The sequence below is a fragment of the Kitasatospora sp. NPDC088134 genome (assembly GCF_044741705.1).
GTDB lineage: Bacteria > Actinomycetota > Actinomycetes > Streptomycetales > Streptomycetaceae > Kitasatospora.
In genome coordinates this window covers 1-52,102 of record NZ_JBIUTD010000041.1, presented here as the reverse complement: position 1 = coordinate 52,102, position 52,102 = coordinate 1, and the positions used below count along the sequence as shown (strand labels likewise).

Sequence of the window (52,102 nt, the reverse complement as noted above, 5' to 3'; positions counted from 1 at the left end):
GGAACCGGCCCAACGACGTCCACACCGGCGCCGCGGACCCGCTCGTCCCCAACTTTCCCGAACCCGAAAACCTGCCAACTGCTTGACGCGGGACACTGGCAGGAATCCGGCTACGTAGGGGCAGCGTTAGGGGCATGATGCCCCCATGGGCATCGGTGGGTTGATCCGTGATCTTCGTAAGGGTCACGGTTGGTCTCAAAGCCGGTTGGCTGAGGAACTGGGCAAGGCAACGGGTTACAAGGCCAACATCACGCGCGAGGAAGTCAGCCGGTGGGAGCGGGGCAAGGTGAAGCCTGGCCCTTGGTGGCTGAGGCACCTTGCGACGGCCCTGCAAGTACCGCTTGCAACCTTGGAGTTGGCTGACGTGGACCGCCGTACCTTCTTGACCGATGTTGCCGCCACGGCCATAGCGCCGATCGTGGCGTCTGATCTTCTTACTCATGGCTTCGATGCCGCCTTGCGTCGTCGTCCATCCGTGGACGACTGGCAAGCCAAGTTGGCGACGTACGGTCGTGACTACATGTCGGCCGGAGCAGCGGAGATTCAGCGTCGGCTGAGTGCTGATCTCGTAGTGCTGCAACAGCAGTTGGAGACTCCGGGGATGTGGGAAGTTACTGCGAAGCTGGCCACGCTGTACGCGAAGACGTTCCCGGGTAGTGACGGCTCCAAGGCTGTTGATTGGTACCGCATGGCCGCCACGTCGGCGGACCGGTCGGGAGACGTGGACTCTCGGGTCTGGGTCCGTGGCCGGGCTGCTATCGCACTGGGCTACGAAGGTGCGTCACTGGCCGTTGCCGACCGCTTCGCGGATGAAGCCCTGGCCCTGTCTGACCGACCCTCGCTGGGCCGCCTGAACGCCCTGATGGGCAAGGCGCATGTTGCAGCGATCAGGGGCGACCACCGGGCCGCGCTGGCCCTCACGGACGAAGGGTGGCGGGTGTTCGAGCACGCCGCCTCCGGCGATCGTGAGGAGTCGGACTATGCGGTACCTGAGTGGCGGATGAATGTCTTCGTGTCATTGCTGGCTGCGCGCCTGGGCGAAGAGCGCCGGGCGGTTGAGGCACAGGAGCAAGCTGCCCGGAAGCTGCCTGCCACCCTGCCCCGGTTCCGTACGCACCTTGAAATGCACCGTGGCCTGATGCTGGCCCGGTCGGGTGACCGAACCAATGGAGTCGGGTACGCCCGTGCCGCGCTGGACTCGCTTCCCCCCGAGAAGCACAGCCTTACCCTGCGCATGCTCATGGATGAGATCACGTCGTAGCGGACCGTTCCGAACTGCCGTGCAATCAACAGTCTGCCTCGGCAGGGCCGGGGCGGGACCCGTACGGGGGTCAGCACGTAGTCAGCACAGGGGTCGGAAACAGGCTGATCCGGCCGGAGAAAGCAGGAAGGGCCAGATCCTAGGATCTGGCCCCTGACCTGCGGTGCAACCGCGTGGCCTGCGATCGAACGGATTACCCGCTCAGCGCGTCAGACGTTGACGCCGAAGTCCTGGGCGATGCCGCGCAGGCCGGAGGCGTAGCCCTGGCCGATGGCCCGGAACTTCCACTCGGCGCCGTTGCGGTACAGCTCGCCGAAGACCATCGCGGTCTCGGTGGAGGCGTCCTCGGAGAGGTCGTAGCGGGCGATCTCGGCGCCGCCGGCCTGGTTCAGCACCCGGATGAAGGCGTTGCGGACCTGGCCGAAGCTCTGCTGGCGGTTCTCGGCGTCGTAGATCGACACCGGGAAGACGATCTTGGTGATGTCGGCGGGGACGCCGGCCAGGTTCACCTTGATCTGCTCGTCGTCGCCCTCGCCCTCACCGGTGAGGTTGTCGCCGGTGTGCTCGACCGAGCCGTCGGCGCTCTTCAGGTTGTTGAAGAAGATGAAGTCGGCGTCGGAGCGGACCTTGCCCTGGTCGGTGCAGAGCAGCGCACTGGCGTCCAGGTCGAAGTCCGTGCCGGTGGTGGTGCGCACGTCCCAGCCGAGGCCGACGACCACGGCGGTCAGGCCGGGCGCCTCCTTGGTCAGCGAGACATTGCCGCCCTTGCTGAGGCTGACACCCACGTGGTTCCTCCAAGAATGTTCCGGTTCCCGATCCGTCAACGGCCCGATCGTAGTGCCGGGTTCCCCGGCCGCGCCGACAACCCGGCCCGGCCACCCGGACGAATCCGGGCGGCCGGGCCGGGAGGGCGGTCGGCGGGGGCCTCAGAGGGCGCCGAGGGCCGCCAGGTACTCCTTGGTGTCACGGGCGTCCGGGAGGCCGTTCACGATGCTCCAGCGGACGGTGCCCTCCTTGTCGACGACGAAGGTGCCGCGGACCGCGCAGCCCTTCTCCTCGTTGAAGACGCCGTAGGCGCGGGAGACCTCGCCGTGCGGCCAGAAGTCCGAGAGCAGCGGGTACTCCAGGCCCTCCTGGTCGGCGAAGACGCGCAGCGAGAACGGCGCGTCGTTGGAGACGGCGAGCACCTGCACCTCGTCGTTCTGCAGGCGCGGCAGTTCCTTCTGGATCTCGCAGACCTCGCCGGTGCAGACGCCGGTGAAGGCGAACGGGTAGAAGACCAGGACGACGTTCTTCTCGCCGCGGAAGTCGGAGAGCTTCACCGACTCGCCGTGCTGGTTCTTGAGCTCGAAGTCGGGGGCCTGGGCGCCGATCTCGACGGTCATTGCGGGGCCTTCCTGCCGGAGGGGATGCTGCGGGCAGGGAGATCCTCCCATCCGCGGGCGTTCGATCGGCCGTTCGGGTGAGGCGGGGCGGCCGAACGGGGCGGTTTCAGCCCTGAGTGAACACAGTGGCGCAACTGCCCCGGGATGCCGGCGGGCCCGGCCGGAGCACTGCTCCGGCCGGGCCCGCCGCGGGTCGCGGTCCGAGGGTCAGCGCTTGCCGGCCTTCGAGGCCTTGGGGGTGGCCAGCCGGGTGCCCGCCCAGTCCTTGGCGATGGCGATGGAGCTGGTCTGCGAGAGGCCGGCGGTCTTGGCCGCGTCGGCGATCTCGTGCGCCTCGACGTGGCCGTCCCGGCCGGTCTTCGGCGTCAGCAGCCAGATCAGGCCGCCCTCCGCCAGGTACTCCAGGGCGTCGACCAGCGAGTCGGTGAGATCCCCGTCCTCGTCGCGGTGCCACAGCAGGACGCCGTCGGCGACGTCGTCGTAGTCCTCGTCGACGAGTTCGGTGCCGGTGATCTCCTCGATGCCCTCGCGGAGCTCCTGGTCACTGTCTTCGTCGTACCCGAGCTCCTGGATGACCTGGCCTTCTTCGAAGCCCAGACGGAGAGCCGGGTTGGACTTGTCCGCGGGGTCCGCGGTCGCGCTCACGGGAATAACCTCCAGTATTCGGCCCGGCGTCCATGCCGGGGCTGTGGCCGTAGTCCACACGGGAGCGGCGGTTCGCGCAAGTACCCGACCCCCGATCCCACCCAAAGGTTGACGTGTCGCGGGGCGACATGCCGCCCATTATGGCCGCAATCGCCCCGGTGTGTCCGGCTGCGCACCGACATGGATGCTTCGTCTCCTGCCCGCGCGGAGCCCGTTCACACCCCGCACGCCTGCCCGAGATGCGAACGGCATTCGGGCCGGAGGAGGGTGCGGGCGTAGAGTCTCCTGTTGGCCCTCGTCCCGGCCGGCCGCCATTGTCCGGCCGGGGTCCCAGGTCGGACCACCTCCTGACCGTACCGCCCGACGGGCGGAACGGTTACCGATCGGTAGAGATGACGGATCTCCGAACGCGGTAGCACGATGGAGGCGGCGCGACAACTCAGCTTCGACCGACAGTGAAGGAACAGCGTGGCTTCCGGATCCGATCGCAACCCGATCATCATTGGCGGCCTCCCGAGCCAGGTCCCGGACTTCGATCCCGAGGAGACCGCGGAGTGGCTGGAGTCCCTTGACGCCGCCATCGACGAGCGCGGGCGCGAGCGCGCCCGCTACCTGATGCTGCGGCTGATCGAGCGCGCCCGCGAGAAGCGCGTCGCCGTGCCCGAGATGCGCAGCACGGACTACGTCAACACCATCGCGACCAAGGACGAGCCGTTCTTCCCCGGCAACGAGGAGATCGAGCGCAAGATCCTGAACGCGACGCGCTGGAACGCGGCCGTCATGGTCTCCCGCGCCCAGCGCCCCGGCATCGGCGTCGGCGGCCACATCGCCACCTTCGCCTCCTCCGCGTCGCTCTACGACGTGGGCTTCAACTACTTCTTCCGCGGCAAGGACGCCGACGGCGAGTCCGGCGACCAGGTCTTCTTCCAGGGCCACGCCTCGCCCGGCATCTACGCCCGCGCCTTCCTGCTGGACCGGCTGACCGAGCAGCAGCTCGACGCCTTCCGGCAGGAGAAGTCCAAGGCGCCGTTCGGCCTCTCCAGCTACCCGCACCCGCGGCTGATGCCGGACTTCTGGGAGTTCCCGACCGTCTCGATGGGCCTCGGCCCGCTCGGCGCGATCTACCAGGCCCGGATGAACCGCTACCTGGAGCACCGCGGCATCAAGGACACCTCCGACTCGCAGGTCTACGCCTTCCTCGGCGACGGCGAGATGGACGAGCCCGAGTCGCTGGGCCAGCTCTCGCTGGCGGCCCGCGAGGGCCTGGACAACCTGACCTTCGTGGTCAACTGCAACCTGCAGCGCCTGGACGGCCCGGTCCGTGGCAACGGCAAGATCATCCAGGAGCTGGAGTCGCAGTTCCGCGGCGCCGGCTGGAACGTCATCAAGCTGGTCTGGGACCGCTCCTGGGACCCGCTGCTGGCCCAGGACCGCGACGGCGTCCTGGTCAACAAGCTGAACACCACCCCCGACGGCCAGTTCCAGACCTACGCCACCGAGACCGGCGCGTACATCCGCGAGCACTTCTTCGGCGGCGACCTGCGCCTGCGCGCCATGGTCGAGAACATGACGGACCAGCAGATCCAGCACCTGGGCCGCGGCGGCCACGACCACCGCAAGGTCTACGCCGCGTTCAAGGCCGCCCGCGAGCACAAGGGCCAGCCGACCGTCATCCTGGCGCAGACCGTCAAGGGCTGGACGCTGGGCCCCAACTTCGAGGGCCGCAACGCCACCCACCAGATGAAGAAGCTGACGGTCGAGGACCTGAAGCGCTTCCGCGACCGGCTGCACCTGCCGATCACCGACAAGCAGCTGGACGAGGGCTACCCGCCCTACTACCACCCGGGCCGCGACTCGGAGGAGATCCAGTACATGCACGACCGCCGGGAGGAGCTCGGCGGCTACGTGCCCACCCGCAAGGTGCGCCCGCGCAAGCTCGAACTCCCGGGCGACGACGCGTACAAGGCGGTCAAGAAGGGCTCCGGCAACCAGACCATCGCCACCACCATGGCGTTCGTCCGGGTGCTCAAGGACCTGATGCGGGACAAGGGCATCGGCAACCGCTTCGTGCCGATCGCGCCCGACGAGTACCGCACCTTCGGCATGGACTCGCTGTTCCCGTCCGCCAAGATCTACAACCCGCTCGGCCAGACCTACGAGTCGGTCGACCGCGAGCTGCTGCTGGCGTACAAGGAGTCCCCGTCCGGCCAGATGCTGCACGACGGCATCTCCGAGGCCGGCTGCACCGCCTCGCTGATCGCCGCGGGCTCCTCGTACGCGACGCACGGCGAGCCGCTGATCCCGGTCTACGTCTTCTACTCGATGTTCGGGTTCCAGCGCACCGGCGACCAGTTCTGGCAGATGGCCGACCAGCTGGCCCGCGGCTTCGTGATCGGCGCCACCGCCGGCCGCACCACGCTGACCGGCGAGGGCCTGCAGCACGCCGACGGCCACTCGCAGCTGCTGGCCTCCACCAACCCCGGTGTGGTCGCCTACGACCCGGCCTACGGCTACGAGATCGCGCACATCATGCAGGACGGCCTGCGCCGGATGTACGGCTCCTCCCCCGCGCACCCGCACGGCGAGGACGTCTTCTACTACATGACGGTCTACAACGAGCCGATCCGGATGCCCGCCGAGCCGGAGAACGTCGACGTCGACGGCATCCTCAAGGGCGTCTACAAGCTCAAGGACGGCGAAGCCGGCCAGATCCCCGCGCAGCTGCTCGCCTCCGGCGTGGCGGTGCCGTGGGCCCTGGAGGCGCAGCGCATCCTCGCCGAGGAGTGGAACGTCAAGGCGGACGTCTGGTCGGCGACCTCCTGGAACGAGCTGCGCCGGGACGCCGTCGAGGCGGAGGAGTTCAACCTGCTGCACCCCGAGGAGCCGCAGCGCGTCCCGTACGTGACCTCGAAGCTCTCCGGGGCCGAGGGTCCGTTCGTGGCCGTCTCGGACTGGATGCGGGCCGTCCCGGACCAGATCGCCCGCTGGGTCCCCGGCCAGTACCAGTCGCTGGGCGCCGACGGCTTCGGCTTCGCCGACACCCGCGGCGCGGCCCGGCGCTTCTTCCACATCGACGCCCAGTCGATCGTCCTGGCCACGCTCACCGAGCTGGCCAAGCAGGGCCGGATCGACCGCTCGGCGCTGAAGGACGCGATCGACCGCTACCAGCTGCTCGACGTGGCCGCCGCCGACCCGGGCGCCGCGGGCGGCGACGCCTGAGCGGCTCGGCGCTGACCTGAAAGGTCCGTCCGAGGAGGGAACTCCCCTTCCTCGGGCGGACCTTTCCGTTGCCGGACGGTCGCCCGCCGCGAACAGCAAGGTCCGCCCGGGAAGAGGACTCCCCTCCCCGGGCGGACCCCGTACGGTGACGTTGCGTCAGATGTGCACGGCCGGACCGGCGTCGTTGGCGCCGCGCTTGGTGAGCAGTCCGAGGCCGGCCGCCGCCAGCGCGACCACCGCGGCGACGGTGAAGGCCAGGCCCATCCCGCTGACGAAGGAGGAGTGGACGGCGTCCGCGATGCCCCGGACGACGTTCTCGGGGGTGCCGGCCGGGGCCGGCGGGGCGATGCCGAGCTGGGCGGCCTGCTTGAGCTGCTCGCCCTGCTCGCCGGTCGGGAACGGGACGCCGGTGGCGGCCCACTTGCCGGGCAGCACGTCGGTGACCTCGGAGGCCATCACGGCGCCGAGGACGGCGGTGCCGAGCGAGCCGCCGACCTGCATGGCGGCCTGCTGGAGGCCGCCGGCGACGCCGGACAGCTCCAGCGGGGCGTTGCCGACGATCACCTCGGTGGCGCCGACCATGACGGGGCTGAGGCCGAGGCCCATCAGCACGAACCAGAGCGCCATCGCGCCGTTGCCGGAGTCGACGTCCAGGGTGGACATGCCGAGCATCGCGGCGGTGGTGAACAGCATGCCGCCGACGATCGGGATGCGCGGCCCGACCTTGCCGATCAGGAAGCCGGCCAGCGGGGCGCCGACGATCATCATGCCGGTCATCGGGAGCAGGTGGACGCCGGCGTCGACCGGGGCCATCCCGTGCACGTTCTGCAGGTAGAAGGTGACGAAGAAGATGCCGCCGAAGAAGGCGAAGGCCATCAGCACCATCAGCAGGGTGCCGGCCGAGAGCGGCACCGAGCGGAACAGGGCGAGCGGGATCAGCGGCTCCTCGGCGTAGTTCTGCCAGACCGCGAAGAGCGCCAGCGCGAGCACCGCGCCGCCGAGGAAGAGCAGGGTGGCGGGGTCGCCCCAGCCCCAGCTCGGGGCCTTGATGATGCCCCAGACCAGCATGAACATCGCGCCGGAGAGCAGCACGATGCCGGGGATGTCGAAGGACTTGGCGGCGTTCTCGGCGCGGACGTCCTTGAGGATCAGCAGGCCGAGCACCAGGGCGAGGACGCCGACCGGGATGTTGATGAAGAACACCGACTCCCAGCTGACGTGCTCGACCAGCAGGCCGCCGACGATCGGGCCGGCCGCGGTGGAGGCGCCGATGACGCCGCCCCAGATGCCGATCGCCATGTTCAGCTTGTCGGCGGGGAAGGCGCCGCGGAGCAGGCCGAGCGCGGCGGGCTGGAGCAGCGCGCCGAACAGGCCCTGCAGGACGCGGTAGAAGATCACCTGCTGGATCGAGCCGGCGAAGCCGATCGCGGCGGAGGTGGCGGCGAAGCCGACCGCGCCGACCAGGAAGGTGCTCTTGTGGCCGAACCGGTCGCCGATCTTGCCGGCGGTGATCAGGAAGACCGCGAGGGCCAGCAGGTAGCCGCTGGTGACCCACTGGATGTCGGCCGGCGAGGCCTTCAGGTCGGTCTGGATGGCCGGGTTGGCGATGGCGACGACGGTGCCGTCGAGGGCCACCATCATCACGCCGACGGCGACCGTGAGCAGGGTCAGCCAGGGGTGTCCCCGAAGCTTGCCCCCGGCGGCCTGGGCCGCTTCCTTGTCGAGTACAACGGACTGGCTCATGGCTCGGGAGTTCCCCGTTCGTGTGGTGGTGCGCGAGCACGGCGCCGGACTGCGGCGGCGCCCGGCCCTCGCCCGTCCCCACGAGCTCCAGCGATCGGGCACCGCCGTCCGCCGAACATTATGTCAGCCACTGACATTAGACAAAGCGTGACTCCTGTCACCCGATGTCAACTGTCAGGCGACTATCGTTGACCCATGGCCACCACCACCGCCGCCACCACCACGGCCGACCCGACGTCCGCCGACCCGACGCCCGTCGGCCTGCGCGAACGCAAGAAGCAGCGGACCAGGAACTCGCTGTGCGGCGCCGCCCTGCGGCTGTTCCTCCGGCAGGGCTACGGGCGGACCACGGTGGACGAGATCGCGGCCGAGGTGGAGGTCTCCCAGCGCACCTTCTTCCGGTACTTCGCCAACAAGGAGGAGGTCGCCCTCGCGGTGCTGGCCGAGGCCGAGGAGGAGTTCCTGGCCCGGCTGCGGGCCCGCCCGGCCGGGGAGAACCCGCTGGAGGCGATGCGTGGCGCGGTCCGCGAGGTCTGGCTGGGCCTGGACGAGGGCCGCGGCTCGGCGTCCGCCGCGCTGGAGCTGTTCGAGCTGATCGAGTCCACCCCCACCCTGCTCGCCGCGCACCTGCGGCACGCCATCCAGCAGGAGGTGGCGGTGGCCCGCATCCTCGCCGAGCGCGAGGGCCTCGACCCGGCCGTCGACCTGCGGCCCCGGCTGCTCGCCGCCGTCTTCGGCACCGTGGTGCGGATCTCGCACCTCGCCTACGCCGCCGAACCCGACCAGGGCGGCCACGACATGGACGGCATGCTGGCGCTGATCGAGCGTCACCTCGACCAGCTGGGACCGGCGTTGGCGGGTTCCTGGCGCCGGCCCGCCGCCGGGTAGCACCGCGGTAGCACCCGGGCCGGCTACCGGGGTATGAGGACAGCGCCCGTACCCCGCTCTACCCTCGGCCCGGTGAGCATCTGGAAAGCCTTCCTCCGCGCCCTGTCCGAACCCGTCCCCGACCGGCGCCCGCCGCTGGCGGACGCGCGGCGGCGGTGGGTCCGGCTGGCCCCCCACGGGGCGGTGCTGGCCGCGGTCGCCTGCCTGCTGCCCACCGGCATCGTCGCGTTCACCCAGCTCTACGGGCTGGACCCGGCACTGGCCACGGCGCTCGCCACCGTGCAGGCCGGGTCGCTGGTGCTGGCGCTGACCCGCCCGCTGACGGCCTGGCAGCTGATGGCGCCGTCGGTGCTGGTCGGCGCCGTCGCCACCCAGGGGTCGGCCGCCGAGCAGCCCTGGCCGTGGCCGGTCACCACGCTGCTCGGGTACCTGTTCCTGATGGTCCTGCTGGCGGTCCGCGAGCGCGGCCGCACCCTGCTCGCCGTCTGGATCGTCACCTTCCTCGGCTGCAGCCTGAGCTGGACGGCCTTCAGCGCGCACTTCGACGGCACCTCGGTGGTAGTCGCGGCGGTCTCCGCGGCGGTGCTGCTGCTCGGCTGGAGCCTGCGCGGCCGGGGCGAGGCCAAGCGGCTGCTGGCCGAGCAGGAGCAGATCTCGGAGGCCGAGCGGGCCGGGCGGACCCTGCTGGAGGAGCGCGCCCGGATCGCCCGCGAGCTGCACGACGTGGTGGCCCACCACATGTCGGTGATCGCCGTGCAGGCCGACAGCGCCCCCTACCGGCTCGGCGGCCTGTCCGAGGAGGCGGTCGCCGAGTTCGGGCAGATCGCCACCGCCGCGCGCGGCTCGCTGGCCGAGATGCGCCGCCTGCTGGGCGTGCTGCGCTCCGCCGACGCCGACGCCGACAAGGCCCCCCAGCCGGGCCTGGCCGACCTGCCGAAGCTGCTGGCCACCGTGGCCCAGGCCGGGGTGCGGGCCGAACTCGCCGTCGCCGCGGGCGCGGAGGCGCTCGACCCGGTGCCCGAGGCGGTCGGCCTCTCCGCGTACCGGATCGTCCAGGAGGCGCTGGCCAACGTGGTCCGGCACGCGCCCGGCGCCACCGCCGAGGTCCGGCTGGACGCCGCCGACGGCGCGCTCACCGTGCGGGTGGACAACGCCCCGCCGCCGGGGCGGTCCGCCGCCGTCGAGAGCCCCGGCTCCACCGGGCAGGGCCTGGTCGGAATGCGCGAGCGCGTCCGGCTGCTGGCTGGCACCCTGGACACCGGCCCGACCGCCGACGGCGGCTACCGGGTGACCGCCGTCCTGCCGCTGCACGGCACCGCCCCGGGGGAGAACACCGCATGACGATCCGCGTCCTCGTCGTCGACGACCAGGCCATGGTCCGCGCCGGATTCGCCGCCCTGCTGGGCGCGCAGAGCGACATCGACGTGGTCGGCGACGCCGCCGACGGCCGGCAGGCCCTGGAGGTCAGCGGCCGCACCCACCCCGACGTGGTCCTGATGGACGTCCGGATGCCCGAGATGGACGGCCTGGAGGCCGCCCGCCGGCTGCTCGACCCGCCGCCGGGGGTGGTGCACCGGCCGCGCGTGCTGATGCTCACCACCTTCGACGTGGACGACTACGTGTACGAGGCGCTGCGGGCCGGGGCCAGCGGCTTCCTGCTGAAGGACGCCCCGCCCGCCGACCTGATCGCCGCCGTCCGGGTGGTCGCGGCCGGCGACGCGCTGCTCGCCCCGTCCGTCACCCGGCGCCTGATCGCCGACTTCGCCCGCCACCGGCCCGCGCCGCGCCGCGACCCCCGGCTGCGGCTCAACGGGCTGACGCCGCGCGAGACCGAGGTGCTGGAGCTGATCGCCCGCGGCCTGTCCAACCAGGAGATCGCCGCCCACCTGGTGCTCGCCGAACAGACCGTGAAGACCCACATCGGCCGCATCCTGGCCAAGCTCGACCTGCGCGACCGCGCCCAGGCCGTGGTGCTCGCCTACGAGAGCGGCCTGGTGCAGCCCGGCGCGCAGTAGCACTGCCTCCGGGTGACTCCCCGGTACGACAGGCGGCTTGGCCCCGTGGGGTGACGTCCCGCCGGGTGTCCCGTTCCTACCTTCCTCCCGTTGCCGAACAGGAGGAGGAACGAGGATGCTGTCACGTCTGCGTCGGGGGACGGCCGTGGCCGGGCTGGTGCTGGCGGCCGTACTGGGAACGGGGTCGTGGGCGGCCGCGGACGCCCAGACCCCGCTGACCGGCCCGCCGCCGGGGGCCGCCGCCTGGGTGGCGGAGGCCGTGCCGGGCCTGCGGACGCCCGACCCGGGCACCGCCTCCCCCACCGAAGTCGCCTCCTTCTTCCGGCAGTTGACGCCCGCCCAGCAGGACGCCCTGCTGCTCCGCCACCCGCAGGTGGTCGGCAACCTGGACGGCGCCCCGACCGCGCTGCGCTACCGGGCCAACGCGCTGTCCCTGGCCGCGGAGCTGGACCGGCAGCGCGCCCTGGCCGACGACGCCGCCCGCCCGGCGCACGAGCGCGCGGCAGCCGCCGCCCTGGCCGACCGCTACCGGAGCCTGACCGGCCGTCAGCTGCTCGCCTTCGACCCGCGCGGCCGCGGCCAGGTCGCCGAGGTGTTCGGCGACCTCGCGCACGACGCCCGGACGGCCGTCGTGGTACCGGGCGCCGACGTCGACCTGGGGACCTACGACAAGGCCACCGCCGACGGCTTCGACACCCTGGCCGGGATGGCCCGTTCGCTGCGCGCCGCGAGTGGCGACCGGGTCGCGGTGGTGGCCTGGGTCGGCTACACCACCCCGCTCGGCATCGGGGTGGACGTGGCCCGCGAGGAGCTGGCGCGGGCCGGCGCGCCCCGGCTGGACCGGCTGCTGGCCGGCCTGGCCCCGTCCACCGGGCCGGTCACGGTGTTCTGCCACAGCTACGGCTCGGTGGTCTGCGGGCTGGCGAAGCCCGACCCGCGGGACGTCGCGCGGCTGGTGGTGCTCGCCTCCCCCGGCATGAGCCTGGACCGGGCCGAGGAGCTGGCCGTCCCGGTGTGGGCGGTGCGGCGCAACGCGGAGGACTGGATCGCCGACGTGCCGAACGTCCGGCTGTTCGGGTTCGGCCACGGCGCCGACCCCACCGCCGCGGACTTCCGGGCCCGCCCGCTGCCGTCGACCGGATCGCACGGCCACAGCGGCTACTTCGCGCCCGGCTCGGCCTCGCTCGCGGCCTTCGCCGCCCTCGCCCTGACCGGCTCCCCCACCGCCTGACACCTCCCGCGCTCCCCCTGCGTCCTCCCGGAAAGGGACTCCCGTGCTGACCACGCTCCGCCGCGCCGCCGCGAAGGCCGACGCGAAGACCCCCGCCACCCGCGACCGCGCCCTGGACGGCCTGCGCGCCCTCGCCCTGCTCTCGGTGCCGGTCGGGCACTGGCTGCTCGGCGGCCTCACCCTGACCGGCGGCGTGCTGCACAACGCGAGCCCGCTGGGCGCGCTCGGGTTCATGGCCCCGCTCAGCTGGGTGCTGCAGCTGCTGGGGGTGTTCTTCCTGGTCGGCGGACGGGCCTCCGCGCTGTCCTGGCAGCGCGCCGCCGAACGCGGCACCGGCGCCCGGCGCTGGCTGCGCGACCGGACGCTGCGGCTGGTCCGGCCGGTGCTCGGGGTGGCCGCCGTCTGGGCGGCGCTGGTCCCGCTGCTGCGCCTGCTCGGCGTCCCCGCCGACACGGTGCGCACCGGGGCGGTGCTGATGGTGCAGCCGCTCTGGTACATCGGGATGTACCTGGTGCTGACCGCGCTGACCCCGCTGTGCGTCAAGTTCGGTGCGTGGAGCCGGGGTTGGGGCGCCGGGCTGCTGCTGGCGGCGGTCGCCGCGGTGGACCTGCTGCGGTACGGGCCGTGGGGCGCCGCGATGCCGGGGTGGCTGGGCCTGCTGAACCTGCTGCCGGGCTGGCTGTTCGCCTACCAGCTGGGCGTGGACTGGGCGCACGGCCGGATCGCCCGGGCCGGGGCGGGGCTGCTGGCGCTCGGCGGGGCCGCGCTGTTCGCCGTGCTGCTGCTGGTGTTCCACTACCCGGCCAGCATGGTCGGGGTGCCGGGCGCGGCCCGCACCAACTCGCACCCGCCGTCCCTGCTGGTGCCGGCGCTGGCCTCGGTGCAGGGCGGCGCGGCGATGCTGCTGAAGGACCGGCTGGGCCGGGCGCTGCGCCGCCCGCTGCTCTGGCTGCCGGTGGTGGTGGTCAACCTGGGCGCGATGACGATTTTCTGCTGGCACCAGAGCGCGATGTTCCTCACCGCGCTGGCCGGTTCGCGGCTGGGCGGGGCCGTCCCGGGCCTGACCACCGCGCCCGACTCGGGGCTGTGGGCGCTGGAGCGGCTGGCCTGGCTGCCGGTGTTCGGCCTGGTGCTGGCCCTGATCGGCAGCCGGGCGCGGCGCTTCGACGGCCCGTGGCCCTCGCGCGCCTGGCGCGCGGTGGCCGGGGCGGGCGCCGCCCTGTTCGCGGCGTACGCCCTCGGCGCGGTCTGAGCGCCCCCGGTCCTCCTGCCGCCGGATCGAACTGACGGTCTTTCGGCCACCGCCGCCGGCGCCCCGTACGCTGGCGGCCATGGCGACCTTCGAGGAACTGACCGCGCTGGCCCTGGAACTTCCGCAGGCGCACCGGGAGACCACCTGGGAGCAGGACACCTTCCGGGTCGGCCGGAAGATCTTCGCCATGGGCCGGGCCGAGGCCGGGGCCGCCACCGTGAAGGCCACGCCCGAGGAGCAGGCCGCACTGGTCGCCGCCGCGCCCGCCGTGTACTCGGTCGCCCCCTACACTGGCCGGTTCGGCTGGGTCCGGGTCGAACTGTCCGGCGTCGGGACGGAGGAGCTGCGGGAGCTGCTCACCGACGCCTGGCGCTCGGTGGCGCCGAAGCGGGCCCTCAAGGAGTACGACAGGTAGCGTCCGGGCGAATGTGACGGGGAACACTGTTTGCGCCCTGCCTCCGGCACCTGCCGCCCTCTACTCTGGCCACTAGTTGTTGGCAGCTCAGAGCACCGTCGGGCCCGTCCCGCCGAGACGCACCGGCCCGAGGGAGTGGACGCCATGCACCGCAGGCGGGTCAAGCGCATCCTGATCGGCGTCTTCGCGGGCTGCGCGGTGCTGGTGGACGCCGGCGCCGCGGCCGCGCAGGCCGCCGCCGGCGCCGAGCAGCTGGCGATCACCACCCCGCCGGCCGGCAGCGCCGCCTGGGTCGCCGACGACTCGCTCGGCCGCGCCCTCCCGGACCCGGCCACCGCCAAGCCCGCCGTGGTCGCCGCCTTCTTCGCCTCGCTGACGCCCGCCGAACTGGACCGGCTGGTCGCCGAGTACCCGCTGGTGGTCGGCAACCTGGACGGCGCCCCGCTGGACGCCCGCTACCGGGCGAACCGGGTGGCGATCGCCGCCGAGCGGGACCGGGCCCGGCAGCGCTCCGCGGACCCGGCGCTGGAGCCCGCCGTCCGGGCGCTCGCCGCCTCCCGGGCCAACGACTCGGACCGGCTGCTCGCCGAGGGCCGGCAGATCCTCGCCTTCGACCCGCGCGGCCGCGGCCTGGTCACCGAGGTCTGGGGCGACCTGGCCGCCGCCCAGCGGGTCGCCGTCCTGGTGCCCGGCTCGGACGCGGACCTCGGCCACTTCGACCAGACCGCCGACCCGATGCGCTCCCCCGCCGGCATGGCCCGCGCGCTGTACGCCGAGGAGCACGCCCAGTCGCCCGGCACCCGCACCGCGGTGATCGCCTGGACCGGCTACGTCACCCCGCAGGGCCTCGGCCCGGACGCCGTCACCTCCCGGCTCGCCGAGGCCGCCGCGCCCCGGCTGGAGCGGCTGCTCGGCGGCCTGAAGCAGACCACCTCCCCCGAGGCGCCGCCCGCGCTGCTCTGCCACTCCTACGGCTCGGTGGTGTGCGGCACCGCCGCCCCGACCGTGCACGAGGCGCAGCCGACCGACGTGGTGGCGTTCGGCAGCCCCGGCATGGGCGTCGACTCAGTGTCCGAACTCGGCTCCGGCGTCCAGGTGTGGGCGGCCCGCAACCCGGGCGACTGGATCGGCAACGTGCCGTACCTGGAGGTCGGCGGCCTCGGGCACGGCGCCGACCCGACCACCCAGGCGTTCGGCGCGATGGCGATCTCCTCGGCGGGCGCCAACGGCCACAACGGCTACTTGGTCGACGGCACCGCCAGCCGGCACAACTTCGCGGCGATCGCCCTCGGCCACTACGGGGACGTCAGCGCCCGCCCCGCGGACGGGAACTGACGCCCCCTCGACCTCTCCTGACGGTCCGTCAGAGTTCGCGGGCCTCGGCGGTGGAGCTCATGTCGGCGTAGCGGTCGCCCGCCACCCGGCCGGCGATCGGCTCCAGCTCGGCCAGCTCCTCCTTGTCCAGCCGCAGCCCGGTCGCGGCGACGTTCTCCGCCAGCCGCTCGCGCTTGCGGGTGCCCGGGATCGGCACCACGGACAGGCCGTGCACCTCGGCCCGCTGCTGCACCCAGGCCAGCGCGACCTGGGCCGGGGTCACCCCGCGCCCGGCGGCGATCCGCCGCACCGGGGCGATCAGCTCGTCGTTCCCGGCCGCGTTGTCGCCGGTGAACTGCGGCAGGTGGCGGCGGTAGTCGTCGGCGGCCAGCCGCCCGGCGTCGAACGAGCCGGTCAGGAAGCCCCGGCCGAGCGGCGAGTACGGCACCAGCGCCACGCCCAGCTCGGCCGCGGCCGGCACCGCGGAGCGCTCCACGCCCCGGGCGAACAGCGACCACTCCGACTGGAGCGCCGCGATCGGGTGCACCGCGTGCGCCTCCCGCAGCTCCGGCCCGGTCACCTCGGACAGGCCCAGGTGCCGCACCTTGCCGGCCGCGACCAGCTCGCCCATCGCGCCGACCGACTCGGCCAGCGGCACCTGCGGGTCGCGCCGGTGCATGTAGTAGACGTCGATCACGTCGACGCCGAGCCGGCGCAGCGAGGCGTCGACCGCCTGCCGGATGTACGCCGGGTCGTTGCGGATGCCCCGGTAGTGCGGGTCGTCGGCGCGCCGCTCGATGGAGAACTTGGTGGCCAGCACCACCTGCTCCCGGTGCGCCCGGACGAACGGGCCGATCAGCTCCTCGTTGGCGCCCGACCCGTAGATGTCGGCGGTGTCGAACAGGGTCACCCCGAGCTCCAGCGCCCGCTCCAGGGTGGCCAGCGCCTCCGCCGTGTCGGTCGGGCCGTAGAACTCGCTCATCCCCATGCAGCCCAGGCCCTGCACGCCGACGACCGGACCGTCGGTGCCGAGCCGGGTGGTCCCGATGGTGCTGTTGCTGCTGCTCATGCGCTCTTCCTGTCCTCTGCCTCGTCCTCGACTGCTTGCACGTCCGCCGCCGCCACCGGGCCCGGCAGGTCGCCGCAGGGCCGGCCGCCCAGCTCGGCGTAGTGGTCGATCTTCAGGTCGATCACCGCGAGCGTGGCGTGCAGGTCGGCGAGCCGCTGCCGCACCTCCTCGCGGTGCGCGACCAGCAGGTCCCGCCGCTCGGCCCGGGTGTCGTCCCCGGCCCGGAGCAGTTCGACGTACCGCACCATGTCGGCCACCGGCATCCCGGTCAGCCGCAGCTTGGTGAGGAACGCCAGCCGGGCCAGGTCCCCGTCGCTGTACCGGCGCTGCCCGCCGTACGAGCGGTCCACCGGCTCCAGCAGCCCGATCCGCTCGTACCAGCGCAGCGTGTGCGCGGACAGCCCGCTGGCCGCGGACACCTCGCTGATGCCGTGCCGCGGCGTCGGGTCCGGGGCCCGGCCGGGCCTGCGGAACGCCTGCTCGCACTCGGTGACCTGCGGTGCGGACCCTGCCATCGGAACTGACCCCCGTCTCGGCGACGAACACGACGCTACTGAGTTAGAGCGCGCTCCAAGCAAGCCTGGCACGCCCGGCGCCCGGTCCGGCCGCGTCCCGCTGGATAGAGTGCGCCCCATGGAGAGCTTGCGGATGATCGAGGACTGGCCGGTACCCCACGCCGCGGTGGCGGTGGTGCGCGGGAGCGACGGCGCGCTGCTCGGCGCGCACGGGCCGCAGGAGCACCTGTTCCCGCTGGCCTCGGTGACCAAGCTGCTCAGCTCCTACGCCGCCCTGGTCGCCGTCGAGGAGGGCGTCTTCGAACTCGACGACCCGGCGGGCCCGCCCGGCTCCACCGTCCGCCACCTGCTCGCCCACACCTCCGGTTTGGCCTTCGACGAGCACCGGGTGATGGCCGAGCCCGGCAACCGGCGCCTCTACTCCAACGCCGGCTTCGACGTCCTCGCGGCCGCCCTGGAGGACGCCTCCGGCATCCCGTTCGCCCAGTACGCCGCCGAGGCGGTCTTCCGGCCGCTCGGCATGCACGCCACCCTGATCAACACCGCCCACCGGGCCCCCGCCGGCGCGGGCGGCCTCTCCACCGCCGCCGACCTGGCCCGCTTCGCCGCCGAACTGCAGTCCCCCAAGCTGCTCGACCCGGGGACGGTGCGGGCCGCGACCCGCGAGGTCGCCTTCCCCGGCACCAGCGGCGTGCTGCCCGGCTTCGGCCACCGCCGTCCCAACGACTGGGGCCTCGGCTTCGAGATCCGCGACCACAAGGCCCCGCACTGGACGGGCACCGCCAACTCCCCCGCCACCTTCGGCCACTTCGGCCAGTCCGGCACCTTCCTCTGGGTCGACCCCGCCGCCGACCTCGCCTGCCTCGCCCTCACCGACCGCGACTTCGGCCCCTGGGCCGCCGAGGTGTGGCCCCGGCTCAGCGACGCGGTCCTCGCGGAGCGCTAGCGCGGCCGGGCGCGCCCCTCAGCCGAACCGCACGGGCGTGTGCATCTCCCAGAGCAGCAGCTCCACCCCGTCCTCCCCCGCCGTCGGGTCCGCGAATGCGTCGCCGGTGATCCGGACGGAGTCGCCGGCCGCGGCCGAGCGGCCGCCGCCCTGCGGGCCCGGGACGGTGCGGTAGCCGAGCGAGCCCGCCACCACGTGGACGTAGCAGAAGGGCGCCGCCGGCAGCGCGGGCAGCGCCGCCCACGGCCCGACCCGGACCAGCCAGAGCGCGGCGTCGCCGCGGCGCAGCCGCAGCGCGTCGTCCCCGGGGCGCCCCGAGGCCAGCAGGAACAGTCCGTCGCCGTCGGGGACCGGGCGGAGGCCGACCACCGGGGCGGCACCGAACCCGTCGGGCTGGAGCCACATCTGGAGGAAGGTCACCGGCTCCGTCGCCCCGCCGACGTTGCGTTCGGTGTGGACGACGCCGCTGCCGGTGGACTGCAGCTGGACGGTGCCGGGCCGGACCACGCTCGCGTGGCCCGCGTCGTCGCGGTGGGCGAGCGCACCGGAGACGACCCAGGTGACGATCTCGGTGTCGGTGTGCCGGTGCGCCCCGTACCCGGCGCCGGGCGCCAGGGTCTCCTCGTTGCAGGCCAGCAGCGCACCGAAGGAGGTGTTGCGCGGGTCGTAGTGGCCGGCGAAGGAGAAGGCGTGCCGGGTGGTGATCCCTTCGGCGGGTTCCGACAGGTAGCGCTCGGCGGCGCGGCGCAGGTCGGCCCGGCCGCGCTCCTTGCGGACGGGGGCGGACACCGGTTCGAAGGTTTCGGACGTCTGCCCGTCCTGGGGCGAAGAATCCACGCTCACGGGCACCACGGTAGCCGGTGTGACGGGGGCCACCGGACGACATCGGGCCGGGTGGGCACCAGCACCCGTCCGCGTGAGGCAGGCTAGTGCCGTGCCATCCGCTTCAGCGAAACCCGACAAAGCATCCGACCGGCCCTCCGGCGAGCGCTCCTCCCCGGAGCAGGCCGCCGAGAAGAAGGCGGCCAGACGCCCGGCGCCGGCCGGGCGGGGCTCCGCCGTGCCGGGGCGGGGCCGGATGACGGCCGAGGAGCGGCGGTTGGCGGCGGAGCGGGCCGAGCTGCGGGCGGCGACGCTGAAGCGGCTGGAGAAGTCGGCGGGCAAGCTGGCCTCGGCGGCGATCGCCCGGATGGACGACCAACTGGCCTGGTACCGGCGGATGCCGCCGGAGCACCGGTCGTGGATCGGCCTGGTCGCGCAGGCCGGCATCGCGGCGTTCACCGAGTGGTACCGGCACCCGGAGGCGCCGCAGGCGATCTCCACCGACGTGTTCGGCACCGCGCCGCGCGAACTGACCCGGGCGATCACGCTGCGGCAGACCGTGGAGCTGATCCGCACCACCATCGAGGTGATGGAGGAGGCCATCGAGGAGGTGGCCGCCCCGGGCGACGAGGCCGGGATGCGCGAGTCGGTGCTGGTCTACGCCCGGGAGATCGCCTTCGCGACCGCCCAGGTGTACGCGCAGGCCGCCGAGGCGCGCGGCGCGTGGGACGCCCGGTTGGAGGCGCTGGTGGTGAACTCGCTGCTGTCCGGCGACGCCGACGAGGGCGTGCTGTCGCGGGCGGCGGCGCTCGGCTGGGGCCAGCCCAGCCAGGTGCGGGTGGTGATGGGCAGCGCCCCGGACGGCGACAGCGAACTGGTGGTCGAGGCGATCCGGCGGGCCGCCCGGTACGCCAAACTGCACGTGCTGACCGGGGTGTTGGGCCGCCGTCTGGTGGTGGTGGTCGGCGGCGACAAGGAGCCGGTGCACGCGGCCCGGGCGCTGATCGGGCAGTTCGCGCCCGGCCCGGTGGTGGTCGGCCCGACCGTCGGCGACCTGCTGTCGGCGACCCGCTCGGCGCACGCCGCCGCCCAGGGCCTGAAGGCCTGCGCGGCCTGGCCGGACGCCCCGCGCCCGGTGCTGGCCGACGACCTGCTGCCGGAACGGGCGCTGGCGGGCGACGAGGTGGCGCGCCGTCAGCTGGTGGAGGAGATCTACACACCTCTCGAAGAGGCCGGCTCGGCACTCCTGGAGACGCTGAGTGTCTATCTGGAGCAGGCGTCCTCCCTGGAGGGCGCCGCCCGGATGCTCTTCGTTCACCCGAACACCGTGCGCTACCGGCTGCGTCGTGTGACTGACGTCACCGGCTATGCTCCGTCAGACGTACGTTCGGCGTTCACCCTGCGCATCGCCCTTGCTCTGGGGCGTCTTGGTTCCGGGTCCGACCAGACCTGAGCGAACTGTAGGGAGTCCACAAGCCGACGTGCTTTTCTTCGTCATCGTCGCCTACCCGCCCCCGGGCGTCCGGCGAGAGAGGGTTGAACCGTGCTCGTTATCGTCGCCCCTGGACAGGGTGCTCAGACTCCCGGCTTCCTCAACCCGTGGCTCGACCTGGACGGCGTCGCCGACCGGCTGCGCCAGTGGTCGGAGGTGGCCGGCCTCGACCTGGTGCACGCCGGGACCGGGGCGTCCGAGGAGGAGATCAAGGACACCGCCGTCGCGCAGCCGCTGCTGGTGGCCGCCGGCCTGGTGACCGCGGGGGCGCTGCTCCCGCAGGGCGTGGCCGGCACCGTCGGCGCGCTGGCCGGGCACAGCGTCGGCGAGATCACCGCCGCGGCGCTGGCCGGCGTGCTGTCCGAGCAGGACGCGCTGGCGTTCGTGCGCGAGCGCAGCCTCGGCATGGCCGAGGCCGCGGCCGCCACCGCGACCGGCATGACCGCGGTGCTCGGCGGCGACCCGGCGGAGGTCGCCGCGAAGCTCGCCGCGCACGGCGTGACCCCGGCGAACAACAACGGCGGCGGCCAGATCGTCGCGGCCGGCACGCTGGAGCAGCTGGCCGCGCTGAAGGCGGACCCGCCGGCCGGCGCGCGGCTGATCCCGCTGAAGGTGGCGGGCGCGTTCCACACCGCGCACATGGCCCCGGGCCAGGCCCGGCTGGAGAAGCTGGCGCCGACCCTGGCCGTCGCGGACCCGGTGACCGCCTACCTGTCCAACAAGGACGGCGAGGTGGTCGGTTCGGGCGCCGAGGTGCTGGCCCGCCTGGTGTCGCAGGTGTCCAACCCGGTCCGCTGGGACCTGTGCATGGAGACGCTGCAGCAGTTGGGCGCCACCGCCGTCATCGAGCTGTCCCCCGCGGGGACGCTCACCAACCTGGTCAAGCGCAACGTCAAGGGTGTCGCCACGCTGGCCCTGAAGACCCCCGCCGATCTCGACAAGGCCCGCGAACTCGTGGCCGAGCACGGCAGCCAGGAGCAGACCGCATGAGCGCAACCATCAAGCCGGTCACCGGCGCCCAGTACTCCCGCATCCTCGGGGTGGGCGGCTACCGCCCGTCCCGGGTGATCCCCAACTCCGAGGTCCTGAACTGGATCGACTCCTCGGACGAGTGGATCAGGACCCGGTCCGGCATCGCCGAGCGCCGCTGGGCGGGCCCGGAGGAGACCGTCGCGGAGATGTCGGTGCAGGCCGCCGGCAAGGCGATCGCGATGGCCGGGATCGCCCCGGAGCAGATCGGCGGCGTCATCGTGGCGACCGTCTCGCACCTGAAGCAGACCCCGGCGATCGCCACCGAGATCGCCCAGCGGCTGGGCTGCGGCACCGCCCCGGCGTTCGACATCTCGGCGGCCTGCGCGGGCTTCGGCTACGGCCTGGGCCTGGCCGACGGCATGGTGCGCGGCGGCAACGCCGAGTACGTGCTGGTGATCGGCGTGGAGCGGCTCAGCGACCTGACCGACGTCACCGACCGCTCGACCGCGTTCATCTTCGGCGACGGCGCGGGCGCCGCGATCGTCGGCCCCTCGGACGTCCCCGGCATCGGCAAGGTGGTCTGGGGCGCGGACGGCTCGCAGGCCGACGTGATCTCGCAGACCCAGGCCTGGGACACCGCCTTCGCCAAGCCGGACGCCGTCAACGGCACCGGCGAGGAGATCAAGTGGCCGGCCCTGCGGATGGAGGGCCAGACGGTCTTCCGCTGGGCCGTCTACGACATGGCCAAGGTCGCCCAGCAGGCGCTGGACGCGGCCGGGGTGACGGCCGACCAGCTCGGCGCGTTCATCCCGCACCAGGCCAACATGCGCATCATCGATGCCATGATCAAGGCGCTGAAGCTGCCCGCCGGGGTCCCGGTGGCGCGCGACATCGCCGAGACCGGCAACACCTCCGCCGCGTCCATTCCGCTCGCCATGGAGCGGATGCTGGAGCGCGGCGAGGCCAAGAGCGGCGACCTGGCACTGATCATCGGCTTCGGTGCCGGTCTGGTCTACGCCGCCGCAGTGGTTACTCTCCCCTAGGCGTTTTTCTCCGCCCCACCCCCTGGAAACCCGCGGCGGTCCGACGGACCGCACGCAGTCAACACCGAGAAGGAGCAGCCGATATGGCTACCCGCGAAGAGGTTCTCGAAGGTCTCGCCGAGATCGTGAACGAGATCGCCGGCATTCCGGTCGAGGACGTCGCGCTCGACAAGTCCTTCACCGACGACCTGGACGTCGACTCGCTGTCCATGGTCGAGGTCGTCGTCGCCGCCGAGGAGCGCTTCGGCGCGAAGATCCCGGACGACGAGGTCAAGAACCTGAAGACCGTGGGCGACGCGGTGGACTTCATCGTCGCCAACGTCTGACCCGTCGTCAGGCACCCGGTCGGGGCACGCCCGGCGCGCCCCGACCGGCCCCCTTCCGACCGGCCCTCCGGTCCTCCCCCTCAGCTGATGAGAGAAGAAGAAGACCAGTGACTGCTGAAAACCGCACCGTGGTCGTCACGGGTATCGGCGCCTTCACGCCGCTGGGCGGCGACGCCGCCACTTTCTGGGAGGGCCTGCTGGCCGGCAAGTCCGGGGTCCGCGCCCTCACCGAGGACTGGGCCGCCGAGCTGCCGGTCCGGATCGCCGCCCGGGTCGCCGTCGAGCCCGGCGAGATCCTGCCCCGCCCGCTGGCCCGCAAGCTGGACCGCTCGGCCCAGTTCGCGCTGATCGCCGCCCGCGAGGCCTGGAAGGACGCGGGCTACGAGGCCCCGGCCACCGACGACGCCAACCCGCTGGCCCCCGAGCGCCTGGGCGCGGTCATCGCCTCCGGCATCGGCGGCGTCACCACCCTGCTCGACCAGTACGACGTGCTCAAGGAGCAGGGCGTCCGCAAGGTCTCCCCGCACACCGTCCCGATGCTGATGCCCAACTCCCCGGCCGCCAACGTCGGCCTGGAGGTCGGCGCCCGCGCGGGCGTGCACACCCCCGTCTCCGCCTGCGCCTCCGGCGCCGAGGCGATCGGCTACGCGATCGAGATGATCCGCACCGGCCGCGCCGACGTCGTGGTGGCCGGCGGCACCGAGGCCGCGGTGCACCCGCTGCCGATCGTCGCCTTCTCGAACATGATGGCGATGTCCAAGAACAACGAGGACCCGGAGCACGCCTCCCGCCCGTACGACAAGGGCCGGGACGGCTTCGTGCTGGGCGAGGGCGCGGGCGTGATCGTGCTGGAGTCCGCCGAGCACGCGGCCGCCCGCGGCGCCCGGGTCTACTGCGAGGCCGTCGGCCAGGGCCTGTCCTCGGACGCCCACCACATCGCCCAGCCCGAGCCGACCGGCGCCGGCGTGGCCCGCGCCATCGACGACCTGTTCGCCCGCAACGACCTCGACCGGTCCGAGGTGGTGCACGTCAACGCGCACGCCACCTCGACCCCGCAGGGCGACACCGCCGAGATCAAGGCGCTGCGCCGCACCCTGGGCGAGCACCTCGACCACGTGGCGATCTCCGCCACCAAGTCGATGACCGGCCACCTGCTGGGCGGCGCCGGCGGCATCGAGACCGTCGCCACCGTGCTCGCCCTGTACAACCGGATGGCCCCGCCGACCGTCAACGTGGTCGACCTGGACGACGACATCGACGCCGACATCGTCCGCGACGAGCCCCGCAAGCTCCCGGTCGACGGCCGGATCGCCGCGCTGAACAACTCCTTCGGCTTCGGTGGCCACAACGTGGTGCTGGCCTTCCGCACCGTCTGACGCACCGTCACCCCGAGGGGCGGTCCCGGTTCTCCGGGACCGCCCCGCCGGTTTTCCGGCCCCGCCGCCTACGGCTTCGCGGTCAGGTACACCCCGGTGGCGTCCTGGCCGGCCGTGTTGCGGCAGGACCAGTTCCCGGAGGTCCTGGCGTTCAGCAGGGTCAGGCAGCGCCCGAGCGCCAGCTGGCCGTAGTAGTTCGGGTGGAAGGACTCCTGCGTGGCGCCCTGGACGGTGCTGCCGTAGTCCAGGAAGCGGGCCCACTCGCTGGTGGTCGCGGACGGCGCCGTGCCCGGGGCGGCCATCCTGGTGCCCTTGGCGCACACCTCGCGGCCCTGCAGCAGGTCGCGCAGGTCGAGGAACTGGACGCCCTTGTCGGCCGCGACGCCGGCCAGCCGGTCGGAGATCTGCGGGACCAGCGAGTCGCGGGCCCAGTCGGCGTCGAGGTTCCAGAACGGGCAGCCGCCGGTGCTGGTCCGGCTCCACCCGCTCTCCGGGTAGCGGTTCTCCGCGCTGCGCGGGATCGGCGACGGGTAGGACTGCAGCACGATCCGGTAGTCGCCGGACCGGTAGCCGGCGTCCGCCATCACGGCCCGGATCTCGTCGATCGACTTGCCGACCCCGGCCATCGCGGCGTCCATCCGGGCGTCGACCGCGGCCTGCTGGTCGTCGTGGCAGTACGACCACCAGACCTCGTAGTCCTGCACGCAGGTGGAGATCACGTCGGAGAAGCCCAGGTCGTTGCCGCCGATCGAGAGCGTGATCAGCTTGACGTCGTACTGGCCCGCCACCGCGGCGAGCCGGTCGGCCTGCGGGGCCTCGCCCTTGAACGACTGCCCGCCGCTGGCGGCGCGGAAGACGTTCTCGGAGGTGGCGCCGGAGCAGGCGAGGTTGACGGCGGTCTGGTTGACGGCGGGGGCGCTGCGCACCTCGGCCACGTCCGAGCGGTCGCACCCGCTCGCGTAGGTGGTGCCGTACACCCGGGTCGGGTCGTAGCCCGACCCGGTCCAGGCGCGGTCGGTGCCGTCCCGGCTGCTGCCGGTGGTGTCGCTGTTGCCCTTCCAGCGACCGGCTTCTCCGGAGATGTAGCTGTCGCCCATCGAGACCGTCGCCGTGCTGCCGGTGCCGGTGGTGGCGGCGGCCGGGACTGCGGTGGCGAGGGTGGCGACGGGCAGGGCGAGCGCCGCTGCGGCGAGCAGGGCGAGGGTCCTCGGGGTGGTGCGTCGGCTCTGGGGCACGGCGGGAACTCCTGCGGACGGCCCCGCGACGGTGGGACGTGCGGGGCGCTGGGGCGAGGGTGGGCCGCCGGCCGGTGGCGCCCCGAATCTGGCATGCCCACCGCTGTTACCGCCAGGTATCTACGCCGGGAAACTCGCAGCGTCACAGACTTTCTCGCTGCGTCACCGCCGCCCGCCCACTGCTCGCCCGCCGCCCGCCGCGGGTTCGCCGCAGGTTCGCCACGGGTTCGCCGCGGGCCCGATCACCCTCCCCGGGACCCGATCGCCCTCCCCGGGGCCTGCCCGTCCGCCGCGGGGTCAGACCACCTGGTGGAGCCAGCGCACCGGCGCGCCCTCGCCCGCGTACCGGAACGGCTCCAGCTCGTCGTCCCAGGGCTTGCCGAGCAGCCGGACGATCTCCGACTCCAGGTCGCCGCCCTCGCTGCGGGCGCGCAGCAGCACGGCGCGGAGCCGGTCCTCGGGGATCAGGATGTCGCCGTGGATGCCCGTGACGGCGTGGAAGATGCCGAGGCTGGGCGTGGAGGAGTAGCGCTCGCCCTCCGCCGTGGCGCAGGGCTCGCTGGTCACCTCGTAGCGCAGCAGCTGCCAGCCGCGCAGCGCGGACGCCAGCCGCGAGGCGGTACCGGGCTCCCCCTGCCAGGAGAGTTCGGACCGCCAGTGGCCGGCCGCGGCGGGCTGCCTGATCCAGTCGAGGTTGACCCGCACGCCGAGCACGCCCGCCACCGCCCACTCGACGTGCGGGCACAGCGCGCGGGGCGCGGAGTGGAGGTAGAGCACACCACGTGTCGTCACCGGGACCTCCTGGCTGTGGACGAGGGTCGCCTTCCCCAGCTGCCTCGTGCCGTCGCCGGTCGGTACTGATCCAGTGGCTACCCCGTGAAGCTCAACTTATTCGACATTAGGTCATCAAATCGAGCAAAACGGACAAGCTTTCACCCCATGCTAGTCGGTTCGCCCGGGAGGTCTACCCTCGCAGCGCCCACCTCCCCCGAACGGACCTACGGACGCGCCCCCGCCGGATTCGCTTCCGGCGGGGGCGTGCTGACGGCCAGGAACCCGACGCACCGTCAGTTCCCTTGCCCCGGTCAGACCTTGACGACCATCTTCCCGGTGTTGGCGCCGCGCAGCATGCCGAGGAAGGCCTCGGCGGTGTTCTCCACGCCCTCGACCACGGTCTCGTCGGAGCGCAGCGAGCCGTCCCGCAGCCAGCCGCCGACCTCCTCGAAGAACTGCCCGCGCAGCGCGCCGTGGTCGCCGACGATCATGCCCTGCAGGCGCAGCCGCTTGCCGATGGCGAGCGCGAGGTTGCGCGGCCCGGCGGGCGCGGCGGTGTCGTTGTACTGGGCGATGGCGCCGCACAGGGTGACCCGGCCGTGCACGTTGAGCGCGCCGATCGCGGCCTCCAGGTGCTCGCCGCCGACGTTGTCGAAGTAGACGTCGATGCCCTCGGGGGCGGCCTGGGCGAGCTGTTCGGCGACCGGGCCGGCCTTGTAGTCGAAGGCGGCGTCGAAGCCGAGTTCGTCGACCAGGGTGGCGACCTTGGCGGCGGAACCGGCCGAGCCGATCACCCGCTTCGCGCCCTTGAGCCGGGCGATCTGGCCGACCAGCGAGCCGACCGCCCCCGCCGCGCCGGAGACGAAGACGGTGTCGCCGGGCTTGAACGAGGCGACCTCCAGCAGGCCGGCGTACGCGGTGAGGCCCGGCATGCCGAGCACGCCCAGGTAGGCGGAGAGCGGGGCGAGCTCCGGGTCGACCTTCACGGTGTGCGCGGCGTCCAGCGTGGCGTACTCGCGCCAGCCCAGCCCGTGCAGCACCGCGTCGCCGACCGCGAAGCCCTCGGCCTCCGAGGCGATCACGTACCCGACGGCCCCGCCGTCCATCGGCGCGCCGAGCGCGTACGGCGGGACGTAGGACTTCTGGTCATTCATCCTTCCCCTCATGTACGGGTCCACCGAGAGGTAGGCGTTGCGCACCAGGATCTCGCCCGGGCCGGGCCGCCGGACCGGGGCCTCGACCAGCGCGAAGTCGGCGGGCACCGGCCAGCCCTGCGGACGGGCCGCCAGGTGCCACTCGTAGCCGGTGGCGGGGAGGGCCTGGTCCTGCGCCGCCGGGTCCTGCGCTGCCGTCGGGTCTGCCATCACGTGCTCCTCTACCTGAAATGTTCAGCGACTCAAGTAAGCCTGCGGATGAAAGGTTCATGTTGTCAAATGTTCAGCTAGACTCGACGGCATGGAGAAGGAGCAGCAGGAGCAGCAGGTGCAGGCGCCCACGGCCGACCCGATCACCCTGGAGGTCGTGGACCTCATGGCGCGCCTGGTCGGACTCTTCCACCGCGAGTACGAGGAGGCCGCGGCCGCCCGCTCGCTCACCGGCGCCCAGGCGAAGGTGCTGGCCCTGCTGCGGCGCGGCCCGATGCCGATGCGGCACATCGCGCAGACCCTCTCCTGCGAGCCGTCCAACATCACCGGCATCGTCGACCGGCTGGAGGGCCGCGGCTTCGTGACCCGCGAGGCCGACCCGCAGGACCGCCGGGTCAAGCTGGTCGCCGCCACCGCGTCCGGGGTCTCGGCCTCCGCCGAGCTGCGCGAGTCGCTGAACTTCGCCCGCGAGCCGCTGGCGGCGCTGAACGACGAGGAGCGCGGCCGACTGCGCGACCTGCTGCGCCGGATGCTCGACTCCACCGGCACCGACACCGGCACCGGCAGCACCGAACGGGGCTGAACCGAGCGGGGCCGAACCGCCCGGTCGGCGGGCGAGTCGCACCGATTCGAAAATCTCTCGAAAAAATGATGGTTCGGATGTAACCAATCCGGTCGCCGAACCGTCCAAGTAGTGACGACCACCCCGGTCGCAGTGCGGCGGCCGGGGCGAACCCGCCTGCCCTCGGGCGCCCGTTCCCGCTGCCCGCAGAGAGATGTCCGACCGATGAGCGACGCCGAACAGCACTCCGCCGCGGGCCCGTCCCGCGGCCGTCGAACAGCCCGGGCCCTCGGGGCCACCGCCGCCGTCCTGGTGGTCGCCGCGGGCGGGCTCGGTGCCTGGTACTACCAGCGGCTCGACCACAACATCACGACCTTCGCCGCCGAGGGCATCTCCACCGACCGGCCAGCGGCCGGGCCGACCGCCGCCACCGGCGGACGGCCCGTCAACGTCCTGCTGCTGGGATCGGACACCCGCGACGGCGGCAACAACGCACTGGGCGGCGGCGACGAGGGGGTCGGCCACTCCGACACCGCGATCCTGCTGCACGTGTACGCCGACCACAAGCACGCGGTCGGCGTGTCGATCCCCCGGGACACCCTGGTCACCATCCCGCCCTGCCGGCTGCAGAGCGGCAAGTGGACCAGCACCAGGACCAACCAGATGTTCAACTCCGCCTTCACCGTCGGGGAGTTCCCGGCCGGCAACCCGGCCTGCACGCAGAACACCGTCGAGACCCTGACCGGCCTGCGCGTCGACCACACCCTGGTGGTCGACTTCAAGGGCTTCGCCGCCATCACCTCCGCCGTCGGCGGCGTGAACGTGTGCGTGCCCAACGACGTCGACTCCTACGGCATCCACCTCACCAAGGGCCGGCAGAGCGTCTCCGGGCAGCAGGCCGTCGACTACGTGCGGGCCCGGCACGGCTTCGGCGACGGCTCCGACATCGGCCGGATGCGCCGCCAGCAGGCCTTCATGTCCTCGCTGTTCGACAAGGTGCGGGCGCGGGGCTTCGACCCGGGCACCCTGCTGCCGCTCGCCGACGCCGCCACCAGCTCGCTCACCGTCGACCCCGAGCTCGGCTCCCCCTACAAGCTCGTCGAGTTCGCCCAGTCGCTGCGGGACATCAAGCTCTCCGACGTCAAGTTCGTCACCATGCCCTGGCGTTTCCAGGGCGAACGCGTCGCCGTCGTCGAACCCGACGCCGGCGTGCTGTGGAACCTGCTGCGCCAGGACCGCACCCTCGACGGCCACCCCGCCACCGGCCCCACCACCGCACCATCCACGACCCCGTCGCCCGGCCCCACGCCCTCGGCCGGCGCCGGCCCCGACAGCGCGTCGCTCGCGGTGCCCGTCACCCTCCACAACGCGGCCAAGTCGCCCGGCCTCTCCGGACGCACCGCGACCGCACTGCGCGGCAACGGCTACCGGGACGTCACCATCGGGGCCAACACCCCCGCCCGCCCGACCACCCTGATCGAGTACGCCCCCGCGCTGCGCAGTGCCGCCGAACAGCTCGCCCGGCTCTACCCCGGCGCCGAACTCCGCACCGCCCCCGACACCGAGGGCCTCACCCTCACCCTCGGCCAGGACCGCGCCGACTCCCCCGACCCCGACGCCACCGGAGCCACCGCCCTGCCCACCGGCATCCCGACCGGCATCACCGAGAACACCCGCCCCGCCGACAGCGACCTCTGCAGCGACCTCAGCTTCGGCTGACCGGCAGCGGCAGCGGCGGCCGCAAGGTAGGGGCAGGGGCGGCCGCAAGGCAGGGGCAGGAGCAGCGGCGGGCGGCCCGTGGCGGCGGGCGCTCAGGCCACCGGGTCGGGGACGCCCGTCACCACCACCGTGACCCGGCGGTCCGCCAACCCGCCCGCCCGCGCCAGGCCGTGGACGGCCCACAGCGCCTTGGCCACGTACCGCCGCTCCACCGGCACCCCGTGCGCCGCCTCGAACCGCGCGGCGAATCGTTCCAGCTCGTCCGGCACCCGGCCGTAGCCGCCGCCGTGCCAGTCGTGCGTCAGACGCCAGTTCTCGAACTCCCTTCCGTATGCCGACTTGTGAAGCTCCGTCACCTCGCGCTCCAGGTAGCCCTCGCCGCGCAGTACCGCCACCCCGAGCGCCCGGGCGCCGGGCGGCAGTCCGGCGGCGATCCCGGCCAGCGTGCCGCCGGTGCCGACCGGGCAGCACACCACGTCCCGTTCGCCGGCCCCGCCCGGCAGTTGGGCCGCCAGCTCCGCGCCGACCACCGCCGCCCCGTGCACCGCGAGCGCGTTCGACCCGCCCTCCGGCAGGACGTAGTGGCCGGGCCGCCGCTCCCGCCGACCGTCCGCGACCTCCCGGTAGACGGAGCGCTCCACGAACTCCAGCGCCATCCCGTCCCGTTCGGCCCGGGCCAGCGACCAGTTCCGCGGCACGTCCGCCAGCTCGGCACCGCGAATGACCCCGGTGCTGGCCAGCCCGAGCGCCTTCGCCGCGGCCGCGACCGCCCGCACGTGCGTCGAGTACGCCCCGCCGTACGTCAGCAGGCCCCGGTACCCCGCCGCGACCGCGTGCTCCAGGTTCGGCGCCAGCTTGCGCCACTTGTTGCCCGGGACGGTCGGGTGCGCCAGGTCGTCGCGCTTCAGCCGGAGTTCGACCCCCGCCGCCGCGAGTTCCGGGTCGTCGATCACCAGCAGGGGCGTGGGCAGCGCTGCGGGCAGGAGCATCCGCCCACCCTAGGGCCTGGCCACCGACCCCCGGCTTGCCCCGGAACGCGACGGACGGCGGCGGATTGCGGAGATTGCGAGGGATTGCGGTGGGAGGACGAGCCCGGAGGCTCGGGCACGGTGGCGTCAGAGCACGGCTATCCCCAGTGGTCGGTGACCGGCCTCCAGGCGGTGGGTGGCGCCGCTGTCGAGGTCGACCAGGGTGATGCCGTCCCAGGAGCCGTCGCGGGTGAAGCCGCCGGTGACGTAGGCCGTCCGGCCGTCCGCCGATATCGCCACGTTCTCGTGCGGGACGCCGAGCGGGTAGACCCGTTCGCTGCCGTCGGGGTTGCGGACCGTCAGGCTCGGGCCCCGGTCGTCCTTGGTGATCGGGCCGGAGCCGACCACCAGCAGGCGGCCGTCGGGGGCGAGGGTGGTGCCGTGCTGGTGGGTGTTGGCCGTCATCGGTTCGACGGAGACCTGCCCGGTGTGCGGGTCGACCACCGCGAGCCGCTCGCCCTCGAAGGGCAGCAGCAGCTTGCCGTCGCCCGGCCGGACCGCCGCGTAGTGCGGTTTCAGCCAGGAGCCGAGCCCGCCCTCCGTGCCGTACGGCGCGACCTCGATCCGGCGGGTGGCCAGGGTGTCGGCGGCCACCACCGTCACGTCGAAGGAGTCGTGGCCGGTCGCGTAGGCCTCCCGCCCGTCCGGGGAGACGTCGACGTCGAACGGCCGCCGCCCGACCGGGGCCACCCCGGTGACCCGGCCCGTGGCGGTGTCGATCACCTCCAGCGTCCCGTTCTTCCCCGGGACGTTGACGCCGACGTACAACCGCCCGCCGTCCGGGGAGAGCGCCAGGCCCATGCCGCCGCCCCGGTACTCGCCCGCCCCGGCGGGACCGGTGGCCGTCCGGAGCGGGATCAGCCGGTTCAGCGTGCGCGCCCGGGTGTCGACCTCGGCGACGCCCTCGGCGGTGCTGACCCAGGCCCGGCCGTCGACCCCGGCGGCCACCGCGTACGGCGCCCTGCCGACCCGGACCGAGCCGATCGCGCCGTGCTGCGGGTCGACGAAGGTGACGGTATCGGCGTCGAAGTCGGCGACCAGGAGCGTCCCGGCCGCCGTCGGGGAGGCCGCCGGGGCGCCGGCGGGCGGACCGGTGGCAGGGGGCGCGGTCGGGGCCGCGACCGAGGCCGACCGCGCCGGGCCACCGGCCCGGCCGTCGTCGGCTGCCGGGCCCGCGCAGGCGGTGAGCAGGACGGCGAGCACCGGCGCGGTAATAGCCAATAGCACCGGCAGCGAACGTCGGTGACGGATCGTCATCAGGAACCTCCGGTTTCGGGGGCGGGTTCATGATCGGGGGCAGGGCCGGGGCCGGATCGCAGCAGCTCGGCAAGGGCCTCGAAGCCGCGGCGCTCGGCGTGTTGCAGGGGTGTCACCCCGTCGGCGTCGGGGAGGTCGGGCGTGGCGCCGGCGGCGAGCAGCAGGCGGACCACCTCGGTGTGCGCGCGGCCGCCGTCGCCGAGGATCACGGCCTCCAGCAGGGCCGTCCAGCCCAGCCGGTTGACGTGGTCGACGTCGATGTCGGTCTCCGCCAGCACGGCGCGCACGTAGGCGACGTGGCCGCGTTCGGCGGCGGGTATCAGGCTGACGCCGCCGAAGCGGTTGGTCAGCCCGACGTCCGGCCCGGCGGGGAGCAGGGCGCGCAGCATCGGGACGCTGCCGGTGACGCCGGTGGCCAGCCAGGCGCTGTCCTCCCGCTCGTCCTGGGCATCCGGATCGGCGCCGGCGGCGACCAGGAACTCGGCGACGGGCACTGCGTCCGCGAGGACGGCGAGCAGCAGCGGGGTGCGCCCGCGCTCGTCCCTGGCCTCCAGCCGGGCGCCGTCCGCCAGGGCGGACCTGGCGGCGGCGAGGTCGCCGCGGTGCGCGGCCGTGAGCAGGCGCTGGTCGGTCTCGGTCATCATCACGGTCCTCCTCCTGAGGGACGGCAGGGACGGCAGGGACGGCAGGTACAGCACGGAATGCCTCAACGGATGCGGGGGCGGCGGGCGGCAGACGGTGGGCGGCGGGTGGCGGGTGGCAGGTAGTGGGCGGCGGGGTCGGGGATATCGGGCCTATGGGCGGGATGCCGGTCGGGGTCGGGTGGGGGCCGACGTATCGGTGTCGCACTCCATATTTGCCCCGCTCCCGGCATCGATTCGTCGTCGAACCGGCCACACCCGGCGAGCGTTCCGGTGGACACCGCCATCGGCCGATCGGTGGATGCGCACCCCGTCCCGGCACGTTTCCGCAGCTCAGTGCGGGGGTTGCCGACCTCGGCGGGCCCCGGCCCGGCGGGAGCGGCGAACAGGCCGAGCACGGCGAAGCGACGACCCCGGAAACGGCACGGCCCAGGGCGATCGGATCACCGTCCGATCTCGCCCCTTCCCACTCGCCCCTCGCTGTGCCATTTTACATGTCACACATCATTTGGTCGGCGCCCCCGCAGCCCGACCACGACCGCTCGGAGTCCCCCACCGTGCGTCATATAAAGACGGCCACGGCCCAGTTGGGCCACCTGCTCGCCCTGGCGTTCGCGCTCGTCCTCACCGTCGGGCTGTTCGCCCCCCAGGACCGGGCCCACGCCGCCCCCACCGTCCCCACCCAGGACACCGCCCCCGTCCGGAACACCCCCGCCAAGGACGGCGGCGCCCCGTCCACCCACCCCGTGCCGAAGTCGCCGGACGAGCCGAAGGACGGCCGCCGCACCCCGGGCGAGACCGTGACCGGCGCCAGGACCGCGCCGCAGCAGGGCAGCTCCACCGCCGCCGGGGCGAGCAGGAAGTTCGGTTCGCTCGCCGCCGACGCGAACGGCTGCGACACCGCCGCCTTCGGCTCCCTCGGCGGCAACGCCCTGGTCCAGGCGGTCAAGTCCGCCTCCCTCGACTGCGTGGGCAGGCTCTACAACATCACCGGCACCGACGCGAAGAACACCTTCCGCGAGCCGCAGATGGTCGTCGTGGCCGACGCCCTGCGCACCGCCGCCACCGGCTACGACGGCACCAATTCGGCATCCACTGCCCAGCTGGTGACCTTCCTGCGGGCCGGCTACTACGTGCAGTGGAACCAGGCCGACACGGTCGGCGCGTACGGCACCCCCCTGCAGACCTCGATCCGCGGCGCGCTGGACGCGTTCTACGCCGCCCCGCACGCCAAGGACGTCACCGAGGCGAACGGCGGGATCCTCGCCGAGGCCGTCATCCTGATCGACTCCGCCCAGGAGAACGCCCGCTACACCGGCGTGGTCAAGGACCTGCTGGACCGCTACACCGGCGCCTGGACCGGCGGCATGTGGAGCGCCGTCTCCAACACCAAGCTGGTGCTGGAGAACGGCCTCGGCACCGACTCGTTCAACGCCGCGCTGGTCGCCGACCCGTCCGTGGCCGCCTCGATCTCCTCGTTCGTCAAGCGCAACAGCTCGATGATCAACGGCGGCGACCTGGCCACCACCCTCGGCATCGACCTGGGCTCCTTCCTGCAACAGCCGGTCCTGCAGGCCCAGGCCCGTCCGCTGGTGAAGGAGCTGGTCAACGCCTACCCGCTGGTCGGCGCCACCGGCCCGCTGACCATGAACCTCGCCTGGTTCACCGAGAAGAAGGACGCCGGGCGCTGCTCCTACTACGGGCTGTGCGACCTGCCGACCCGGCTCGCCCCGCTGGTCCTGACCGTCGACCGGGTCTGCAGCCCGACCCTGCGCATCCGCGCCCAGGCGCTGTCCGCGACCGAGCTGGACGGCACCTGCACCAGCCTGGCCAACGAGGACGCCCTGTTCCACCGCGTGGTCAAGGACAACGGCCCGGTCCCGGGCGACGTCAACACCCAGCTGGAGGTCGTCGTCTACGACTCCTCCTACGACTACCGCCTGTACGCCTGGTCGATGTACGACATCGAGGTCGACAACGGCGGCATGTACCTGGAGGGCAGGCCGAACGAGGCCGGCAACCAGGCCCGCTTCGTCGCCCACGAGGCGGAGTGGCTGCGCCCGTCCTTCCAGATCTGGAACCTCAACCACGAGTACGCGCACTACCTCGACGGCCGGTTCGACTTCTACGGCGACTTCGACGCCGGACAGGCGTTCCCGAGCATCTGGTGGATCGAGGGCTTCGCCGAGTACATGTCCTACACCTACCGGGACGTGCGCTACGACGACGCGATCGCGCAGGCCGCCAAGGGCACCTACCGGCTCAGCACCCTGTTCGACACCACCTACGACAACACCGACCAGACCCGGACGTACAACTGGGGCTACCTGGCCGTCCGCTACATGCTCCAGTCGCACCCGCAGGACGTCGCCGCCTACCTGGCGAAGACCCGCTCCGGCGACTTCGCGGGCGCCCGCGCCGCCGTCACCTCGATCGGCACCTCCTACGACGCCGACTTCGCCCGCTACCTGACCGCCTGCGGCGCCGGCGACTGCGGCACCCTGACGCCCGCCGTCCCGCTCTGCACCAACCAGGACGGGCGCTGGTACGACCGGAACTGCCGCCGCGACAACGTCTCGGCCACCACCGGCAACTACAGCTACGGCTTCCTCAACCTGCCGGCCGGCGTGCAGCGGCTGACCATCACCACCTCCGGCGGCACCGGCAACGCCGACCTGTACTGGAACCCGGCCGACTGGGCCACCACCGGCTCCTACGCCGCCAAGTCCGTGAACAGCGGCAACGGCGAGACCCTGACCATCAGCAACCCGCCCGCGGGCTGGGTGTACTTCAGCCTCCACGCCCTGCAGGGCTTCTCCGGGGTCACCGTCACCACCCAGTACTGACCCGCCGTCAACTCCCGCACCGGCCGGGGCCCGCACGTCGAAGGACGCGCGGGCCCCGGCCGCTGTGCCGAACAGGTCCGTTTCCGTCCACGGGCGGGTGAATCCGGGCCCGGCGGGAGGCCGAACGGCGGGCCGGTGCTCTACAGTTTGCGTGGCGACCCGAGCGGCGCCCCCGACGGAGCCCTCGTGGTGGTGCCCCCGGGCTTCGTGCCGGAACAGGGGCTGCGGGTGTGCTGACGTCCCGTCAGCGGCCGAGGTAGGGCGGGTGGGACTCGAACCCACGACCAAGGGATTATGAGTCCCCTGCTCTAACCGGCTGAGCTACCGCCCCCCGACTCGACCTGCCGGGCCGGCGGGCCGGTCCCTGGCAGCAGCAGACGGCCCCTCAGGGCCGCCCCCGGCAGCATAGCCGGTCGATCACCGGTGGTGCGCGCCGGGGGCGCATCCGGGTACGCACGGCCCCGCCCCCGTCGGCGTGTTGGGGCCCGGCCCGGCCGCCCCGGGTCCGGGCCGCCACAGGTGGTTGCCCGGCCGCGCCGGGGACTGGTAGATCTTGCTGCGACCGCCGCCCGGCCCCGGGCGGACCGACCCGGCGGAAGCGAGCGACCGTGCCGCGCAGCACCCCAGGCCCCGGCCGGCAGCCGCTCCGCGCCGTCGGCGCGCTCGCCCTGCTGCTGGCCGCCGCGGGCTGCACCTCCGCCGCCCCCGCCGGGGGCCCCACCGCGACGTCCAGCCCCGCCGCCGCCGGCCCGGCCGCCGACCGGGTCGGGCAGCTGTTCCTCGACGGCCTCGACGGCCCCCGGTTCTGCACCGCCTCCGTCGTGCACAGCGGCGGCGGCAGCCTGCTGATCACCGCCGCCCACTGCGTTGCCCCGCACGGCGTCCCCGTGAGCGGCCTGGTGTTCGCCCCCGGCTACCGCGACGGCCGTGCCCCGCACGGGAGTTGGCCGATCACCGGGGTCAAGGTCGACCCGCGCTGGGGCACCGGCCCGGACGACGAGCACTACGACGTCGCGTTCCTGACCGTCGACCGGGTCGACGGCCGGCGGATCGAGGACGTGCTGGGCGCCGAGCGGTTCTCCACCGACGGCGGCGACACCGAGGTCACCGTCACCGGCTACCCCAACGACGGCAACGCCCCGATCACCTGCCGGACCACCGCCGTCACGGCCGGCCCGAACGGCCGGCGCTTCGACTGCAGCGGGTTCACCGACGGCACCAGCGGCAGCCCCTGGGTCACCGCCGACGGCCGGGTGATCGGCGTCATAGGGGGTTACCAGCAGGGCGGCGACACCGCCGACACCTCCTACAGCCCGGCCTTCGACCAGCGGACCGCCGACCTCTACCGGCAGGCCGACGGCGGCACCGGCGGCAGCTGAGACCGCCCTCCCCCGGAAAACCCCGAGCGGCCTCCGAGGGCCCTTCGGCGAGACCGAGGGGAAAAACACGAGGGCCCCTCGGTCTCGCCGAAGGGCCCTCGCTCTGGACTGATCACCGAGACTTCCGGTGAAGCTCCCCCAATTGGACTCGAACCAATAACCTGCCGATTAACAGTCGGCTGCTCTGCCAATTGAGCTATGGGGGACCGCGCTCCTCCAATTGGACTCGAACCAATAACCTGCCGATTAACAGTCGGCTGCTCTGCCAATTGAGCTATGGAGGATCGTGCTTCTGCCTCGCCCACCCGGTCTCCGGATCGCTCCGGGGCCCACGGTGCTCGCTGCGGGACATACATTAGCGCACTCAGGGGGGTGTTCCGCCAATCGCTTTCCCCGCCGTCCTCCCCCACCTCGCCCGTGCGTCGCCCCTGGCACGGCCGCGGGCCGGTACGGCGCGCCCCGCGCGCGTCCCCCGGTACGGGCGGGGATGCTGGTGCACGGCGGCTCCGGCTGGCCCGGACCCGCCACCGGCCGGGCGGTTCACGGACCGGCCGGGCGGGTAGACGCGGCACACAATCGCGCGGCGACGAAGGGTGGAACCAGGGCATGTGGAAGGTGTCGTTGATCGTGGGCCTCGGAATCGGGTACGTCCTCGGTACCCGGGCCGGGCGCGAGCGCTACGAACAGCTGGCCGGCGCGGCCCGGCACGTGCGGGACAACCCGCGGGTGCAGGACGCCGCCGAGAAGGCCAGGCAGCAGGCGGGCGCGGTGGCCGGCAAGGCCGCCGGGGCGGTCGCCGACAAGGTCGGCGAGAAGCTGCCGAACGCGCTGACCGAGCGCGTCCCGTACTTCGCCCGGCAGCACGGCGAGGACGACGGCTGGGGCACCGTCCGCCCCTGAGGACGCCCTCGGGAACGCCCTGCGGACGGCCCGGGGACGCTCCGGGAACACCCCGATGACGCCCCCGGTCCGCCGGGCCTCCCGGGGCCGGGGCGGACGGCTGTCGGACGGGGTGGTTCCGGTACCGACTGGGCAACACTTGCGGCAGTCGGGCCCGCCCCGACCGCCGACTGCGGCATGATCTCGGCATGGCCATCGTCGCGGGCATCGACAGCTCCACCACTCGCACCCGGATCGTCGCGTGCGACGCCGACACCGGCGCCGTACTCCGACAGGGCCGGGCTCCGCACCCGCTCCCGGAGGGCGAGGACGCCCGGAGCACGGAGGTGGACCCGCAGAGCTGGCTGCACTCGCTCGGCGACGCCGCCGCCGGGGGCCTGCTGGAGGGCGTCCGGGCGATCGGCGTGTCCGCCCAGCAGCACGGCCTGATCGGCCTGGACGCCGGCGGTGTGCTGGTGCGGCCCGCGCTGCTGTGGAACGACCCCCGCTCGGCGGGGGCGGCGGCCGCGCTGCTGGACGCGCTGGGCGGGCCGCAGCCCTGGGCCGAGGCGATCGGCGCGGTGCCGGGCCCGACGTACACGATCGCCAAGCTGCGCTGGCTGGCCGAGTTCGAGCCGGTGTCGGCGCAGCGGATCGCCGAGGTGCTGCTGCCGCACGACTGGCTGGTGTCGCAGCTGCTGGGCGGGGCGCGGCGGCGCACCACGGACCGCGGCGACGCCTCCGGCACCGGGTACTGGTCGCCGGTGACCGGCGAGTACCGGCAGGACCTGGTCAAGCTGGCGCTCGGCCACGAGCTGAAGGTCCCGGACGTGCTGGGCCCGGCCGAGCCCGCCGGGCACACCCCCGAGGGGCTGCTGATCTCGGCCGGCACCGGCGAGAACATGGCGGCCTCGCTGGGCCTGGGCCTGGAGGTCGGCGACGCGGTGGTCTCGCTCGGCGGCAACGGCACGATCTTCGCGGTGCACGACCGGGCGGTGGTCGACCCGTCCGGGCTGGTCTCCTCGTTCGCGGACGCCACCGGCCGGCACCTGCCGATGGTGGCGACGCTGAACGCCGCGCAGGTGCTGCGCTCCACCGCCGCGATGCTGGGCACCGACCTGGCGGGCCTGTCCGAGTTGGCGCTGCAGTCCTCGCCCGGCGCGTACGGGATGGTCTTCCTGCCCTACCTGGACGGCGAGCGGACGCCGAAGCTGCCGCAGGCGGCGGGCACCCTGACCGGGCTGCGGGCCGAGTCGATGGCGCCGCAGCACGTGGCGCGGGCGGCCGTCGAGGGCATGCTGTGCAACCTGGCCGAGGCGGTGGACGTGCTGCGCGGGCACGGGGTCGCGGTGGACCGGGTGTTCCTGCTGGGCGCGGCCGGGCGGCTGCCCGCCGTGCAGCAGATCGCGCCGCAGGTGTTCGGGCGGCCCGTGGTGGTGCCGCCGCCGGGCGACCACGCGGCGCGCGGCGCGGCCCGGCAGGCCGCCTGGGCGCTGGCCGGGACGGCCGAGCCGCCGCGCTGGGAGCTGCCGGACCTGACGCTGCTCGCCCCCGACCAGGAGCACGACCTGGCGGTCGGCACGGCGGTGCGCCAGCAGTTCGCGGCGATGCGCGAGCAGTACCACCCGGAGACCGCCGCCTCCTGACGCCCCGTCCGGCCCCTGTCCGGAACGGGTTCCTGAAAGTGCGTCGGCCCGGGCCCGGTGGCACCGTGGGAACTCCACGAGTGGAGGGACGGTTCGCCATGGCGTTGCACAGGGGACAGAGCTCGGAGGAGCGCCGGCTGCCGTTCAGCCCGCTGCACGTGCTGACCGACCCGGTGGGGGCGATGCAGCTCGCGCCGCCGCTGCACCGGCTGCCCCGGGTGCCGGTGCCGCCGCCGGTGGCGTACCAGCTGATCCACGACGAGCTGCTGCTGGACGGCAACGCCAAGCTCAACCTGGCGACCTTCGTCACGACGCAGATGGACGAGTACGCGGACCGGCTGATGGGCGAGTGCCGCGACAAGAACATGATCGACAAGGACGAGTACCCGCAGACCGCCGAGCTGGAACGGCGCTGCGTGGCGATCCTGGCCGACCTGTGGCACGCCCCCGACCCGGACGCGGCGGTGGGCTGCTCGACCACCGGCTCCAGCGAGGCGTGCATGCTCGCCGGAATGGCGCTGAAGCGGCGCTGGATGCGGCGCAACGCCGACCGGTACGCGGCCGGGGCCCGGCCGAACCTGGTGATGGGCATCAACGTGCAGGTCTGCTGGGAGAAGTTCTGCAACTTCTGGGAGGTCGAGGCGCGGCTGGTGCCGATGGCGGGCGACCGCTTCCACCTGAGCCCCGAGGAGGCGGTGGCGCACTGCGACGAGAACACGATCGGGGTGGTCGGCATCCTCGGCTCCACCTTCGACGGCTCGTACGAGCCGATCGCCGGGATCTGCGCCGCGCTGGACGACCTGCAGGCGCACACCGGCCTGGACGTGCCCGTGCACGTGGACGGGGCGTCCGGCGGGATGGTCGCGCCGTTCCTGGACCCGGACCTGGTCTGGGACTTCCGGCTGCCCCGGGTGGCGTCGATCAACACCAGCGGGCACAAGTACGGCCTGGTGTACCCGGGCGTCGGCTGGGCGCTGTGGCGGGACACCGGGGCGCTGCCCGAGGAGCTGGTGTTCAAGGTCAACTACCTGGGCGGCGAGATGCCGACCTTCGCGCTGAACTTCTCCCGGCCCGGCGCCGAGGTGGTCGCCCAGTACTACACCTTCCTGCGGCTCGGGCACGCCGGCTACCGCGCCGTCCAGCAGGCCTGCCGGGACGTGGCGACGTACCTGGCCGCGGAGTTCGAGAAGCTCGGCCGGTTCCGGCTGATCACCCGCGGCGACCAGGTGCCGGTGTTCGCCGTCACCACCGTCGAGGACTGCCCGTTCGACGTGTTCGACGTCTCGCGGCGGCTGCGCGAGCGCGGCTGGCAGGTGCCCGCGTACACCTTCCCGGAGGGGCGGACCGACCTGGCGGTGCTGCGGGTGGTGTGCCGCAACGGGTTCACCCGGGACCTGGCGGACCTGCTGCTGAGCGACCTGCGGCGGCTGCTGCCCGAGCTGGAGCGCCAGCCCGCGCCGCTCGGCGAGCTGGGGATGCCGCGGCACAGCGGGTTCCACCACTGAGCGGACGGCGGCCCTAGTCGAGGTAGCCGCGGAGCTGGTCGGCGAAGGCGTGGTCGCGGAGCTTGCCGAGGGTCCTGGCCTCGATCTGGCGGATGCGCTCCCGGGTCACGCCGAACAGGTGGCCGATCTCCTCCAGGGTGCGCGGGCGGCCGTCGTCGAGGCCGTAGCGGAGCTGGACCACCTGGCGCTCGCGCTCGCCGAGGGTGGCCAGCACCGCGTCCAGGTGCTCGCGCAGCAGCAGGAAGGCGGCGCTCTCCGGCGGGGAGGCGGCGTCGGCGTCCTCGATCAGGTCGCCCAGCGCGACGTCGTCCTCCTCGCCGACCGGGGTGTGCAGCGAGACCGGCTCCTGGGCGAGCCGCCGGATCTCCCGGACCCGCTCCGGCGTCAGCTCCAGCACCGCGGCGACCTCGGCGGCGGTCGGTTCGAGGCCGCGCTCCTGCAGCAGGGCGCGCTGCACCCGCAGCACCCGGTTGATCAGTTCGACCACGTGCACCGGCACCCGGATGGTGCGGGCCTGGTCGGCCAGGGCGCGGCTCATCGCCTGGCGTATCCACCAGGTCGCGTAGGTGGAGAACTTGTAGCCGCGCGCGTAGTCGAACTTCTCCACCGCCCGGATCAGGCCGAGGTTGCCCTCCTGCACCAGGTCGAGCAGGGTCAGGCCGCGGCCGACGTAGCGCTTGGCGACCGAGACCACCAGCCGCAGGTTCGCCTCGATCAGGCGGCGCTTGGCGATCCGGCCGAGGACGACCAGCCGGTCCAGGTCGTCGGCGAGGCGCTGGTCGCCGCCCTGGGTGCGGTCGAGCGCCTCCTCGGCGAACAGGCCGGCCTCGATGGCGCGGGCCAGCTCCACCTCCTCGACGGCGGTCAGCAGCCGGATCCGGCCGATCTCCCGCAGATACTGGCGCAGCAGGTCGGCGGCCGGGCCGGTGCCCTCGTCCAGGGCCGGTTCCGGGACCTCCTCGGCCAGTTCCTCCGGGGTCGGTTCGGCCTCCGCGGCCGCTGCGGGCTCCACCGCCTCTGTGGCCTCCGCGATCTCCGTTGCGGGCTCGGCGGGCTCGACCGGGTCGGTGGGCGCGGCGGCTTCGGCGGGCGCGGCCAGGCCGAGCGGGCCGCGCCGGGGTGGGAGCGCGGCGTCCCGGACGGGGGCGGCCTGCGGGAGGCGCGCGGCGGTCTGGGGCTGGCGGGCGACGGAAAGCTCCACGGGCATCCCTCCGGGGGCCGGGCGCGGCCTGGGGGTGCCGCACCACACCGGAGGGGATACCCAGCCCGGCGGGCCCGGGCACCTGCGGACGGGCAGGAGGTGGGCGAACGGCACCCGCCCCGGCGGCAAGTGCCAGTGCACGCGGGGCGCCTGACAGCGGGTCAGGGCGTGCGACGGGGCGGGTCGGGGCGCGACCCGTCGGCGCGCGGCGGTCAGAGCGTGGCGGTCAGAGCGCGGCGGCGCCCTTGGAGCGCAGTTGCTGGCCGTACTGCTGGAGGGCCCACAGCTCGCTCTGCACCGGGTGCAGTTCCTCGGCGGTGGCGCGGTCGCCGAGCCGGCGCAGGTGGGCGCGGACCTCGGCGACCCGGCGCTCGACGGCCTGCAGGCGGAGCTTGACCAGGAACTCCCCCGCGTACACCTCGTCGGCCTTGCGGCGGGAGCGGATCGGCTCCACGGTCAGTTCGGTGACCAGGCCGCGCACCTGGTCGTCCGGGCTGGCCTCGCGGACGGCGGCGGTGAAGTCGGGCAGGGTCGCGCCGTAGGCGGTGCCGCCGACCTGGCCGATGGCGCGGCGGACGGCCCGGTACGGCGGGGTGGGGAACTCCTCCTCGCCGTACTGGTCGAAGGCCGGGCTGACCAGGTCCGGGTGCTGGAGGGCGAGTTTGAGCAGCTCGCGCTCGACGAACTGGGCCGGGTCGCGCGGGTCGAGCCGGAACGCCGGACGTTCGGGGCGGACCGGCGGCCGGGCGGGGGCGTCCGGGCGGCGCAGCGTGCGCTGCTGGCCGTTCTGCTGGTTCTCGCGCTGCCAGCGGGCGAGTTGGGCGATCCGGCGGACCACGAACTGCTCGTCCAGGATGCCGACCATGCCGGCCAGTTGGACGGCGTACTCGTGCTGGATCGAGCGGTCCTTGATCTTGACGATGATCCCGGCGGCCTCCTCCAGGGCGGCGGCGCGGCCCTCGGCGGTGTCCACCCGGTGCCGGCCGACCGCCGAGCGGAGCGCGAACTCGAACAGCGGGACGGGGTGCTCGACCAGGGTGCGGACCGCCTCGTCGCCCTGGGACAGGCGCAGTTCGCACGGGTCCATGCCGCCCGGGGTGATGGCGATGGAGGTGCGGGCGGCGAACTTCTGGTCGTCCTCGAAGGCGCGCAGGGCGGCCTTCTGGCCGGCGGCGTCGCCGTCGAAGGTGAAGACCGTCTCGCCGCGGTACCCCGCGGTGGAGGTGGTGTCCATCAGCAGGCGGCGGATGATCTTGATGTGGTCCTCGCCGAAGGCGGTGCCGCAGGTGGCCACCGCCGTGGTGACGCCCGCCAGGTGGCAGGCCATCACGTCGGTGTAGCCCTCGACCACCACCGCCCGGCCCGACTTGGCGATCTCCTTGCGGGCCAGGTCGATGCCGTACAGCACGTTCGACTTCTTGTAGAGCGGCGTCTCGGGGGTGTTCAGGTACTTCGGGCCGTTGTCGTCCTCGCGCAGGCGGCGGGCGCCGAAGCCCACCACGTCGCCCGAGCTGTCCCGGATCGGCCAGACCAGGCGGCCCCGGAAGCGGTCGATCAGGCCGCCGCGCTGGCCCTGCGAGGCCAGGCCGCCGACCGAGATCTCCTTGTCCGAGAAGCCGCGGCCGCGCAGGAAGCGCACCAGGTGCTCCCAGCCGGCCGGGGCGTAGCCCACCCCGAAGTGCTTGGCGGCGGCCTCGTCGAAGCCCCGCTCGGCCAGGAAGCGGCGGCCGATCTCGGCCTCCGGCGTGGCCAGTTGCTCCTCGAACCAGGCGGCGGCGACCTTGTGCGCCTCGACCAGCCTGGTCCGCTCGCCCTGCTGGTGGCGCGGGCTGTAGCCGCCCTCCTCGTAGCGCAGGGTGATGCCCGCCTGGGCGGCCATCCGCTCGACCGCCTCCGCGAACGAGCAGTGCTCGATCTTCATCAGGAAGGTGATCGTGTCGCCGGACTCGCCGCAGCCGAAGCAGTGGAAGACGCCCTTGCCCGGGTGCACGTAGAACGACGCGGACTTCTCGTCGTGGAACGGGCAGACGCCCTTCAGCTGCGCGCCGCCACCGGCCGCCAACTGCACGTAGTCGCCGACCACGGCGTCGATCGGCAGGGCGGCACGCACCGCCTGCACATCTTCGTCCCTGATCCGACCGGCCACCGGTGAAGTCTACGGGAGCGGGAGCCGTCCGACCCCGGCCCTACGGACCGACCAGCTCGGCGTGCAGGGCGAGCGCGGAGGCGTCGGTGAGGGTGGCGATCCGGTCGATCACGGTGCGCAGCGCGGCCCGGTCGTCCTCGGCCTCGGCGTACTGGGCGGCGAACACCCCGTCCAGCCCCGCCGGGGCGCCGCGCAGCAGGGCGTCGGCCAGCTCGGCGATCACGATCCGCTGGCGGGACCGGAGTTGGGCCTGCTCGTCGCGCTGCATCACGTACCGGACGGCGACCGCCTTGAGCACCGCGCACTCCAGCCGGACGCCGTGCGGCACCACCAGTTCGGCGGCGTAGCGGGTCAGCGGGCCCGGGCCGTAGCGGGCCCGGGTGGCCTGCTCGGCGGCCAGGCAGAAGCGGCCGATCAGCTGGCTGGTGAGGTCCTTCAGGCCGGCCCGGGACCGGGCGGTGCCGTCGTAGCCGGTGGGCCACCACTCCTCGGCCTGCAGCCGGTCCAGCGCGGCGCCGAACTCCTCCGGCTCGGCGCCGGGGGCGAACCGCTCGGCGGTCTTGAACAGTTCGGCGCGCTCCTGCGGGGAGCGCAGCGCCGCCGGGTCGATGTGGCCGGCCTGCAGGCCGTCCTCCACGTCGTGGGTGGAGTAGGCCACGTCGTCCGACCAGTCCATCACCGTCGCCTCGAAGCACTTGCGGCCGTCCGGCGCGCCCGCGCGCATCCAGCGGAACACCGGCAGGTCGTCCCCGTACACGCCGTACTTGGTGGAGCCCGGGTCGGTGGGGTGACCGCCGCGCGCCCACGGGTACTTGGTGGCGGCGTCCAGCGCGGCGCGGGTCAGGTTCAGGCCGACGCTGCGGCCGGGCCACGGCGAGAGCCGGACCTCCGGCTCGTCCAGCGGGGCGAAGCGCTTGGGCTCCAGCCTGGTCAGGATGCGCAGCGACTGCGCGTTGCCCTCGAAGCCGCCGCACCCCTCGGCGGCCTGGTCTAGCGCCTCCTCGCCGGTGTGGCCGAACGGCGGATGGCCGATGTCGTGCGCCAGGCAGGCCGTCTCCACCAAGTCCGGATCACAGCCGAGGGCCGCGCCGAGCTCCCGGCCGACCTGCGCGCACTCCAGCGAGTGCGTCAGCCTGGTCCGCGGGAAGTCGCTGCTCATCGGCGCGACCACCTGGGTCGTCCCCGCCAGGCGGCGCAGCGCGGCCGAGTGCAGCACCCGGGCCCGGTCGCGTTGGAAGGCGGTGCGGCCGGGCCGCTTGTCGGGCTCGGGCACCCAGCGCGCCTCGGACTGCGGATCGTACGGAGCGGTGTTCTTCATATGCCGATCACCGTACGCCCGTTGACGGACATTCGGCCGTGCGCCGCGCGAACCGGCGGTGGCGGGCGGGCGGCGATGCCCCGTCGGAACGGACTCCTCCACATATTGCAGAGGATTCTCTGCAGAGAAGCCTATGCAGAGGACTCTCTGCATTCTAGGGTGGGGCCATGAACGAGCATCGCCCCGAGCACCGCCCCGAGGACCAGCCCGAGGACCGCCGCCCCGCCGACTCCGCGGGTGCCGCCACCGTCGGGGACGCCCCGCGCCGCCGGCTCGACGCCGGTTCGCTGCGCGGACTCGCCCACCCGCTGCGGATGCGACTGCTGGACGAGCTGCGGACGAACGGCCCCGCCACCTCGGCCCGGCTCGCCGACCGCACCGGCGAGTCCACCGGCACCGTCAGCTGGCACCTGCGACACCTCGCCGACCACGGCTTCATCGAGGAGGAGACCGGCCGCGGCACCAAGCGGGAGCGCTGGTGGCGGGCCGTGCGCGGCGCCATCGTGCTGTCCGCCACCGACTTCGACCGGGACCCGGCCGCCCGGGCCGCGCTCTCCGTCTACCAGGCCGAGAACCTGCGCCGGCAGTACCAGCGGGTCGCCGACTCGCTGGCCGCCGACTGGGACGAGCCGTGGCGCGGCACCGGCTCTGTCACCGACTGGAACAACCTGCGGCTGACGCCCGATCAGCTCCGCGCCCTCGACCTGGAGCTGCAGGCCGTGGTCGCCCGCCACACCCCCGCCCCGGACGCCGCCCCCGACCCCGCGGCCCGCCCGGTCCTCGTCCAGATCCAGGTACTGCCCCGAAAGGACCCCGAACGGCCATGACCACTCCGGCTTCCGCCCCCGCCACCGCACCCGCAGCCACCGCCGCCGACCGCAGTGGGTCCGCCGCCGAGGGGCTCCCGACCGCACCGGGCGCGGGACGGCCGCGCGGGCTGCTGCGGCGCCACCGGGACTTCCGGCACCTGTGGATCGGCGAGACCGCCAACAAGTACGGCTCCGCCGTGACCGGCCTGGCCCTGCCGCTGATCGCGGTCACCTCGCTGGACGCCGGCACCTTCCAGGTCGGCCTGCTCGGCGCCGCCGGCTGGCTGCCCTGGCTGCTGATCGGCCTGCCCGTCGGCGTCTGGGTGGACCGGCTGCGCTGCCGCCCGGTCATGCTCACCGCGACGGCGGTCTCCCTGGTGCTGTACGCCACCGTCCCGCTGGCCGCGCTCGCCGGGGTGCTCACCCTCTGGCACCTGCTGGCCGTCGCCCTGCTCGCCGGGGCCGCCGGGGTGTTCTTCCAGACCGCCTACACCGCCTTCCTGCCCCACCTGCTCGCCCCCGCCGACCAGGCCGAGGGCAACGCCAAGCTGCACGGCAGCGCCTCCGCCGCGGGCATCGCCGGACTCGGCACCGGCGGCCTGCTCGCCCAACTGGCCGGACCGGTCAACGGGCTGCTCGCCAACACCGCGACCTTCCTGCTCTCGCTCGGCTGCACCGCCCGGATCGGGCACCGCGAACCCGGCCGCGGCGAACGCCCGCGCCGCGCCCTGCGCCAGGAGATCGGCGAGGGCCTGCGGCTGCTCGGCTCGGACGTCTGGTTCCGCACCTTCACGCTGTTCGGCGCCACCTCCAACCTGGTCCTGACGGGCTATCAGTCGCTGCTGGTGGTCTTCCTGATCCGTGAGGTCGGCGTCGACGAGGGCACCGTGGGCCTGCTGCTCGCCCTCGCCTCCACCGGCGGCATCGTCGGCGCCGCCGTCGCCCGCCGGGTCGCGGCCCGGCTCGGCAGCTCGCGCGGCATGCTGGTGCTGGAACTCGCGCTGCCCGCACTGGCCGTCCTCATTCCGCTGACCGGGCGCGGCGCCGGCCTCGGCTGGTACCTGCTCGGCGGGTTCGGCGTCTCCTGCGGGATCGTCGCCGGAAATGTCATCAAGTCGACCTTCCAGCAGCGCTACTGCCCGCCGGACCTGCTCGGCCGGCTCTCCGCCAGCGCCGCCGTGCTCAACTTCGGCGCCATCCCGCTCGGCGCGCTGCTGGCCGGCTACCTGGGCACCCAGATCGGCGTCCGGCCCGCGATGTGGCTGATGACCGCCGGAGTGCCGCTGGCCGCCCTGGTCCTCTGGTGCTCCCCGATGCGCCGCGTCCGCGACCTGCCCACCGAACGCCGCCCGCTGGACGCCGAACCGGCTGCGGCTGCCGCTGCTCCCGCTGCCGCAGCGGTGTGACGCGCCCCCTCTCGAACGGCCCGGACGGTGGGCTTCTCGACCAGCCCGGGCGGTGGGGTGCTCAGGCGACCGCCCGGACCGTCCGCGCGAGGCAGGCCTGGTAACGCTCCAGGACCAGCCGGGCCAGCAGCGGGTGGTCGCCGAGCGGTGCCGAGATCAGGGCGCCGCCGGCCGCAGTGGCCAGCCGGGCGAAGTCGCCGGGCGCGGTGAAGTAGGAGGCGACCGCGACCCGCGTGTGCCCCTCGGCAGTGAGTTCCGCCACCCGCGCGGCCACGCTGGGGCCCCCGGCCGCCACGTACCCCGGCCGGACGGTGACGCCCAGCCGGGCGGACAGCAGCGCGGCCTGCGCCTCGCTGTCGAGCGCCGCCTCGGGGTCCCGGGAGCCGGAGGCCGCGAGCACCACCGGCTCGCCCCACCAGCCGGCCGCCGCCAGCCGGTCGGCCAGCGCCTCCGTCAGCAACGGGTCCGGGCCGAGCGGTGCGGCGCACTGCCCCGCCAGGTGCCCCGCCTCGGCCAGCGTCCGGGGGATGTCGGTCTTGCTGTGGTAGCCGCGGCCGAGCAGCAGTGGCACCAGCACCACCCGGCCGCTGAGACCGTCCAGCACCTCGGGCAGCCGGGGATCGTTCAGGCCCAGGTGCGCGAGCCGGACGTCCAGCTCCGGACGGGCCCGCCGCACCCGGGCGTGCAGCAGACCGATCTCGGCGGCCGCGGCCGGGTCGTGCGAGCCGTGCGCCACCAGCACCAGGGCCGGGCGGCGCGCCGCGTGCAGCACCCGCAGCGGGGCGACGCGGCCGGGGAGCGAGGTGGTGATGGTCATGACTCCAGCATGCCCGCCGTCTGTTTCGCTCCGGTTGCCCACCGGTCACGGGTGGTTTCCCCGCTCTCACAGAGCGCCACCCGGCTGTGAGTACCGTTTCTGGCACACCGCGCCGGGGGCCGGACGGCCCGGGGTCCCGGGCAGCAGGGGCCCCGGGCAGCACGGGCACCGGACCGGTCCGGGCTCAGGGAGGTCCGGGTACCGGCCCGTCAGCGCTCGGTCCGCGCCGGGCCGCCGGACTGGCGCGGGACGCGCGGTTGCTTGAGCTCTCCCGGGTACTTGAGCTCCCCCGGGGCGGGCGGGTCGGTGAGGACGGCGCTCGGTCCGGGCTCGGGGCTGGTGGCGCTGGTTGCCGCACGGCGCGTGGGCGCGACAGGCACGGCGGCGTGCCACGGGGCGGCGGCCCGGGCGTCCGGCTCCCAGCCGTGCTGCCACCGGTCGGCCGTGAGCGCCTCCGCCGCTTCCGGCTCCTCCCCCTCCGGCACCGTCGATCCGCCGCTCCGGGCCCTGGTGCCGAACTTCCCGCGCTCCTCGCACTCCTGAAGGAGCATCATGGCTTCCCGGTGGGCGAGCGGGTCGCCCGCCTCGGCAGCGCGGCGGTACCACTCCAGGGCCCGGCCGGTCCGGCGGCGGTCGACCAGCATCCGGGCTCCCGCGATCAGGGCGTCCCGGTCACCGCCCTCGGCCGCCCGCCGGTACCAGTCGAGCGCCTCCTCGATCCGGCCGCGGCCCTCCAGCATCTCCGCCGCCTCCCGGGCGGCCTGCCGGTCGCCCGAGCCGGCCAGTCGCTGCACCCAGTCGATCGCCCCGTCCGTCCCCACCGAGCCGGACAGCATCCGCGCGGCCTCCCGCAGCCGCTCGGGCTCCGGACGCTCCGTGGCCCGGAGGAGCAGGTCGGCCTCGAAGTAGCGGCCGGCGTCCTTCAACAGGTCGACCGCCTCCTCCAGTCCGGCGGTCCCCCGACGCTCGGCACCCTGCTGTTCGGCCGAGGTCCGCTCCACGGGGCGGGACCCGGTCCGGTCATGCCGGAAGTCGGCGGCGTCCGGGCGGACGTTGGCGGAACCTCCCTCGACCGCCGGACGGAGGGCCGCGGGCGCGGGCGCGGGGAGCGGAGGTGCCGGGAGCGGAGGTGCGGGGAACGCGGGTGCGGGGAGCGCGGGCACCTCGCCCGGTGCCGTCGCCGTCCGCCCGTCGAGGTGCAGCAGGAGTTGCACGGAGTCGGGCAGCGGCTGCCGGTCACCGGCCCGGTGCGCGGCCAGGTACCAGTCGGCGGACTCCCGCTGCCGACCCAGTTCGCCGAGCAGACGGCCGAGTTCACGCATCGCGTAGGCGTCGCCGTACCGGGCGGCGAGCTGGTAGCAGCGCACTGCCCCGGCGCGGTCGCCGCGCCGTTCGAGCAGGTCCGCGGCCTGGAACAGCGCGGTCTCGCTGCCCGCGTCGGCGGCCTTCCGGTACCAGGCCAGCGCGCCGTCGAAGTCCCCGGCGCGCTCGCACTGCTCGGCCCGGTCCCGCAGCGCGTGGTGGTCGCCGAGGTGCGCGTACCAGGGCAGGTTGCCGTACTGGCCCTGCCGGGACAGCATCGCCGCGGCCTCGGGCCAGGCCGCCTCGTCGCCGGACGCGGCCGCGCGCTCCCACCAGGCGGCCGCCTCGTCGACCCGACCCGCCGCCTCCAGCATCCGGGCCGCCTCGTGCACGGCCGTCGGGGAACCCTGCTCCCAGGCGCGTTCCCACCAGGTGACCGCCTGCTCGGTCCGGCCGGCCGCGGCGCAGCTCCGGGCGCACGCGGCCGCGGCCTCGGGGTGCCCGTCCGCCGCGGCCCGTTCGAACCACTCCAGCGCCTCCTCGGCGCGGCCGAGTCCGGTCAGCAGGCGGCCCGCCCGGTAGCGGGCGTTCGGGTGGCCGGCCCGGGCGGCCCGTTCGAAGCGGAGCAGCGCGGGCTCGATCTCGCCGCGCCGGCCGAGCAGTTCGGCGGCCCGGCAGAGGGCGTCGGCGTCCCCGGCGCGGCCGGCCCGGTCGAGCCATTCGACGGCCTGCCCGTCCTGGCCGGCCTGTTCCAGCAGTTTCGCTGCCCGCATCGGTGCCTCCGGTACTCCCAGGTCGGCTGCCGCCCCGTACCAGTCGACGGCTTCCGCGACCCGGCCCGCCTCGGCGAGCATGGCAGCGCCCACCGACAACGCCCCGGCCTCGCCCGCCTCGACGGCCGAGGCGCACAGGGCGATCGCCGTCCGGGTGTAGCCGCGTCCCGCCGCCGCCCGGGCGAGCGCGGCGCGGTCGGCCGGGTCCGCGTGCCGGACCAGGCAGTCCCACAGGCCGGGCGGGACCGGCCGCCCCTCCCGTTCGCGCTCCCGGACCGACTGCCGTGCCAGGGCCTCGGCCAGCCGGACCCGCCGGTCGTCCCGCGCGTCCTCGCCCGGTACCGGGTCCCGATCGGGGTCCGGTGCCGAGCCCCGGCCCGGTGGCGCGGTGGCCCCGCCCGGGGTCCGATCGACCGTCAGGAGCGTGCCCGTTCCCGGAACCGCCCTGCGCAGGTACACCATCGCCTCGGCCACCCATCCGGCTCCGAGGGCGCCGCGCTCACTGTCCGTCAGGTAGTGCGGGGCGGCGGCCACCAGCAGCACCGCGGGCAGCGCCGGACCGTGGCCGAGCCGCATCGCGTCCACTCCGGCGTCGACGAGCGCCCTGGCCGCGGGCGGTGCCGCGCGGTAGCGGCTCAGCAGCCGCCGACCGGCCGGTGTGGGACCGGCCCGCTCCCGGTGTCGCCCGACGCCCGCGCCGGTGCTCGTCGTGGGGGTCGTTGCGGCATTCGTCGAGCCGTTCACCGTGCCGTCCGCTGCTCCGTGCCTCGCGCCGCCCGCCGCGCCGTTCGCCGTTCCGTTCGCCGTGCCCGGTACCCGGCCCGACCGGTCGGGGTGGCGGTCCGGGCCGCCCGCACCTGCCCGATCGCCGTCGTCCGGGCGGTGGCCGGTGCCCGCGCGGCCGACGTCCGCCGCACCGACGTCCGTGTCGCCGGGGTCCCTGCGGCCGTCGTCCGCACCGTCGTTGTCCGCACCGCTGTCGTCCGCACCGTCGTCGTCGGCGCGGTCGGCCGCCATGAGCGCGGACCAGTACGTGGCCCGGTGCGCGGGTCGTCCTGCGGCGCGGGCCAGTTCGCCCGCCACCGCGGTGAGGCGGTCGAGTTCACGCGGCACGGAGCGGCCCGCCAGCCAGCCGTTCAGGGTGGACGGGCCGATGCCGCCGAGTCTGGCGAGTCGCTTCTGGGTGACCGTCCGTCCGCCGACCCGGCGGGCCGCCTCCCAGAGCAGGAGCAGCTCGCGCAGCACCGCCGAGTGGGCCGCCCGCCCCCGCACTCGTACCTCTGCTGCCATGCCAGTCTCCCCGGCCGGACCCGGATCGGATCTTGGAACCCGCTCCCCTGCGTGCAGGGTACGCACTCCCGTACTCGGCCGTACCGGGTTCGGTGCGAATCACCCACCGAATCGGCGTTCCCACCCCCACGGGCCCCCTGCACCTGGTAAGGGCGCCGGACCCGGCCGGGCCTGCGAGCGCTCTCAGAGGGCGTTCGATACCGTTTTAGGCTGCCGCGCATGGTTTCGGGCGGAGGTATTGCCCGGTTCTGTCCGGGGCGGCGGTCAGCCGGGTGG

At 73.8% G+C, this 52,102-nt stretch carries 42 protein-coding genes and 3 tRNA genes; 24 read left to right on the top strand and 21 right to left on the bottom strand.

Annotated features, from left to right (window positions below):
• Window positions 1-145 precede the first annotated feature (145 nt).
• Complete coding sequence (locus ACIOHG_RS36090) at window positions 146-1,261, top strand: helix-turn-helix domain-containing protein (protein WP_400957482.1); 1,116 nt, start codon at window positions 146-148, stop codon at window positions 1,259-1,261.
• A 209-nt stretch (window positions 1,262-1,470) separates the two neighbouring features.
• On the opposite strand, the gene ACIOHG_RS36085 is transcribed toward ACIOHG_RS36090, so the two are convergent.
• The 3 genes from ACIOHG_RS36085 to ACIOHG_RS36075 all read right to left on the bottom strand — a co-directional run bounded on the left by ACIOHG_RS36085 (window position 1,471) and on the right by ACIOHG_RS36075 (window position 3,291).
• Complete coding sequence (locus tag ACIOHG_RS36085; RefSeq protein ID WP_400957479.1) at window positions 1,471-2,046, bottom strand: TerD family protein; 576 nt, start codon at window positions 2,044-2,046, stop codon at window positions 1,471-1,473.
• A 141-nt stretch (window positions 2,047-2,187) separates the two neighbouring features.
• On the bottom strand, window positions 2,188-2,646 hold the full coding sequence (locus ACIOHG_RS36080) for a peroxiredoxin (RefSeq protein WP_400957476.1): 459 nt from the start codon (window positions 2,644-2,646) through the stop codon (window positions 2,188-2,190).
• Between the two features lie 207 nt (window positions 2,647-2,853).
• Window positions 2,854-3,291: a DUF3052 domain-containing protein gene (locus ACIOHG_RS36075; RefSeq protein WP_400957474.1), complete on the bottom strand. Its 438-nt coding sequence runs from the start codon at window positions 3,289-3,291 to the stop codon at window positions 2,854-2,856.
• A gap of 468 nt (window positions 3,292-3,759) precedes the next feature.
• Between ACIOHG_RS36075 and aceE the strand changes: the two genes are divergently transcribed.
• Complete coding sequence (gene aceE / locus ACIOHG_RS36070) at window positions 3,760-6,510, top strand: pyruvate dehydrogenase (acetyl-transferring), homodimeric type (protein ID WP_400957471.1); 2,751 nt, start codon at window positions 3,760-3,762, stop codon at window positions 6,508-6,510.
• Between the two features lie 156 nt (window positions 6,511-6,666).
• Here aceE and ACIOHG_RS36065 read toward each other — a convergent pair whose 3' ends face one another.
• Window positions 6,667-8,253, bottom strand: a complete 1,587-nt coding sequence (locus ACIOHG_RS36065; protein ID WP_400957469.1) for an MFS transporter — start codon at window positions 8,251-8,253, stop codon at window positions 6,667-6,669.
• A gap of 195 nt (window positions 8,254-8,448) precedes the next feature.
• On the opposite strand from ACIOHG_RS36065, the gene ACIOHG_RS36060 reads away from it, so the two are divergent.
• From ACIOHG_RS36060 to ACIOHG_RS36030, 7 genes are all read left to right on the top strand, one after another.
• Window positions 8,449-9,141: a TetR/AcrR family transcriptional regulator gene (locus tag ACIOHG_RS36060; RefSeq protein WP_400957467.1), complete on the top strand. Its 693-nt coding sequence runs from the start codon at window positions 8,449-8,451 to the stop codon at window positions 9,139-9,141.
• Window positions 9,142-9,213: 72 nt separating this feature from the next.
• Window positions 9,214-10,482, top strand: a complete 1,269-nt coding sequence (locus tag ACIOHG_RS36055; RefSeq protein WP_400957465.1) for a sensor histidine kinase — start codon at window positions 9,214-9,216, stop codon at window positions 10,480-10,482.
• Entirely contained in the window at window positions 10,479-11,156 is a 678-nt protein-coding gene (locus ACIOHG_RS36050; protein ID WP_376051253.1) for a response regulator, read from the top strand. The genes ACIOHG_RS36055 and ACIOHG_RS36050 overlap by 4 nt, the downstream gene beginning before the upstream one ends.
• 115 nt (window positions 11,157-11,271) lie before the next feature.
• The gene (locus ACIOHG_RS36045) at window positions 11,272-12,387 is read left to right on the top strand and encodes an alpha/beta hydrolase (RefSeq protein WP_400957462.1); all 1,116 of its coding nucleotides are present in this window, start codon (window positions 11,272-11,274) and stop codon (window positions 12,385-12,387) included.
• Between the two features lie 43 nt (window positions 12,388-12,430).
• Window positions 12,431-13,639, top strand: coding sequence for an acyltransferase (locus ACIOHG_RS36040; protein WP_400957460.1), 1,209 nt, complete (start codon window positions 12,431-12,433; stop codon window positions 13,637-13,639).
• Window positions 13,640-13,718: 79 nt separating this feature from the next.
• Window positions 13,719-14,054: an MmcQ/YjbR family DNA-binding protein gene (locus tag ACIOHG_RS36035; RefSeq protein ID WP_400957457.1), complete on the top strand. Its 336-nt coding sequence runs from the start codon at window positions 13,719-13,721 to the stop codon at window positions 14,052-14,054.
• A 144-nt stretch (window positions 14,055-14,198) separates the two neighbouring features.
• Window positions 14,199-15,389, top strand: a complete 1,191-nt coding sequence (locus ACIOHG_RS36030) for an alpha/beta hydrolase (RefSeq protein WP_400957455.1) — start codon at window positions 14,199-14,201, stop codon at window positions 15,387-15,389.
• 28 nt (window positions 15,390-15,417) lie between these two features.
• Here ACIOHG_RS36030 and ACIOHG_RS36025 read toward each other — a convergent pair whose 3' ends face one another.
• Window positions 15,418-16,437: an aldo/keto reductase gene (locus tag ACIOHG_RS36025; protein WP_400957452.1), complete on the bottom strand. Its 1,020-nt coding sequence runs from the start codon at window positions 16,435-16,437 to the stop codon at window positions 15,418-15,420.
• Complete coding sequence (locus ACIOHG_RS36020; protein ID WP_400957450.1) at window positions 16,434-16,952, bottom strand: MerR family transcriptional regulator; 519 nt, start codon at window positions 16,950-16,952, stop codon at window positions 16,434-16,436. Before ACIOHG_RS36020 ends, ACIOHG_RS36025 begins: the two co-directional genes overlap by 4 nt.
• 118 nt (window positions 16,953-17,070) lie before the next feature.
• Between ACIOHG_RS36020 and ACIOHG_RS36015 the strand changes: the two genes are divergently transcribed.
• Window positions 17,071-17,898: a serine hydrolase domain-containing protein gene (locus ACIOHG_RS36015; RefSeq protein ID WP_400957448.1), complete on the top strand. Its 828-nt coding sequence runs from the start codon at window positions 17,071-17,073 to the stop codon at window positions 17,896-17,898.
• A gap of 18 nt (window positions 17,899-17,916) precedes the next feature.
• Here ACIOHG_RS36015 and ACIOHG_RS36010 read toward each other — a convergent pair whose 3' ends face one another.
• Window positions 17,917-18,741: a pirin family protein gene (locus tag ACIOHG_RS36010; protein WP_400957446.1), complete on the bottom strand. Its 825-nt coding sequence runs from the start codon at window positions 18,739-18,741 to the stop codon at window positions 17,917-17,919.
• Between the two features lie 235 nt (window positions 18,742-18,976).
• On the opposite strand from ACIOHG_RS36010, the gene ACIOHG_RS36005 reads away from it, so the two are divergent.
• From ACIOHG_RS36005 to fabF, 5 genes are all read left to right on the top strand, one after another.
• A complete protein-coding gene (locus ACIOHG_RS36005; RefSeq protein WP_400957486.1) occupies window positions 18,977-20,173 on the top strand; it encodes a PucR family transcriptional regulator in 1,197 nt (398 codons plus the stop codon).
• 90 nt (window positions 20,174-20,263) lie between these two features.
• A complete protein-coding gene (locus ACIOHG_RS36000; RefSeq protein ID WP_400957443.1) occupies window positions 20,264-21,202 on the top strand; it encodes an ACP S-malonyltransferase in 939 nt (312 codons plus the stop codon).
• Window positions 21,199-22,227, top strand: a complete 1,029-nt coding sequence (locus tag ACIOHG_RS35995; protein ID WP_400957440.1) for a beta-ketoacyl-ACP synthase III — start codon at window positions 21,199-21,201, stop codon at window positions 22,225-22,227. Before ACIOHG_RS36000 ends, ACIOHG_RS35995 begins: the two co-directional genes overlap by 4 nt.
• An 83-nt stretch (window positions 22,228-22,310) precedes the next feature.
• Window positions 22,311-22,553 carry an acyl carrier protein gene (locus ACIOHG_RS35990; RefSeq protein WP_033222346.1) on the top strand — a complete coding sequence of 81 codons (243 nt, stop codon included), beginning with the start codon at window positions 22,311-22,313 and terminating at the stop codon, window positions 22,551-22,553.
• A 107-nt stretch (window positions 22,554-22,660) separates the two neighbouring features.
• Window positions 22,661-23,929: a beta-ketoacyl-ACP synthase II gene (gene fabF / locus ACIOHG_RS35985; RefSeq protein ID WP_400957437.1), complete on the top strand. Its 1,269-nt coding sequence runs from the start codon at window positions 22,661-22,663 to the stop codon at window positions 23,927-23,929.
• Between the two features lie 68 nt (window positions 23,930-23,997).
• Here fabF and ACIOHG_RS35980 read toward each other — a convergent pair whose 3' ends face one another.
• From ACIOHG_RS35980 to ACIOHG_RS35970, 3 genes are all read right to left on the bottom strand, one after another.
• Window positions 23,998-25,164 (bottom strand): GDSL-type esterase/lipase family protein, encoded by a 1,167-nt coding sequence (locus tag ACIOHG_RS35980; protein WP_400957435.1) that lies wholly within the window; start codon window positions 25,162-25,164, stop codon window positions 23,998-24,000.
• A 297-nt stretch (window positions 25,165-25,461) separates the two neighbouring features.
• Window positions 25,462-25,956 carry a DUF3145 domain-containing protein gene (locus ACIOHG_RS35975; RefSeq protein WP_400957432.1) on the bottom strand — a complete coding sequence of 165 codons (495 nt, stop codon included), beginning with the start codon at window positions 25,954-25,956 and terminating at the stop codon, window positions 25,462-25,464.
• Window positions 25,957-26,249: 293 nt separating this feature from the next.
• Window positions 26,250-27,302 (bottom strand): NADP-dependent oxidoreductase, encoded by a 1,053-nt coding sequence (locus ACIOHG_RS35970; RefSeq protein ID WP_400957429.1) that lies wholly within the window; start codon window positions 27,300-27,302, stop codon window positions 26,250-26,252.
• 91 nt (window positions 27,303-27,393) lie between these two features.
• Here ACIOHG_RS35970 and ACIOHG_RS35965 point away from each other — a divergent pair, with 91 nt between their 5' ends.
• Complete coding sequence (locus tag ACIOHG_RS35965; protein WP_400957426.1) at window positions 27,394-27,885, top strand: MarR family winged helix-turn-helix transcriptional regulator; 492 nt, start codon at window positions 27,394-27,396, stop codon at window positions 27,883-27,885.
• 204 nt (window positions 27,886-28,089) lie between these two features.
• Entirely contained in the window at window positions 28,090-29,583 is a 1,494-nt protein-coding gene (locus ACIOHG_RS35960) for an LCP family protein (protein WP_400957423.1), read from the top strand.
• A gap of 92 nt (window positions 29,584-29,675) precedes the next feature.
• On the opposite strand, the gene ACIOHG_RS35955 is transcribed toward ACIOHG_RS35960, so the two are convergent.
• The 3 genes from ACIOHG_RS35955 to ACIOHG_RS35945 all read right to left on the bottom strand — a co-directional run bounded on the left by ACIOHG_RS35955 (window position 29,676) and on the right by ACIOHG_RS35945 (window position 32,509).
• Window positions 29,676-30,572 (bottom strand): 1-aminocyclopropane-1-carboxylate deaminase/D-cysteine desulfhydrase, encoded by an 897-nt coding sequence (locus ACIOHG_RS35955; protein WP_400957421.1) that lies wholly within the window; start codon window positions 30,570-30,572, stop codon window positions 29,676-29,678.
• Window positions 30,573-30,698: 126 nt separating this feature from the next.
• Window positions 30,699-31,868 carry a hypothetical protein gene (locus ACIOHG_RS35950; RefSeq protein WP_400957418.1) on the bottom strand — a complete coding sequence of 390 codons (1,170 nt, stop codon included), beginning with the start codon at window positions 31,866-31,868 and terminating at the stop codon, window positions 30,699-30,701.
• A complete protein-coding gene (locus ACIOHG_RS35945) occupies window positions 31,868-32,509 on the bottom strand; it encodes an ankyrin repeat domain-containing protein (RefSeq protein WP_400957484.1) in 642 nt (213 codons plus the stop codon). Before ACIOHG_RS35945 ends, ACIOHG_RS35950 begins: the two co-directional genes overlap by 1 nt.
• 557 nt (window positions 32,510-33,066) lie before the next feature.
• Between ACIOHG_RS35945 and ACIOHG_RS35940 the strand changes: the two genes are divergently transcribed.
• Window positions 33,067-35,355, top strand: a complete 2,289-nt coding sequence (locus ACIOHG_RS35940) for a M9 family metallopeptidase (protein WP_400957415.1) — start codon at window positions 33,067-33,069, stop codon at window positions 35,353-35,355.
• 257 nt (window positions 35,356-35,612) lie between these two features.
• On the opposite strand, the gene ACIOHG_RS35935 is transcribed toward ACIOHG_RS35940, so the two are convergent.
• A tRNA-Ile gene (locus tag ACIOHG_RS35935) sits at window positions 35,613-35,686 on the bottom strand.
• Between the two features lie 277 nt (window positions 35,687-35,963).
• Here ACIOHG_RS35935 and ACIOHG_RS35930 point away from each other — a divergent pair.
• Entirely contained in the window at window positions 35,964-36,734 is a 771-nt protein-coding gene (locus ACIOHG_RS35930; RefSeq protein WP_400957413.1) for a trypsin-like serine peptidase, read from the top strand.
• A 133-nt stretch (window positions 36,735-36,867) separates the two neighbouring features.
• On the opposite strand, the gene ACIOHG_RS35925 is transcribed toward ACIOHG_RS35930, so the two are convergent.
• Window positions 36,868-36,940: transfer RNA gene (locus ACIOHG_RS35925), tRNA-Asn, on the bottom strand.
• A gap of 5 nt (window positions 36,941-36,945) precedes the next feature.
• Window positions 36,946-37,018 (bottom strand) — tRNA-Asn (locus ACIOHG_RS35920).
• A 322-nt stretch (window positions 37,019-37,340) separates the two neighbouring features.
• On the opposite strand from ACIOHG_RS35920, the gene ACIOHG_RS35915 reads away from it, so the two are divergent.
• From ACIOHG_RS35915 to ACIOHG_RS35905, 3 genes are all read left to right on the top strand, one after another.
• Window positions 37,341-37,634, top strand: a complete 294-nt coding sequence (locus ACIOHG_RS35915; protein WP_400957410.1) for a hypothetical protein — start codon at window positions 37,341-37,343, stop codon at window positions 37,632-37,634.
• Between the two features lie 188 nt (window positions 37,635-37,822).
• Window positions 37,823-39,259: an FGGY family carbohydrate kinase gene (locus ACIOHG_RS35910; RefSeq protein ID WP_400957407.1), complete on the top strand. Its 1,437-nt coding sequence runs from the start codon at window positions 37,823-37,825 to the stop codon at window positions 39,257-39,259.
• Window positions 39,260-39,357: 98 nt separating this feature from the next.
• Window positions 39,358-40,764, top strand: a complete 1,407-nt coding sequence (locus ACIOHG_RS35905) for a glutamate decarboxylase (protein WP_400957405.1) — start codon at window positions 39,358-39,360, stop codon at window positions 40,762-40,764.
• Between the two features lie 13 nt (window positions 40,765-40,777).
• On the opposite strand, the gene ACIOHG_RS35900 is transcribed toward ACIOHG_RS35905, so the two are convergent.
• The 3 genes from ACIOHG_RS35900 to ACIOHG_RS35890 form a co-directional block, all read right to left on the bottom strand.
• The gene (locus tag ACIOHG_RS35900; RefSeq protein ID WP_400957402.1) at window positions 40,778-41,971 is read right to left on the bottom strand and encodes an RNA polymerase sigma factor; all 1,194 of its coding nucleotides are present in this window, start codon (window positions 41,969-41,971) and stop codon (window positions 40,778-40,780) included.
• A 220-nt stretch (window positions 41,972-42,191) separates the two neighbouring features.
• The gene (gene dnaG / locus ACIOHG_RS35895; RefSeq protein WP_400957400.1) at window positions 42,192-44,111 is read right to left on the bottom strand and encodes a DNA primase; all 1,920 of its coding nucleotides are present in this window, start codon (window positions 44,109-44,111) and stop codon (window positions 42,192-42,194) included.
• Between the two features lie 40 nt (window positions 44,112-44,151).
• Entirely contained in the window at window positions 44,152-45,429 is a 1,278-nt protein-coding gene (locus ACIOHG_RS35890; RefSeq protein WP_400957397.1) for a deoxyguanosinetriphosphate triphosphohydrolase, read from the bottom strand.
• A gap of 167 nt (window positions 45,430-45,596) precedes the next feature.
• On the opposite strand from ACIOHG_RS35890, the gene ACIOHG_RS35885 reads away from it, so the two are divergent.
• Both ACIOHG_RS35885 and ACIOHG_RS35880 read left to right on the top strand, forming a co-directional pair.
• Window positions 45,597-46,256, top strand: a complete 660-nt coding sequence (locus ACIOHG_RS35885; RefSeq protein ID WP_400957394.1) for a helix-turn-helix domain-containing protein — start codon at window positions 45,597-45,599, stop codon at window positions 46,254-46,256.
• Window positions 46,253-47,644, top strand: coding sequence for an MFS transporter (locus ACIOHG_RS35880; protein WP_400957392.1), 1,392 nt, complete (start codon window positions 46,253-46,255; stop codon window positions 47,642-47,644). Before ACIOHG_RS35885 ends, ACIOHG_RS35880 begins: the two co-directional genes overlap by 4 nt.
• Window positions 47,645-47,705: 61 nt before the next feature.
• Here ACIOHG_RS35880 and ACIOHG_RS35875 read toward each other — a convergent pair whose 3' ends face one another.
• On the bottom strand, window positions 47,706-48,461 hold the full coding sequence (locus tag ACIOHG_RS35875; RefSeq protein ID WP_400957389.1) for a sirohydrochlorin chelatase: 756 nt from the start codon (window positions 48,459-48,461) through the stop codon (window positions 47,706-47,708).
• A 209-nt stretch (window positions 48,462-48,670) separates the two neighbouring features.
• Entirely contained in the window at window positions 48,671-51,826 is a 3,156-nt protein-coding gene (locus tag ACIOHG_RS35870; protein WP_400957386.1) for a hypothetical protein, read from the bottom strand.
• Window positions 51,827-52,102: the final 276 nt, after the last annotated feature.

What these genes read in the sequence shown, in the direction of transcription:
- ACIOHG_RS36090 (WP_400957482.1), top strand. Translation starts at nt 146, where the DNA reads ATGGGCATCGGTGGGTTGATCCGTGATCTTCGTAAGGGTCACGGTTGG.
- ACIOHG_RS36080 (WP_400957476.1), bottom strand. Translation starts at nt 2,646, where the DNA reads ATGACCGTCGAGATCGGCGCCCAGGCCCCCGACTTCGAGCTCAAGAAC.
- ACIOHG_RS36065 (WP_400957469.1), bottom strand. Translation starts at nt 8,253, where the DNA reads ATGAGCCAGTCCGTTGTACTCGACAAGGAAGCGGCCCAGGCCGCCGGG.
- ACIOHG_RS36060 (WP_400957467.1), top strand. Translation starts at nt 8,449, where the DNA reads ATGGCCACCACCACCGCCGCCACCACCACGGCCGACCCGACGTCCGCC.
- ACIOHG_RS36050 (WP_376051253.1), top strand. Translation starts at nt 10,479, where the DNA reads ATGACGATCCGCGTCCTCGTCGTCGACGACCAGGCCATGGTCCGCGCC.
- ACIOHG_RS36045 (WP_400957462.1), top strand. Translation starts at nt 11,272, where the DNA reads ATGCTGTCACGTCTGCGTCGGGGGACGGCCGTGGCCGGGCTGGTGCTG.
- ACIOHG_RS36035 (WP_400957457.1), top strand. Translation starts at nt 13,719, where the DNA reads ATGGCGACCTTCGAGGAACTGACCGCGCTGGCCCTGGAACTTCCGCAG.
- ACIOHG_RS36030 (WP_400957455.1), top strand. Translation starts at nt 14,199, where the DNA reads ATGCACCGCAGGCGGGTCAAGCGCATCCTGATCGGCGTCTTCGCGGGC.
- ACIOHG_RS36025 (WP_400957452.1), bottom strand. Translation starts at nt 16,437, where the DNA reads ATGAGCAGCAGCAACAGCACCATCGGGACCACCCGGCTCGGCACCGAC.
- ACIOHG_RS36020 (WP_400957450.1), bottom strand. Translation starts at nt 16,952, where the DNA reads ATGGCAGGGTCCGCACCGCAGGTCACCGAGTGCGAGCAGGCGTTCCGC.
- ACIOHG_RS36015 (WP_400957448.1), top strand. Translation starts at nt 17,071, where the DNA reads ATGGAGAGCTTGCGGATGATCGAGGACTGGCCGGTACCCCACGCCGCG.
- ACIOHG_RS36005 (WP_400957486.1), top strand. Translation starts at nt 18,977, where the DNA reads ATGACGGCCGAGGAGCGGCGGTTGGCGGCGGAGCGGGCCGAGCTGCGG.
- ACIOHG_RS35995 (WP_400957440.1), top strand. Translation starts at nt 21,199, where the DNA reads ATGAGCGCAACCATCAAGCCGGTCACCGGCGCCCAGTACTCCCGCATC.
- ACIOHG_RS35990 (WP_033222346.1), top strand. Translation starts at nt 22,311, where the DNA reads ATGGCTACCCGCGAAGAGGTTCTCGAAGGTCTCGCCGAGATCGTGAAC.
- ACIOHG_RS35970 (WP_400957429.1), bottom strand. Translation starts at nt 27,302, where the DNA reads ATGGCAGACCCGACGGCAGCGCAGGACCCGGCGGCGCAGGACCAGGCC.
- ACIOHG_RS35965 (WP_400957426.1), top strand. Translation starts at nt 27,394, where the DNA reads ATGGAGAAGGAGCAGCAGGAGCAGCAGGTGCAGGCGCCCACGGCCGAC.
- ACIOHG_RS35960 (WP_400957423.1), top strand. Translation starts at nt 28,090, where the DNA reads ATGAGCGACGCCGAACAGCACTCCGCCGCGGGCCCGTCCCGCGGCCGT.
- ACIOHG_RS35955 (WP_400957421.1), bottom strand. Translation starts at nt 30,572, where the DNA reads ATGCTCCTGCCCGCAGCGCTGCCCACGCCCCTGCTGGTGATCGACGAC.
- ACIOHG_RS35950 (WP_400957418.1), bottom strand. Translation starts at nt 31,868, where the DNA reads ATGACGATCCGTCACCGACGTTCGCTGCCGGTGCTATTGGCTATTACC.
- ACIOHG_RS35945 (WP_400957484.1), bottom strand. Translation starts at nt 32,509, where the DNA reads ATGACCGAGACCGACCAGCGCCTGCTCACGGCCGCGCACCGCGGCGAC.
- ACIOHG_RS35915 (WP_400957410.1), top strand. Translation starts at nt 37,341, where the DNA reads ATGTGGAAGGTGTCGTTGATCGTGGGCCTCGGAATCGGGTACGTCCTC.
- ACIOHG_RS35910 (WP_400957407.1), top strand. Translation starts at nt 37,823, where the DNA reads ATGGCCATCGTCGCGGGCATCGACAGCTCCACCACTCGCACCCGGATC.
- ACIOHG_RS35905 (WP_400957405.1), top strand. Translation starts at nt 39,358, where the DNA reads ATGGCGTTGCACAGGGGACAGAGCTCGGAGGAGCGCCGGCTGCCGTTC.
- ACIOHG_RS35900 (WP_400957402.1), bottom strand. Translation starts at nt 41,971, where the DNA reads ATGCCCGTGGAGCTTTCCGTCGCCCGCCAGCCCCAGACCGCCGCGCGC.
- ACIOHG_RS35890 (WP_400957397.1), bottom strand. Translation starts at nt 45,429, where the DNA reads ATGAAGAACACCGCTCCGTACGATCCGCAGTCCGAGGCGCGCTGGGTG.
- ACIOHG_RS35885 (WP_400957394.1), top strand. Translation starts at nt 45,597, where the DNA reads ATGAACGAGCATCGCCCCGAGCACCGCCCCGAGGACCAGCCCGAGGAC.
- ACIOHG_RS35880 (WP_400957392.1), top strand. Translation starts at nt 46,253, where the DNA reads ATGACCACTCCGGCTTCCGCCCCCGCCACCGCACCCGCAGCCACCGCC.
- ACIOHG_RS35875 (WP_400957389.1), bottom strand. Translation starts at nt 48,461, where the DNA reads ATGACCATCACCACCTCGCTCCCCGGCCGCGTCGCCCCGCTGCGGGTG.
- ACIOHG_RS35870 (WP_400957386.1), bottom strand. Translation starts at nt 51,826, where the DNA reads ATGGCAGCAGAGGTACGAGTGCGGGGGCGGGCGGCCCACTCGGCGGTG.